This window comes from Micromonospora sp. NPDC049662, assembly GCF_040675055.1.
Taxonomy (GTDB): domain Bacteria; phylum Actinomycetota; class Actinomycetes; order Mycobacteriales; family Micromonosporaceae; genus Micromonospora.
This window is the reverse complement of record NZ_JBFAOC010000016.1, coordinates 57,314-114,984: the sequence shown is the minus strand read 5'-3', so window position 1 is coordinate 114,984 and position 57,671 is coordinate 57,314. Positions and strand designations below refer to the sequence as shown.

Annotated in this window: 47 protein-coding genes and 1 pseudogene (2 of these 48 running past the window's edge); 30 read left to right on the top strand and 18 right to left on the bottom strand. The window is 73.4% G+C overall.

Annotated features, from left to right (window positions below):
• Both AB0J36_RS15325 and AB0J36_RS15320 read left to right on the top strand, forming a co-directional pair.
• Positions 1–883, top strand: partial view of an ABC transporter ATP-binding protein gene (locus tag AB0J36_RS15325; RefSeq protein WP_357127336.1) — the end only. Its footprint begins 893 nt before the window's first position; 883 of the gene's 1,776 nt are visible here — the last part of the coding sequence; its start codon lies beyond the left edge, outside the window; its stop codon occupies positions 881–883.
• Positions 884–977: 94 nt separating this feature from the next.
• The gene (locus AB0J36_RS15320) at positions 978–1,727 is read left to right on the top strand and encodes a DUF2470 domain-containing protein (RefSeq protein ID WP_357170746.1); all 750 of its coding nucleotides are present in this window, start codon (positions 978–980) and stop codon (positions 1,725–1,727) included.
• Between the two features lie 12 nt (positions 1,728–1,739).
• On the opposite strand, the gene AB0J36_RS15315 is transcribed toward AB0J36_RS15320, so the two are convergent.
• From AB0J36_RS15315 to AB0J36_RS15305, 3 genes are all read right to left on the bottom strand, one after another.
• Positions 1,740–2,336, bottom strand: a complete 597-nt coding sequence (locus AB0J36_RS15315; RefSeq protein ID WP_357170748.1) for a TetR family transcriptional regulator — start codon at positions 2,334–2,336, stop codon at positions 1,740–1,742.
• A gap of 83 nt (positions 2,337–2,419) precedes the next feature.
• Positions 2,420–3,175, bottom strand: coding sequence for an ABC transporter permease (locus AB0J36_RS15310; RefSeq protein WP_357127067.1), 756 nt, complete (start codon positions 3,173–3,175; stop codon positions 2,420–2,422).
• On the bottom strand, positions 3,172–3,912 hold the full coding sequence (locus tag AB0J36_RS15305; protein WP_357127070.1) for an ABC transporter ATP-binding protein: 741 nt from the start codon (positions 3,910–3,912) through the stop codon (positions 3,172–3,174). The genes AB0J36_RS15310 and AB0J36_RS15305 overlap by 4 nt, the downstream gene beginning before the upstream one ends.
• 193 nt (positions 3,913–4,105) lie before the next feature.
• Here AB0J36_RS15305 and AB0J36_RS15300 point away from each other — a divergent pair.
• The 4 genes and pseudogenes from AB0J36_RS15300 to AB0J36_RS15285 all read left to right on the top strand — a co-directional run.
• Positions 4,106–4,792 (top strand): annotated as a pseudogene (locus AB0J36_RS15300) (phosphoribosyl-AMP cyclohydrolase); the annotation flags it as partial.
• Positions 4,793–4,972: 180 nt separating this feature from the next.
• The gene (gene hisI / locus AB0J36_RS15295; protein ID WP_363660754.1) at positions 4,973–5,404 is read left to right on the top strand and encodes a phosphoribosyl-AMP cyclohydrolase; all 432 of its coding nucleotides are present in this window, start codon (positions 4,973–4,975) and stop codon (positions 5,402–5,404) included.
• A gap of 46 nt (positions 5,405–5,450) precedes the next feature.
• Positions 5,451–7,004, top strand: coding sequence for an anthranilate synthase component I (locus AB0J36_RS15290; protein ID WP_363660751.1), 1,554 nt, complete (start codon positions 5,451–5,453; stop codon positions 7,002–7,004).
• Positions 7,001–7,567, top strand: a complete 567-nt coding sequence (locus AB0J36_RS15285; RefSeq protein WP_363660750.1) for a Trp biosynthesis-associated membrane protein — start codon at positions 7,001–7,003, stop codon at positions 7,565–7,567. The genes AB0J36_RS15290 and AB0J36_RS15285 overlap by 4 nt, the downstream gene beginning before the upstream one ends.
• Here AB0J36_RS15285 and AB0J36_RS15280 read toward each other — a convergent pair whose 3' ends face one another.
• Positions 7,568–7,861 carry a hypothetical protein gene (locus AB0J36_RS15280; RefSeq protein WP_363660749.1) on the bottom strand — a complete coding sequence of 98 codons (294 nt, stop codon included), beginning with the start codon at positions 7,859–7,861 and terminating at the stop codon, positions 7,568–7,570.
• Between the two features lie 486 nt (positions 7,862–8,347).
• On the opposite strand from AB0J36_RS15280, the gene trpC reads away from it, so the two are divergent.
• From trpC to AB0J36_RS15255, 5 genes are all read left to right on the top strand, one after another.
• Positions 8,348–9,151 (top strand): indole-3-glycerol phosphate synthase TrpC, encoded by an 804-nt coding sequence (gene trpC, locus AB0J36_RS15275; protein ID WP_039906616.1) that lies wholly within the window; start codon positions 8,348–8,350, stop codon positions 9,149–9,151.
• Positions 9,152–9,188: 37 nt separating this feature from the next.
• Positions 9,189–10,427, top strand: coding sequence for a tryptophan synthase subunit beta (gene trpB, locus AB0J36_RS15270; protein WP_357127081.1), 1,239 nt, complete (start codon positions 9,189–9,191; stop codon positions 10,425–10,427).
• Position 10,428: 1 nt separating this feature from the next.
• The gene (trpA, locus tag AB0J36_RS15265) at positions 10,429–11,232 is read left to right on the top strand and encodes a tryptophan synthase subunit alpha (RefSeq protein ID WP_357127084.1); all 804 of its coding nucleotides are present in this window, start codon (positions 10,429–10,431) and stop codon (positions 11,230–11,232) included.
• 237 nt (positions 11,233–11,469) lie between these two features.
• Positions 11,470–12,636, top strand: coding sequence for a prolipoprotein diacylglyceryl transferase (gene lgt / locus AB0J36_RS15260; RefSeq protein WP_357127087.1), 1,167 nt, complete (start codon positions 11,470–11,472; stop codon positions 12,634–12,636).
• 14 nt (positions 12,637–12,650) lie between these two features.
• A complete protein-coding gene (locus AB0J36_RS15255) occupies positions 12,651–13,838 on the top strand; it encodes an NAD(P)/FAD-dependent oxidoreductase (RefSeq protein ID WP_357127090.1) in 1,188 nt (395 codons plus the stop codon).
• Between the two features lie 43 nt (positions 13,839–13,881).
• Here AB0J36_RS15255 and AB0J36_RS15250 read toward each other — a convergent pair whose 3' ends face one another.
• Complete coding sequence (locus AB0J36_RS15250; protein WP_357127342.1) at positions 13,882–14,718, bottom strand: GNAT family N-acetyltransferase; 837 nt, start codon at positions 14,716–14,718, stop codon at positions 13,882–13,884.
• Positions 14,719–14,872: 154 nt separating this feature from the next.
• Here AB0J36_RS15250 and gltB point away from each other — a divergent pair, with 154 nt between their 5' ends.
• From gltB to AB0J36_RS15230, 4 genes are all read left to right on the top strand, one after another.
• Positions 14,873–19,576 carry a glutamate synthase large subunit gene (gltB, locus tag AB0J36_RS15245; protein WP_357127094.1) on the top strand — a complete coding sequence of 1,568 codons (4,704 nt, stop codon included), beginning with the start codon at positions 14,873–14,875 and terminating at the stop codon, positions 19,574–19,576.
• Positions 19,569–21,089 carry a glutamate synthase subunit beta gene (locus tag AB0J36_RS15240; protein WP_357394851.1) on the top strand — a complete coding sequence of 507 codons (1,521 nt, stop codon included), beginning with the start codon at positions 19,569–19,571 and terminating at the stop codon, positions 21,087–21,089. Before gltB ends, AB0J36_RS15240 begins: the two co-directional genes overlap by 8 nt.
• 172 nt (positions 21,090–21,261) lie before the next feature.
• A complete protein-coding gene (locus AB0J36_RS15235; protein ID WP_357127100.1) occupies positions 21,262–22,647 on the top strand; it encodes an MFS transporter in 1,386 nt (461 codons plus the stop codon).
• Between the two features lie 58 nt (positions 22,648–22,705).
• Positions 22,706–23,221: a hypothetical protein gene (locus tag AB0J36_RS15230; protein ID WP_357127103.1), complete on the top strand. Its 516-nt coding sequence runs from the start codon at positions 22,706–22,708 to the stop codon at positions 23,219–23,221.
• A gap of 384 nt (positions 23,222–23,605) precedes the next feature.
• Here the strand turns inward: AB0J36_RS15230 and AB0J36_RS15225 are convergent, their stop codons facing one another.
• Positions 23,606–25,138: a M1 family metallopeptidase gene (locus AB0J36_RS15225; RefSeq protein WP_357170758.1), complete on the bottom strand. Its 1,533-nt coding sequence runs from the start codon at positions 25,136–25,138 to the stop codon at positions 23,606–23,608.
• Positions 25,139–25,326: 188 nt separating this feature from the next.
• Between AB0J36_RS15225 and AB0J36_RS15220 the strand changes: the two genes are divergently transcribed.
• Together AB0J36_RS15220 and AB0J36_RS15215 are read left to right on the top strand one after the other, a co-directional pair.
• The gene (locus tag AB0J36_RS15220; protein ID WP_363660748.1) at positions 25,327–27,882 is read left to right on the top strand and encodes an FtsK/SpoIIIE domain-containing protein; all 2,556 of its coding nucleotides are present in this window, start codon (positions 25,327–25,329) and stop codon (positions 27,880–27,882) included.
• Positions 27,883–27,884: 2 nt separating this feature from the next.
• Positions 27,885–28,814 (top strand): hypothetical protein, encoded by a 930-nt coding sequence (locus AB0J36_RS15215; protein WP_363660747.1) that lies wholly within the window; start codon positions 27,885–27,887, stop codon positions 28,812–28,814.
• 26 nt (positions 28,815–28,840) lie between these two features.
• Here the strand turns inward: AB0J36_RS15215 and AB0J36_RS15210 are convergent, their stop codons facing one another.
• A complete protein-coding gene (locus tag AB0J36_RS15210) occupies positions 28,841–29,896 on the bottom strand; it encodes an aminoglycoside phosphotransferase family protein (protein WP_363660746.1) in 1,056 nt (351 codons plus the stop codon).
• Positions 29,897–30,166: 270 nt separating this feature from the next.
• On the opposite strand from AB0J36_RS15210, the gene AB0J36_RS15205 reads away from it, so the two are divergent.
• Positions 30,167–30,430, top strand: coding sequence for a DUF6244 family protein (locus AB0J36_RS15205; RefSeq protein WP_007462863.1), 264 nt, complete (start codon positions 30,167–30,169; stop codon positions 30,428–30,430).
• A gap of 102 nt (positions 30,431–30,532) precedes the next feature.
• Here the strand turns inward: AB0J36_RS15205 and AB0J36_RS15200 are convergent, their stop codons facing one another.
• The 3 genes from AB0J36_RS15200 to AB0J36_RS15190 all read right to left on the bottom strand — a co-directional run bounded on the left by AB0J36_RS15200 (position 30,533) and on the right by AB0J36_RS15190 (position 33,715).
• Positions 30,533–30,943 (bottom strand): hypothetical protein, encoded by a 411-nt coding sequence (locus tag AB0J36_RS15200; RefSeq protein ID WP_363660745.1) that lies wholly within the window; start codon positions 30,941–30,943, stop codon positions 30,533–30,535.
• A 232-nt stretch (positions 30,944–31,175) separates the two neighbouring features.
• Positions 31,176–32,153, bottom strand: a complete 978-nt coding sequence (locus AB0J36_RS15195; RefSeq protein ID WP_357127121.1) for an SEC-C domain-containing protein — start codon at positions 32,151–32,153, stop codon at positions 31,176–31,178.
• A 95-nt stretch (positions 32,154–32,248) separates the two neighbouring features.
• The gene (locus AB0J36_RS15190; protein WP_357127124.1) at positions 32,249–33,715 is read right to left on the bottom strand and encodes an MFS transporter; all 1,467 of its coding nucleotides are present in this window, start codon (positions 33,713–33,715) and stop codon (positions 32,249–32,251) included.
• Positions 33,716–33,932: 217 nt separating this feature from the next.
• Here AB0J36_RS15190 and AB0J36_RS15185 point away from each other — a divergent pair, with 217 nt between their 5' ends.
• Positions 33,933–34,511, top strand: a complete 579-nt coding sequence (locus tag AB0J36_RS15185; protein ID WP_357127127.1) for a helix-turn-helix domain-containing protein — start codon at positions 33,933–33,935, stop codon at positions 34,509–34,511.
• Between the two features lie 6 nt (positions 34,512–34,517).
• Here the strand turns inward: AB0J36_RS15185 and AB0J36_RS15180 are convergent, their stop codons facing one another.
• Complete coding sequence (locus AB0J36_RS15180) at positions 34,518–35,879, bottom strand: pentapeptide repeat-containing protein (RefSeq protein WP_357127130.1); 1,362 nt, start codon at positions 35,877–35,879, stop codon at positions 34,518–34,520.
• Positions 35,880–36,112: 233 nt separating this feature from the next.
• Between AB0J36_RS15180 and AB0J36_RS15175 the strand changes: the two genes are divergently transcribed.
• From AB0J36_RS15175 to AB0J36_RS15165, 3 genes are all read left to right on the top strand, one after another.
• On the top strand, positions 36,113–36,886 hold the full coding sequence (locus AB0J36_RS15175; protein WP_357127134.1) for an alpha/beta fold hydrolase: 774 nt from the start codon (positions 36,113–36,115) through the stop codon (positions 36,884–36,886).
• Positions 36,887–37,058: 172 nt separating this feature from the next.
• Positions 37,059–39,287 (top strand): M48 family metalloprotease, encoded by a 2,229-nt coding sequence (locus tag AB0J36_RS15170; protein WP_363660744.1) that lies wholly within the window; start codon positions 37,059–37,061, stop codon positions 39,285–39,287.
• Positions 39,288–39,301: 14 nt separating this feature from the next.
• The gene (locus AB0J36_RS15165) at positions 39,302–39,775 is read left to right on the top strand and encodes a hypothetical protein (protein WP_357394831.1); all 474 of its coding nucleotides are present in this window, start codon (positions 39,302–39,304) and stop codon (positions 39,773–39,775) included.
• Between the two features lie 24 nt (positions 39,776–39,799).
• Here AB0J36_RS15165 and AB0J36_RS15160 read toward each other — a convergent pair whose 3' ends face one another.
• Positions 39,800–40,672: an aldo/keto reductase gene (locus AB0J36_RS15160; RefSeq protein WP_357394829.1), complete on the bottom strand. Its 873-nt coding sequence runs from the start codon at positions 40,670–40,672 to the stop codon at positions 39,800–39,802.
• A gap of 191 nt (positions 40,673–40,863) precedes the next feature.
• On the opposite strand from AB0J36_RS15160, the gene AB0J36_RS15155 reads away from it, so the two are divergent.
• Positions 40,864–44,856: a CHAT domain-containing protein gene (locus AB0J36_RS15155; protein WP_357394827.1), complete on the top strand. Its 3,993-nt coding sequence runs from the start codon at positions 40,864–40,866 to the stop codon at positions 44,854–44,856.
• Positions 44,857–44,877: 21 nt separating this feature from the next.
• On the opposite strand, the gene AB0J36_RS15150 is transcribed toward AB0J36_RS15155, so the two are convergent.
• Positions 44,878–45,336, bottom strand: coding sequence for a hypothetical protein (locus AB0J36_RS15150; protein ID WP_357394825.1), 459 nt, complete (start codon positions 45,334–45,336; stop codon positions 44,878–44,880).
• Positions 45,333–45,647 (bottom strand): hypothetical protein, encoded by a 315-nt coding sequence (locus AB0J36_RS15145; protein ID WP_357127151.1) that lies wholly within the window; start codon positions 45,645–45,647, stop codon positions 45,333–45,335. The genes AB0J36_RS15150 and AB0J36_RS15145 overlap by 4 nt, the downstream gene beginning before the upstream one ends.
• A 227-nt stretch (positions 45,648–45,874) precedes the next feature.
• Between AB0J36_RS15145 and AB0J36_RS15140 the strand changes: the two genes are divergently transcribed.
• From AB0J36_RS15140 to AB0J36_RS15130, 3 genes are all read left to right on the top strand, one after another.
• Positions 45,875–46,240, top strand: a complete 366-nt coding sequence (locus AB0J36_RS15140; protein WP_355049533.1) for a YciI family protein — start codon at positions 45,875–45,877, stop codon at positions 46,238–46,240.
• A gap of 369 nt (positions 46,241–46,609) precedes the next feature.
• Entirely contained in the window at positions 46,610–48,058 is a 1,449-nt protein-coding gene (gene pyk / locus AB0J36_RS15135; protein WP_355049534.1) for a pyruvate kinase, read from the top strand.
• A complete protein-coding gene (locus AB0J36_RS15130; RefSeq protein ID WP_363660743.1) occupies positions 48,055–48,939 on the top strand; it encodes an acyl-CoA thioesterase II in 885 nt (294 codons plus the stop codon). Before pyk ends, AB0J36_RS15130 begins: the two co-directional genes overlap by 4 nt.
• Before the next feature lie 9 nt (positions 48,940–48,948).
• Here AB0J36_RS15130 and AB0J36_RS15125 read toward each other — a convergent pair whose 3' ends face one another.
• Positions 48,949–49,611, bottom strand: a complete 663-nt coding sequence (locus tag AB0J36_RS15125) for a YceI family protein (RefSeq protein WP_357127158.1) — start codon at positions 49,609–49,611, stop codon at positions 48,949–48,951.
• 223 nt (positions 49,612–49,834) lie between these two features.
• Here AB0J36_RS15125 and AB0J36_RS15120 point away from each other — a divergent pair, with 223 nt between their 5' ends.
• Positions 49,835–50,299: an Rrf2 family transcriptional regulator gene (locus AB0J36_RS15120; protein WP_030334362.1), complete on the top strand. Its 465-nt coding sequence runs from the start codon at positions 49,835–49,837 to the stop codon at positions 50,297–50,299.
• A gap of 132 nt (positions 50,300–50,431) precedes the next feature.
• Positions 50,432–51,442, top strand: a complete 1,011-nt coding sequence (locus AB0J36_RS15115; RefSeq protein ID WP_357127161.1) for a sulfite exporter TauE/SafE family protein — start codon at positions 50,432–50,434, stop codon at positions 51,440–51,442.
• A 351-nt stretch (positions 51,443–51,793) separates the two neighbouring features.
• Here the strand turns inward: AB0J36_RS15115 and AB0J36_RS15110 are convergent, their stop codons facing one another.
• Complete coding sequence (locus AB0J36_RS15110) at positions 51,794–53,233, bottom strand: pyridoxal-dependent decarboxylase (RefSeq protein ID WP_357392792.1); 1,440 nt, start codon at positions 53,231–53,233, stop codon at positions 51,794–51,796.
• Between the two features lie 240 nt (positions 53,234–53,473).
• Here AB0J36_RS15110 and AB0J36_RS15105 point away from each other — a divergent pair, with 240 nt between their 5' ends.
• Positions 53,474–55,774: a cellulose binding domain-containing protein gene (locus AB0J36_RS15105; RefSeq protein WP_363660742.1), complete on the top strand. Its 2,301-nt coding sequence runs from the start codon at positions 53,474–53,476 to the stop codon at positions 55,772–55,774.
• A 199-nt stretch (positions 55,775–55,973) separates the two neighbouring features.
• On the opposite strand, the gene AB0J36_RS15100 is transcribed toward AB0J36_RS15105, so the two are convergent.
• Entirely contained in the window at positions 55,974–57,017 is a 1,044-nt protein-coding gene (locus tag AB0J36_RS15100; protein ID WP_357392794.1) for an LLM class flavin-dependent oxidoreductase, read from the bottom strand.
• 12 nt (positions 57,018–57,029) lie between these two features.
• Positions 57,030–57,509, bottom strand: coding sequence for an Lrp/AsnC family transcriptional regulator (locus AB0J36_RS15095; protein ID WP_357127173.1), 480 nt, complete (start codon positions 57,507–57,509; stop codon positions 57,030–57,032).
• Between the two features lie 83 nt (positions 57,510–57,592).
• On the opposite strand from AB0J36_RS15095, the gene AB0J36_RS15090 reads away from it, so the two are divergent.
• On the top strand, positions 57,593–57,671 hold the 5' portion of the coding sequence (locus AB0J36_RS15090) for an aminotransferase class I/II-fold pyridoxal phosphate-dependent enzyme (protein WP_357170790.1). The gene runs 1,100 nt beyond the window's last position; only the first 79 of its 1,179 coding nucleotides appear in the window; its start codon is at positions 57,593–57,595; the stop codon falls past the right edge of the window.

Here is a 57,671-nt window from a genome sequence, read left to right as displayed (position 1 = left end):
GTTCATCCAGCCGGTGCAGATCGCCACCGAGGTGCTCAACGAGGCGCAGAACGCGATCGCGGGCTGGCGCCGGGTGCTGGACGTGCTGGACGTCGCCCCGGACGTCGCGGATCCCGGGGAGCAGGGCCGGGACCTGCCGATCGGTCCGTTGGACATCCGGTTCTCGGGCGTACGGTTCGCCTATCCCGGCGGCCCGCCGGTGCTGCACGACATCGACCTGGAGATCCCGGCGAAGAGCCGGGTGGCGGTGGTCGGCGAGACGGGCAGCGGCAAGACGACCTTCGCGAAGCTGCTGACCCGACTGATGGATCCGTCGGCGGGGGCGGTGCTGCTGTCCGGGGTGCCGCTGGCGCAGGTGCGCTTCGACTCGCTGCGCGCCCGGGTGGTGATGGTGCCGCAGGACGGGTTCCTCTTCGACGCGACGGTGGGGGACAACGTGCGGTTCGCCCGGCCGGAGTTGACCGACGAGGAGCTGGGGGCCGCCTTCACGGAGTTGGGCCTGGCGGACTGGTTGGACGGTCTGCCCGCCGGCCTCAACACCCCGGTCGGGGAGCGCGGCGAGGCGCTGAGCGTGGGGGAGCGGCAGCTCGTCGCGCTGGCCCGCGCGTACGTGGCCGACCCCGACCTGCTGGTGCTGGACGAGGCGACCAGCGCGGTGGATCCGGCGACCGAGGTGCGCTTGCAGCGCACCCTGGACGCGGTCACGCGGGGGCGTACGACCCTCGCCATCGCGCACCGGCTCTCCACCGCCCAGGCCGCCGACGAGGTCATCGTGGTGGACCGGGGGCGCGTCGTGCAGCGTGGCCCGCACGACGAGTTGGTGCGCGACGCCGACTCGGTCTACGGGCTGCTGTACGCCTCCTGGCTGGAGCAGACCAGGTAACGGGTCGATGTCCATGGCATCGGCTGGTGGACGCGGTGGTGCTGGTGCTCTACGCTCCGGTTAGGTAAGGCTAACCTTTGAAGGAGGTTGCGCCATGCGGCCCAGCCCCGCCGAGATCGTCCGTACCCTCGTCGCCGGTCGCCTGCCCGGCCTCGTCCACCTGGCTCGCCGCCCGGGTCCGCACCACGCCCGGCACGTGACCGACCCCGACGGCCGCGTGTTGCTGCTGGTGCCGGTGGCCAGCCACCTGGGCGCCGCGCTACAGCCCGCCGCCGGGGGCGACGACGTCGCGGTGGTCCTGGACGTCCTCGACCTGCCGCCCGCGGCCGGCGCTCCCGGGCTCGGGCGGGCCTGGGTCTCCGGCTGGGCCGCCGAACTGCACGACGACGAGGCACGCCGCGCCGCGGTCGACTTCGCGGCCGTCGAGCCGACCGGCGACCTGCTCGACGTCGGCGCCCGGTTCCGGCTGTTCCGCTTCGAGGTGGCCGAGGTCCGCTGGGAGCGGGCCGGCGTCGTGCACCGGATCGACCCGGTGGAGTACGCCGAGGCGGAGCCGGATCCGGTGCACCCCTTCGAGGCCCTGCTGCTCGCCGACTTCGCCCAGCGCGAGCCCGCCGCCGTCACCGACTACCTGTGCCGGCAGCTCGGCCTGACCGAAGAGGCCCCGGACGGCCCGCCGCGCGTGGTGCGGGTCGACCGCTACGGGCTGGTGGTCGCTCTCGGACGCCCCGGCGCACGGCGGCGCGTCCGGCTGGCGTTCCCGTGCCCGCTCACCGGCCCCGACGAGCTGGGCCGGCTGCTCCCGCCGCTGCGCCGCCCCGCCGACGTGCACCCGCCCCGCTGACCGCGCCCGGCCCTAGATCGGCAGCGACCCGGTGAGGTACCGCTGGACGCTGGGGCCGATGGTGGCGACCAGGAGCTCCGGATCGGCCGACGCGACCGGCTCCAGCCGTACCACGTGCCGGATCATGGCGAGGCCGATGAGCTGGGTGGCGACCAGCGAGCCGCGCAGCGGGACCTCGGCCGGGTCGACGTCGAGCTGGTCGAGCACCCGGCGCAACACCTGCGTGGTGACGAACTCCCGCAGCAGCCGAGCGGTCCACTCGCTGCTGAGCACCGAGCGCACCAGCGCCACTCCGGCGCTGCCGGCCGGTGAGTCCCAGATGCCGATGAAGGTCCGTACCAGCCGCTCGCCGACGCCGTCCTGGTCACCGGCGAGCACCGCCGGCAGCAGCTCGGCGGGGTCCACGGGGAAGTTCATCGCGGCCCGGAAGAGCTGGTCCTTCGTGCCGAAGTAGTGGTGCACCAGAGCCGGGTCCACCCCGGCGGTGGCGGCGATGGCGCGGATCGGGGCGGCGTCGAAACCCCGTTCGGCGAACGTCGCCCGCGCCGCGTCGAGGATCGCCTCCCGGGTGTCCGGGTTGCCGGGTCGCCGGCCGGTACGCCGCGTCATCGCCGCCCCTCGTTCGTCCGCTGACGCCGCCGGCCTCCCGGCGGCGGGTGGCGACCCGCCCCGCGCGGGTCGCCGCCGGTCGGTCAGCCGGTGCGCCGACGCAGGGTCGCCGCCGCGAGCACCAGCGCCAACACCACCGCGCCGAACACCACGCCCACGTCCCGCCACATGGTCGCGGTCGGCTCGGCGTGGGCGCCGACCTCCTGCAACGCCTCGATGGCGTACGTCAGGGGCAGGGCACCGCTGAGGCCCTGGAGCCAGCCGGCCATCTCGTCCCGGGCCACGAACAGCCCACACAGCAGGAGCTGCGGGATCACCACGACCGGGAGGAACTGTACTGCCTGGAACTCGGTGCGGGCGAAGGCGCTGCACAGCAGGCCGAGGGCGACCCCGAGCACCGCGTCGAGCACCGCGATCCCGATCACCAGACCGCTGCTGCCGAGAGTCCGCAGATCGAAGACCCAGTACGCCAGACCGGCCGCCAACGTGGCCTGCACGGCGGCGGCCAGCCCGAACGCGATGCCGTACCCGAAGAGCAGGTCGAGCTTGCCCAGCGGGGTGGTGAGCAGCCGCTCCAGGGTGCCGGACGTGCGCTCGCGCAGCATCGCGATACTGGTCACGAGAAACATGATCACGAAGGGGAAGGTTCCCAGCATCACCAGCGCGACCCGGTCGAACACCGACGGCTGCCCCAGCGGTGTCGGCTTGTCGGCGTACATGTAGTAGACCAGCGTGAGCAGGACGGTCGGCACCACCACGAGCAGCGCGATCGTCCGCCGGTCGTGCCGGAGCTGGCGCAGGACGCGGCCGATGGTGGCCGCCAGGATCCGCACGTTCATGAGTTCTCCCGCCCGGCTGACGCCTTCGTCTCGCCGGCCCGGATCAGCCGCAGGAACGCCTCGTCGAGGTCGTCCACACCGGCGGCGGCCCGGATCGCGTCCGGGCTGTCGTCGGCGATCAGCCGGCCCTCGCGGATCAGCAGCAGCCGGTCGCAGCGGGCCGCCTCGTCCATCACGTGACTGGACACCAGCAGGGTGGTGCCGGCGGCGGCCATGGCGTGGAACCGGGCCCACAGGTCGGCCCGCAGCACCGGGTCCTGACCGACGGTCGGCTCGTCGAGGATGACCAGCTCCGGGTCGCCGACCAGGGCGCAGGCCAGCGAGGCCCGACTGCGCTGGCCGCCGGAGAGCGTGGCGACCAGCTGGCCGGCCGCCTGGGCCAGCCCGACGGCGCTCACCGCCTCGTCCGCCTCGGCCCGCCCACGTCCGTACAGGGCCGCGAAGTAGCGGGCGTTCTCCCGCACGGTCAGGTCGGCGTAGACGCTCGGCGCCTGCGTGAGGTAGCCCACCCGGTGCCGCAGCGCCGGGGCCCCCGCCGGCTGGCCCAGCACGGTCACCGTCCCCGAGGTGACCACCTGCACGCCGACCACGGCGCGCATGAACGTGGTCTTGCCGCTGCCGCTGGGCCCCAGCAGACCGGTGACGGCGCCCCGTGGAACGGCGCAGGTGATGCCGTCCAGCACCCGCCGCCCGCCCCGATCGACCACCAGGTCGTGGACGCCTATCGCGTCGTCCATCGCGCACCTCCAAGAAACTCATCGCTCGTTGAATTCCAACGCTAGAGGGGAGTGTGCGGCCCGCGCAACGGCCGGCCTGTCCTCTGGTGCCCGCCCTCGCGCCCAGCGTGACAACGGGCAGTAGGCTTCGGACCGGACAGCAAGTCCGGCAACGGGCATTGCGTGCCGATCGGACGTACGGCACGATGACGCCGTGGGTCACGCTCCGTTACCGCACAGCGGATTTCTCGAGGACTGGGCCGCGCGGTTGCGGGACGCCGCCGAACGGCCGGTCGTCGGCATCCTGCTGCGCGGCAGTCACGCCCGGCGGGCGGCCACCGCGCACAGCGACGTCGACCTCGACGTGCTGGTCGGTGGCTCGCCGTACGCCGCCCGTCGCGCGTACCTGGCCGAAACCGCCGGTCGGGTCACCCACGTCTCGGTGGCGGCGCGGGACGTTCGGTCCTGGGTGCACCGGCTGGGTGAGCCGGCCGACTGGGCATTCGGACTGCCGGTCACCGCGCCGGCCCGGCTGCTCTGGGCGGACCCGCACTGGCGGCCCCGGATCGACCTGCCGGTGCTCTGCCAACCGGCCGAGCCGCCCCGGCTGGAGGAGCTGATCGCCCTGCTCGGCAAGGCCGCTGCCGCCCGCGCCGCCACCGACCGCCTGGGGGTCCGGCTCGCCGTGGCGGACCTGGCCCGGATCTGCCCGTCGGTGCTGCGCCCGGCGAACCCGTCGGTGCGGGTGTCGTCCCGCCGCGCGGCGTTCGCGGCGGCCCTGGAGTTGCCGGTCGCGCCGGTCGGCTACCGCGAGGACATGCTCCTCTGCCTCGGCCTGCGCCCGGGCGCCACCGGCCAGCTCTGGGCCGCCGCCGTGCGGCTGGTCGCCGGCACCGTGGCGCTGATCCGCCCGTACGCCGGGGAGATCGCCGAATCCTCCGGACCCGACCTGGCCGAGGCCCTGGTCGACGGCCGCCTCGACCGTTACGTGGCCCAGCTCGCGCGGCCCGTGGCCCACCGGCCGAACCCTCGGCGGGAGCCGTCGCCGGTGCCCAGCCCACGTGCGGGACAATGGGCAACTGTGCCCGTACCTGACGCGCCGGTGACCGGCGTCCCCAGCGAACCGAGCGGCCCGGTGGCCTCGACGCCGGTCCGTCCGTCCCGGCTCGATCCGGCCATCGCGGCCCAGTTGCGCCGCAACGCCGACGGCCTGGTCGCCGCCGTGGTACGCGCGCACGACTCCGGCGACGTGCTGATGGTCGCCTGGATGGACGACGAGGCGTTGCACCGCACCCTCACCACCGGCCGGGCCACCTACTGGTCCCGCAGCCGCCGCGAATACTGGGTCAAGGGCGCCACCTCCGGGCACCACCAGTACGTGCGCTCGGTGGCCCTGGACTGTGACGGCGACGCCCTGCTGGTGAGCGTCGACCAGGTCGGCGCGGCCTGCCACACCGGGCACCGGACGTGCTTCTTCACCGAGCTGCCGATCACCGCGCCGGACGCCCGGTGAGCACGGTGTGGCGGAGCCCCGCCGGGACCGAGAGGCGGGCCGACGCATGACCGACGGCGCGGTGAGCCCCGACCTGGCCACCTTCACCGAACTGGCCGACGGCTGGCGTGTCGTACCGGTCACCCGCCGGCTGCTGGCCGACGCCGAGACTCCGGTGGGGGTCTACCGCAAGCTCGCCGGCGGGCCCGGCACCTTCCTGCTCGAATCGGCCGAGCAGGGGGTCGGCTCGGCGGGCATGGCCTGGTCGCGGTACTCGTTCATCGGCGTACGGAGCAGCGCCACCCTCGTCGAGCGCGACGGCGCGGCGACCTGGCTCGGGCAGCCCCCGGCCGGGCTGCCCACCGACGGCGACCCGGTGCGGGTGCTGCGGGACACCGTGGCGGCGCTCGCCGGGCCGCCGCCCGGCCCGGGTGACGGCCTGCCACCGCTGACCGGGGGCATGGTCGGCTACCTCGGGTACGACCTCGTCCGCCGCTTCGAGCGGCTGCCCGAGCTGACCGAGTCCGACCTCGGCGTGCCGGAGCTGGGCATGATGCTCGCGACCGACCTGGTGGTGCTCGACCACTATGACGGCTCCGCGATCCTGGTCGCCAACGCGGTACTGCCACCGCTGGACGCGACGGACCGCGCCGCGTACGTCACCGCCGCGTACCACCACGCGGTGGGTCGCCTCGACGCGATGACCACCGCGCTGTCCCGACCCATCCCGCCGATGATCTCGACGGTCGCGCGTCCACCGGCCGGCGAGGTTGTCTGTCGTACGCCCGAGGGGGGCTACGTCAAGGCCGTGGAGGCGGCCAAGGAGGCGATCCGGGCGGGCGAGTGCTTCCAGATCGTGCTGTCCCAGCGGTTCGAGCGGGCCACGCACGCCGACCCGCTGGACGTCTACCGGGTGCTGCGCACCAGCAACCCCAGCCCGTACATGTACCTGCTGCGCTTCGACGGGTTCGACATCGTCGGCTCGTCGCCGGAGGCGCACCTGAAGGTCACCGCCGGCGCGGACGGGCGGCGGCGGGCGCTGCTGCACCCGATCGCGGGCACCCGCCCGCGCGGCGGCACCTCGGCGGCCGACGCGGGCCTCGCCGCCGAGCTGCTCGCCGATCCCAAGGAGCGCGCCGAGCACGTCATGCTGGTCGACCTGGGCCGCAACGACCTGGGCCGGGTCTGCGAGCCGGGCAGCGTCCAGGTGCCCGAGTTCGCGACCATCGAGCGGTACAGCCACGTGATGCACATCGTCTCCACCGTGACCGGCACGCTGCGTGACGACCGCTCGGCGTTCGACGCGCTCGCCGCGACCTTCCCGGCCGGGACGCTCTCCGGCGCGCCCAAGGTGCGCGCCATGGAGATCATCGAGGAGTTGGAGCCGGTACGCCGTGGCGTCTACGGAGGGACGGTCGGCTACTTCGGCTTCGGCGGCGACCTGGACATGGCGATCGCCATCCGGACCGCGCTGATCCGTGACGGCCGCGCCTACGTGCAGGCCGGGGCCGGAGTGGTCGCCGACTCGGATCCGGCCGCCGAGGAGCAGGAGACCCGCGACAAGGCCGCCGCGGTGCTGGCCGCGATCGCCGCCGCCGAAACGCTGCGGGCGGCCCGATGAACGTGAAGGGTCGGCGCGAGCTGACGTACGCGATGCTGCTCTGTCTCGCCGGCGCGGGCCTGGCGCTGTGGATGGCGACCCGGGGCTGGTCGGTCGAGCTGACCGCGCGGCCGGCGCCGCTGCCGCCGGTGCGCGAGGCGCGCAGCGGGGCCGCCCTGCTGCCGTGGCTGCCGGCGCTGGCCGTGGTGGCGTTGGCCGGTGGTGGCGCGGTGCTGGCCACCCGGGGTCGGGTACGGCGGCTGCTGGGTGTGCTGCTCGGCGCGCTGGGCCTGGCGGTGTCGGCCGGCGCTGGTTACGGACTGGTCGCCGACCTCGACGGTGTGGTGAGTCGGCAGTGGCCGGCGCTCTGCCTGGTCGGCGGTCTGCTCGTCGTCGTGGGTGGTGGGTGGACGGCACTGCGCGGCGGCGGGTGGCCGGCGATGGGCGCCCGGTACGAACGGCCGCCGCGGACCGTCACGGAGAGTAGGCCGAGCGCGGCTGCCACCCCGGGACCGATGGCCGGTCGGCGGACCACCGAGGCGTGGGACGCGTTGGACCGGGGCGAGGACCCCACGGCCGGCTGATCAGCCGACCGGCTGACGGTCCCACTCCCGGACGACCGGCTGACGGTCCCGCTGCGGGCGCGCGGCGGCGCGGGTGGCGGTCAGCTCGGCCACCAGGCGGTCCAGCTCGGCGCGTCGGTCGGCGCGGGCCCGGTCGGCGCAGACCGCCTCCCAGGCGTTACCGCGTGCCGTGCGCATCCGGCCCTCACCGACGACGGCCCGTTCCAGGGTCTGCACCACCCCGACGGCGAACGACGCCATGGTCCGCGAGATGGTGGTCAGTCCGATGCTGGAGTTCGACTCGGCAGTGTTCATGGCTCACTCCACACGAGGAGTCGGCGACGGTCGGGCAGGCGCGTCATCGAGTCTGCCCGAGGACGATGCTCACCGGCCGACGTTTCGTCCGGGTGACCACCCCGTCAACTGTCCCGCCGCGCCCGCGACCTGGGAGGGGCCGTTCGGCCTTGAGCTTGCTCACAACATCGACTGCTGTCGCTGTCATCGGGCGGCGATCGGCGGTGGGTGGCATGATCGATGGGTCGGCCCGGTTCAACCGGAGCCGCCGGGTTGTCGTCGTGTGACGGCGGTCGATACGGAGGTGGCGCTGCGTGACATCCCCTTCACGGCAAGTCGGCCATTATGCCGCAGGCCTTTTCGTGAGCAGCGCCATACCCCCGGCTCCCGGCCTCGGTCGGGTGCCCCTAGCATCGGCCCATGACACCCGGAGAGGGGAGTCCGTTGGTGACTGCTGAGCATGCGCACGCGGAGGGGGACGAGGCCGGTCAGGCGGCGTCCGTAAGCGTGCTCGACGAGATTCTGGCTGGCGTGCGCGAGGACGTCGCCCGTCGCCAGGAGCAGGTTCCGTTGGAACGGATCCGTGAACTGGCCGCGGCGGCGCCGCCGCCGCTGGACGCGTACGCCGCGCTGCGCAAGCCCGGTGTCGCGGTCATCGCCGAGGTCAAGCGCTCCTCGCCGTCCAAGGGCCGGCTGGCGGAGATCGCCGATCCGGCCGACCTCGCCGTCGACTACGCGGCGGGTGGCGCGCGGGCCATCAGCGTGCTGACCGAGGGGCGCTGGTTCGGCGGTTCGCTGGACGACCTCGCCGCCGTCCGGGCCGCGGTCACCGTGCCGGTGCTGCGCAAGGACTTCGTGGTCTCCAGCTACCAGGTGCACGAGGCGCGCGCACACGGCGCCGACCTGGTGCTGCTGATCGTGGCCGCCCTCGAGCAGAACGTGCTGATGGGCCTGCTGGAGCGGATCGAGTCGCTGGGCATGACCGCGCTCGTCGAGGTCCACGACGAGGAGGAGGCCGACCGGGCCCTGGAGGCCGGCGCGCAGGTGATCGGGGTCAACGCCCGTGACCTGCGTACCCTTCAGGTGGACCGCTCGGTGTTCGAGCGGATCGCGCCGGGCCTGCCGAGCAGCGTCGTCAAGATCGCCGAGTCCGGCGTTCGCGGGCCGCACGACCTGATCCGGTACGCCTCCGCCGGCGCCGACGCGGTCCTGGTCGGCGAAGGACTGGTCACCCAGAAGAGCCCACGCGAGGCGGTGGCCGAGTTGGTCAACGCCGGTAACCACCCGGCGACGCCCCGGCCGGTGCGCTGACCGCGCCGGTGTGACGCCCCACCGAGAGGATTGTCCGATGAGCGCCGACGCGCTGGCCCCGGTGGCCGGTTCGCAGCCCGACTCCGCCGGCCACTTCGGCCGCTTCGGCGGTCGGTTCGTGCCCGAGGCCCTGGTGGCCGCGCTGGACGAGCTCGACGGGGCGTGGCGGACGGCGATCGCGGACGAGTCCTTCCGAGCCGAGTTCGGCGCGCTGCTGCGCGACTACGCCGGCACGCCGTCGCTGCTCTACGAGGCCCGCCGGTTCTCCGCGAAGGTCGGCGCCCGGGTGCTGCTCAAGCGCGAGGACCTCAACCACACCGGCGCGCACAAGATCCGCAACGTGCTCGGCCAGGCGCTGCTCACCAAGCGGATGGGCAAGACCCGGGTGATCGCCGAGACCGGGGCGGGCCAGCACGGCGTCGCCACCGCGACCGCCGCCGCCCTGTTCGACCTCGAGTGCGTGGTCTACATGGGCGAGGTCGACACCGAGCGGCAGGCGCTCAACGTGGCCCGGATGCGGATGCTCGGCGCCACCGTCGTACCGGTCACCACCGGTTCGCGCACGCTCAAGGACGCGATGAACGAGGCGATGCGCGACTGGGTGGCGAACGTCGACGGGACCCACTACCTGATCGGCACCGCCGCCGGGCCGCACCCGTTCCCGGCGATGGTGCGGGACTTCGTCCGGGGCATCGGTGACGAGGCCCGGCAGCAGTGCCTCGACCTGACCGGCGCGCTGCCGGACGCGGTCACCGCCTGCGTCGGCGGCGGCTCCAACGCGCTGGGCATCTTCCACGCCTTCGTTCCCGACGAGGACGTGCGGCTGTACGGCTTCGAGGCCGGCGGCGACGGGGTGACCACCAGTCGGCACGCGGCCAGCATCACCGGCGGGTCGGCGGGCGTGCTGCACGGTGCCCGCACGTACGTGTTGCAGGACGCCGACGGGCAGACGTTGGAGTCGCACTCGATCTCCGCCGGCCTGGACTACCCGGGCGTCGGGCCCGAGCACGCCTGGCTGCACGACACCGGCCGGGCCAGCTACCTGCCCGTGACCGACGAGGAGGCGATGGCCGCCTTCGAACTGCTCTGCCGCACCGAGGGCATCATTCCGGCGATCGAGAGCTCGCACGCGCTCGCCGGCACCGTGACGCTGGCCCCGAAGCTCGCCGCCGAGCTGGGCCGGGAGCCCACCATCGTGGTGAACCTCTCCGGCCGGGGCGACAAGGACGTGCACACCGCCGGGGACTACTTCGGCATCCTCGACAAGGAGCGCTGAGGTGAGTCGCATCGGGGTGGCCTTCGACAAGGCCCGGGCCGACGGGCGGGCCGTGCTGGTGGGCTGTATGCCGGCCGGGTTTCCGACCGTCGAGGGCAGCATCGCGGCCATGACGGCGATGGTCGAGGCCGGCGTCGACGTCATCGAGGTGGAGATCCCGTACTCCGATCCGGTGATGGACGGGCCGGTCATCCAGAAGGCCAGCGACATCGCGCTGGCCGGCGGGGTCCGTACGGCCGACACGATGCGCATCATCGAGGCCGTCGCGGCGACCGGCGCGCCGGTCGTCACGATGACCTACTGGAACCCCGTCGAGCGGTACGGCGTGGACGTGTTCGCCCGTGACCTGGCCGCCGCCGGTGGCACCGGCCTGATCACGCCGGACCTGATTCCCGACGAGGCGGCGGAGTGGCTGGCCGCCTCGGACGCCCACGGGCTGGACCGCACCTTCCTGGTGTCGCCGTCGTCCACCGACGCGCGGCTCGCGATGACCGTCGAGCACTGCCGGGGCTTCGTCTACGCCACGGCGGTGATGGGGGTGACCGGCGCGCGGGCGCGTACCTCCGACGCCGCTCCCACCCTGGTCTCGCGGGTGCGCGGGGCCACCGACCTGCCCGTCGGGGTCGGCCTGGGCGTGGGCACGGGCGCGCAGGCCAGCACCGTCGCCGGGTACGCCGACGGGGTGATCGTCGGCAGCGCGCTGGTGCGGTGCGTCCTGGACGCCTCGTCCGAGGCCGAAGGGCTGGCCGCGCTGCGTACCCTGAGCGCCGAACTCGCCGAGGGCGTCCGCAACCCGGCCCGCTGAGCGCCGCCGCGGGCCGACCCGGCCCGCGTCGCTCGCCGCTTCTGCGGCACGGGTGCGACAACTCTGATGCCTGTGCGTCATCTTGATGACGCACAGGCATCACGCTCGACCGGGTGCCGCCCGTCCGTCGCCCGGCCTCTCCGGCGGCTCCGGCGCCGCGAACCAGACGTCATTCCGAGCGCGGTACGGCGGCCCGGGGTGCCGCTGCGGGGGTGCGCAGCGGTAGCGTGTGCACCCGTGACCATCGCCTCGCTATCTCCCCAGGCGGCCCTGCCCAGTCCCAGCACCGCCGTCTGGCAGCTCGGGCCGTTCCCGCTGCGGGCGTACGCGCTGTGCATCATCGCCGGCATCGTGCTGGCCTGCTGGGTGACCGAGCGTCGGCTGCGCCAGCGTGGCGTCGCGCCCGGGGCGGTGCTCGACATCGCCGTCTGGGCGGTGCCCGCCGGCATCATCGGCGCCCGGGTCTACCACGTGATCACCTCGCCGGAGAAGTACTTCGGCGCCGGCGGCGAGCCGCTGAAGGCGTTCTACATCTGGGAGGGCGGCCTCGGCATCTGGGGCGCGGTCGCGGGCGGCGCGGTCGGCGCCTGGATCGCGGCCCGCCAGCTCGGCATCCCGCTCGGCGTGGTGGCCGACGCGTTGGCCCCCGGGCTGCCGCTGGCCCAGGCGGTCGGCCGGCTGGGCAACTGGTTCAACAACGAGCTGTTCGGCGGCCGGACGACCCTTCCGTGGGGTCTGGAGATCCACCGGATGGACCCGGACAGCCCCGGGCACGCCCTGCGCGACGACGCCGGCCAGCCGATTCTCGAACCGGGCCTCTACCACCCGACGTTCCTCTACGAGTTGCTGTGGAACGTCGGGGTGGCCGGGCTGGTCCTCGTCCTGGACCGGCGGTTGAAGCTCGGGCGGGGCCGGGCGTTCGCGCTGTACGTCATGGGTTACACCGCCGGCCGGTTCTGGATCGAGCTGATGCGTACCGACGAGGCGAACCAGATCTTCGGCGTACGGCTCAACGTGTGGACCGCGGCCCTGGTCTTCCTCGGCGCGCTGGCCTACTTCGTGCGGGTTCGTGGCCCCCGGGAGTTCCTGATCCCGATCGGCGCGGCGGCCACCGCCACGCCGCCCACGACGTCCGACCTGTCGCAGGTCGACGTCTCCGCACGCGAGACCGGCGCACGCGCCGCCGCCCCCGAGGGTTACCGGGTGGTCAGCGAGGAGCAGTACGCCACCTGGCGGGACACCGGTGTGGCGCCACCGGAGCCGGCCGACGACGTGCTCCCGGAGGGCGCCGAGTCACCAGCCGACGGGGACGGCGCCGCCGAGTCGACGGACGGTACGCCCGAGGGGCGCGACGGGGCCCGGGCCGACGCCACCGGCGTACGCCCCGCCGACCGGGACAGCTGAGCGGGGGCGGCCCGATGCGAAGCGCGGTGGTGGTCGGCGCCGGGGTCGGGGGCCTCGCGGTCGCCGGCGCGCTGGCCCGGTCCGGGTGGCAGGTAACCCTGCTGGACCGTGCCGAGCGGGTTCGACCCGAGCCGACCGCCGTGGTGCTCTGGCCCAACGGTGTGCGCGCCCTGCAGGCCCTCGGCCTGGGCGCCGGTCTGGCCGCCATCGCCACACCGCTGCCCGATGGCGGGGTACGCCGTCCGGACGGGCACTGGCTCGTGCAGCCCCGGCCGACGCCGGCCGACCGGATGCCGGTGGTGGTGCACCGCGAGGACCTGCACGACGCCCTGATCGCCGGCCTCGGCGACCGGGTCGAGCTGCGAACCGGGGTGACCGTACGCCACGTCCGCGTCGATCCGGGCGAACGACCGGGTGTGAACGACGGACGGCACACCATCGAAGCCGACCTGGTGGTCGCGGCGGACGGCACGGACAGCGTCATCCGCCGCCAACTGGCCCCCGAGTCCCGGGTGGTCAGCTCCGGCTGCGCCGCCTGGCGTGCCGTCATCCCCTGGTACCGGGCGCCCCGGCTGCCCGCCGACCAGCCGATCGGCGGCGAGGTGCTCGGCGCGGGCTACCGCTTCGTGGCCGCCTCGCTGGGCGAGCGGGGCTCCTCGGGTGGCTCCACGCGCGGTGGCATCTACTGGGTGGCCACGGCGGCCGGCGCTCCCCGCCCGGAGCCGCCGGAGACCCAGCTCGCTCTCCTGCGCCGCTGGTACGCCGGCTGGCCCGCGCCGATCGGCGCGCTGCTCGACGCCACCGACCCGAGCGACCTCGTCCAGCAGGAGGTGCGCGAGCTCCGCCCGCTGCCGCGCGCGTACGGCTTCGGGGTCGGGCCGGGCGGGGTGGTGCTGCTCGGCGACGCGGCGCACGCCATGCCGCCGCACCTCGGGCAGGGCGCCTGCCTCGCGTTCGAGGACGCCGCCACCCTCGCCTCCCTGCTGCGCGAGGCCCGGCTACCCGACGCCGTGCAGACGTACGACCGCGTGCGCCGTCCCCGGGCGGCGACCGTGGTCCGGCAGACCCGGCGGATGTCCGCGGTGCTGCAGACCCGGGGCCGGTTGGCGCTGCGTGCCCGGGACGCCGCGCTCGGCACGATCAACTCGCGGCTGCTCTCCAGCGCCGCCGCCTCCGCGGCCCAGTGGCGTCCGCCGGCCTGACCGACTCGCGCTGGCGCGGCCGGCTTGGCGCCGGCCGGGCGGCTCAGGGAATCAGGGCGGCGGGTTCGGCGATGCAGGCGGTGCCGATGCGGCGGAAGCCGACCCGCAGGTAGACCCGGGCGATCTCCTCGCTGCCGGCGGAGAGGAAGACGAGCCCGGTCCCGGCGGCGAGCAGTTCCCGGGCGAGGGTGGCGGTCAGCGCGGCGCCCATTCCGCGTCGGCGGGCGGCCGGCAGGGTGGCCACTCCGGCGATCTCGGCGACATCATCCACGCGCATCGCCATGCCGCTGGCCAGCGCACCCTCGGTCGGCGTGCCGGCCAGCGCGGAGATCCGTCGACCGTCGGCGATGCGGGTCCGCTCCTCGTCGAGCGCGGCCACCTCCAGCTCGGTGACGGCCGCGTCCCGCTCGGCCGGTCCGGCCTCGCCGGGCGCGGTGCCGGGGACGCCGAACGCCACGGCCGCCACGGCCCGCCGGGCGGCCACGTCCGCGGCGAAGTCGGGTGAGTCCGCCGCCAGCACCCGCACGGGTACGTCGGAGAGCGTCGCCGGGTCGGGCAGGGCGGCCGGGTCGAGGACCATCAGCGGGGCCTCCAGCACGGACAGCCCGGCCGAGCGGGCCACCGCGAGCAGCTCCGGCGTCGTCTCGTGCACCCACTCGAACGCCTCCGGCAGGCCCAGCTCGCGCTGGCGTTCCCGTACCGAGGTCACGTCGGCCAGCGACGGCGGCTCGGTGGCGTCGATCCGGGGGCGGGCGTAGAACGGCCAGCCGGCACCCTCGCGGACGAACAGCGCCAACCCGCCGTGCTCCTCGACACCGGCGACGTCGCGGGGCACCGCGTCGTAGAAACGTTCCAACTGGTCGAAGATGTCTTTGTGCACCGAATCCACCGCGCGAGACTACACGTCCCAGACTCTGGACGGTGTGATCAATCTTGAGTGGCCTTGTCCCCCCAGCCCTAACGTAGACTCAATAGACCCACGGGCCGACGTCGTCCCCACCCATGATCCAACCTGAGTGACGACAGGAGGCCCGGTGGCTCAGCCGTACGCGGATTCGACACAGCCGCACCCGCACAGCCCGCAGGCGTCCCCGACGCCCGGCCCCCGCCCCGAGGCCCAGGGCCTCTACGACCCGGCGCAGGAGCACGACGCCTGTGGGGTCGCCTTCGTGGCGGACCTGTACGGCCGACGGTCCCATTCCGTCGTCGCCAACGGGCTCGGCGCGCTCTGCCGCCTGGACCACCGGGGTGCCCGGGGCGCGGAGCCCAACACCGGCGACGGCGCCGGCATCATGATCCAGGTACCGGACGCGTTCCTGCGCGCCGTCGCCGGCATTCCGCTGCCGCCGGCCGGCGAGTACGCCACCGGCCTGGTCTTCCTGCCCGACGACGACGCCGCCGAGGCGCGCGCCCGTCGGGTGGTCGAGAAGTACGCGCTGGTCGAGGGCGCGGACCTGCTCGGCTGGCGGGACGTGCCGATCGCGCCGGACGGGCTCGGCGACACCGCCCTGGCGGCCATGCCCCGGGTCCGCCAGGTCTTCGTGGCCGCGCACCGCCTCACCGACTCGCCCGCCGGACCGGCCGGCTCCCCGCTGCGCGGCATCGAGCTGGACCGGGTGGCGTTCTGCCTTCGTAAGCAGGCCGAGCGGGAGACCGCCGAGCGGGGCGTGCCGGCGTACTTCCCGTCGCTGTCCAGCCGCACGATGGTTTACAAGGGCATGCTCACGCCCGACCAGCTGCCGGCGTTCTACCCGGACCTGCGCGACGAGCGGGTCGACAGCGCGATCGCGCTGGTGCACTCCCGCTTCTCCACGAACACGTTCCCCTCGTGGCCGCTGGCGCACCCGTACCGGTTCATCGCCCACAACGGCGAGATCAACACGATCCGCGGCAACCGGAACTGGATGCAGGCCCGCGAGGCGCTGCTGCGCTCGCCGAACGTGCCGGGCAACATCCGGCGCGTCTTCCCGGTCTGCACCCCCGCCGCCTCGGACTCGGCGAACTTCGACGAGGTGCTGGAGCTGCTGCACCTGGCCGGTCGGAGCCTGCCGCACGCGGTGCTCATGATGATCCCGGAGGCGTGGGAGAACGACCCCGGCATGCAGCCGGACAAGCGGGCGTTCTACCGCTTCCACGCGAGCCTCATGGAGCCGTGGGACGGGCCGGCGTCGGTCGCCTTCACCGACGGCGAGATCGTCGGCGCGGTGCTGGACCGCAACGGGCTGCGCCCGGGGCGCTGGTGGCAGACCGACGACGGTCTCGTGGTGCTGGGCTCCGAGGCGGGCGTGCTCGACCTCGACCCCGCCCACGTGGTGGCCAAGGGCCGGCTCCAGCCGGGCCGGATGTTCCTGGTCGACACCGTGGCCGGCCGGATCGTGCACGACGACGAGATCAAGTCCGAGTTGGCCGCCGCCGAGCCGTACGCCGAGTGGCTGCACGCCGGGCTGATCGAGCTGGACGACCTGCCGGCCCGCGAGCACACCGTCTACACCCACGACTCGGTGCGTCGCCGTCAGCAGACCTTCGGCTACACCCAGGAGGAGCTGAAGGTCCTGCTCGCGCCCATGGCGCGGACCGGCGCGGAGCCGCTGGGCTCGATGGGCACGGACACCCCGATCGCGCCGCTGTCGACGCGGCCGCGACTGCTCTACGACTACTTCCACCAGCTCTTCGCACAGGTCACCAACCCGCCGCTGGACGCCATCCGCGAGGAGCTGGTGACCAGCCTGGCGTCGACGATCGGGCCGGAGGGCAACCTGCTCGACCCGACCGCGGCGAGCTGCCGGCAGATCGTGCTGCCGCACCCGATCATCGACAACGACGAGCTGGCGAAGATCCTCTCCATCGACGAGGACGGTGACCTGCCCGGCTTCAAGGCCGTTCGGGTGTCCGGCCTGTACCGCCTGCGCGACGGCGCGGCCGGGATCAAGGCGCGACTGATCGAGATCTGCCGGCACGTCTCCGAGGCCATCGAGGACGGCGTGCGCATCCTGGTGCTCTCCGACCGGGACTCCAACGCCGATCTCGCGCCGATCCCGTCGCTGTTGCTCACCGCCGCCGTGCACCAGCACCTGGTCCGCGAGCAGACGCGTACGCAGGCGGCGCTGATCGTGGAGTCCGGCGACTGCCGCGAGGTGCACCACGCGGCGGTCCTGATCGGGTACGGCGCGGCGGCGGTCAACCCGTACCTGGCGTTCGAGTCCGTGGAGGACATGATCACCACTGGTGCGCTCGCCGGGGTCGAGCCGGCCGCAGCGGTGCGCAACTACGCCAAGGCGCTCGGCAAGGGCGTCCTCAAGATCATGTCCAAGATGGGCATCTCGACGGTCTCGTCGTACTGCGGCGCGCAGGTCTTCGAGGCGGTCGGCCTGGACAGCCGGCTCATCGACAGGTACTTCCGGGGCACCCCGAGCCGGATCGGCGGCGTCGGGCTGGCCGGTGTGCACGCCGAGGTGGCCGCCCGGCACGCGCTGGCCTGGCCGCCGGCGGGCACCGCCGACTCGGACCGGCTGGAGGTCGGTGGCGAGTACCAGTGGCGTCGCGAGGGTGAGCTGCACCTGTTCAACCCGGAGACGGTCTTCCTGCTGCAACACGCCACCCGCAGCCGGCAGTACGACGTCTTCCGCCAGTACACGTCCAAGGTGGACGGGCTCGCCGCGCAGGCCGGCTCGCTGCGGGGCCTGTTCACCCTGCGCACCGGGGTCCGTCCGGCAGTGCCGATCGAGGAGGTCGAGCCGGCCACCGAGATCGTCAAGCGGTTCGCCACCGGTGCCATGTCGTACGGCTCGATCTCGGCCGAGGCGCACGAGACGCTCGCCATCGCGATGAACCGCCTCGGCGGCAAGTCCAACACCGGTGAGGGCGGCGAGGACGTCGATCGGCTGCACGACCCGCTGCGCCGCTCCTCGGTCAAGCAGATCGCCAGCGGCCGGTTCGGCGTGACCAGCGAATACCTCGTCAACGCCGACGACCTCCAGATCAAGATGGCCCAGGGCGCGAAGCCCGGCGAGGGCGGCCAGCTCCCCGGCAACAAGGTCTGGCCGTGGATCGCCCGTACCCGGCACGCCACCCCCGGCGTCGGCCTCATCTCGCCGCCGCCGCACCACGACATCTACTCGATCGAGGACCTGGCGCAGCTCGTGCACGACCTGAAGTGCGTCAACCCGGCGGCCCGGGTGCACGTCAAGCTGGTCAGCGAGGTGGGCGTCGGCACCGTCGCCGCAGGTGTGGCCAAGCTCAAGGCCGACGTCATCCTGATCTCCGGTCACGACGGTGGCACGGGCGCGTCCCCGATGAACTCGCTCAAGCACGCCGGCACCCCGTGGGAGCTGGGCCTGGCCGAGGCGCAGCAGACGCTGCTGCTCAACAAGCTGCGTGACCGGGTCACCGTGCAGGTCGACGGCCAACTCAAGACCGGCCGGGACGTCCTGGTCGCGGCGCTGCTCGGGGCCGAGGAGTTCGGCTTCGCGACCGCGCCGCTGATCGTCTCGGGCTGCGTGATGATGCGGGTCTGCCACCTGGACACCTGTCCGGTCGGCATCGCCACCCAGAACCCGGTGCTGCGCGAGCGGTACACGGGCACCCCGGAGTTTGTCGAGAACTTCTTCCTGTTCCTCGCCGAGGAGGTCCGGGGATATTTGGCCGAGCTGGGCCTGCGGTCCATCGAGGAGGCGATCGGGCAGAGCGAGCTGCTCGACGTGGCCCCGGCGCTGTCGCACTGGAAGGCCCACGGGCTCGACCTGGCTCCCGTCCTGCACCTGCCGGAGCTGCCCGCCGGCACCGTCCGACGCGGGGTCCGCGCCCAGGACCACGGCCTGGAGCATGCCCTGGACAACGAGCTGATCGCGCTTGCCGCCCCGGCGTTCGCCGAGGGCGCGCCGGTGCGGGTCGAGGTGGCGGTGCGCAACGAGCACCGCAGCGTCGGCGCGATGCTCGGCGGCGAGGTGACCCGCCGCTTCGGCGGCGACGGCCTGCCCGAGGACACCATCGAGTTCGTGCTGCACGGCACCGCCGGCCAGTCGTTCGGCGCCTTCCTGCCGAGGGGCGTCACCCTGCGGCTGCACGGCGACGCCAACGACTACGTGGGCAAGGGCCTCTCCGGCGGACGCATCGTCGTCCGTCCGGACGCCGCCGCGCCGTTCCTCGACCCCGACGCCGAGCCGGGGCAGCGCGCGGAGGACCAGATCATCGCCGGCAACACCATCCTGTACGGCGCGACGGCGGGCGAGGTCTTCCTGCGCGGCCGGGTGGGGGAGCGGTTCGCGGTGCGCAACTCCGGCGCGGTCGCCGTCGTCGAGGGCGTCGGCGACCACGGCTGTGAGTACATGACCGGCGGCACCGTGGTGGTGCTCGGCGCGACCGGCCGCAACTTCGCCGCCGGCATGTCGGGCGGAACCGCGTTCGTGCACCGGTTGGACCGGTCCCGGGTCAACGCGGAGCTGGTCGACCTGGCGCCGTTGAGCGAGCAGGAGCAGACGCTGCTGCACGAGCTGATCCAGCGGCACGTCGCCGAGACCGGTTCGGCGGTCGCCGAGGAGTTGCTCAAGCGCTGGCCGGAGGCGGTGGCCGAGTTCACCGCCGTGGTGCCCCGCGACTACCGCCGGGTGCTGGAGATCATGAAGGCCGCCGAAGCCGCCGGCCACGACGTCGACGACGCGGTGATGAGCGCGCTCAGCGCGCCGGCCGCGTCCGTGCCGCCCGCGCCGCGGGCGGCCACCCCGGAGGTGGCCCGTGCCTGACCCGAACGGTTTCCTGCGTTACGACCGGCGTCTGCCGGCCCGCCGTCCGGTGCCGGTGCGGATCAGCGACTGGCGGGAGGTCTACCCGCCGGCCGGTGAGGAGCTGGTCCGCGAGCAGGCCACCCGGTGCATGGACTGCGGCATCCCGTTCTGCCACGACGGCTGCCCGCTGGGCAACCGCATCCCGGACTGGAACGACCTGGTGCGGACCGGCAACTGGGACGCCGCCGTCGAGTCGCTGCACGCCACCAACAACTTCCCGGAGTTCACCGGGCGGCTCTGCCCGGCGCCCTGCGAGGCGGCGTGCGTACTCGGCATCGCCGGCGGCCAGCCGGTGACGATCAAGCAGGTCGAGGTGGAGATCGCCGACGCGGCGGCCGCCCGCGGGTTCACCCCGCGCCCGATCCCGACGCCGTCGGGCCGGTCGGTGGCCGTGGTCGGCTCCGGGCCCGCCGGTCTCGCCGCCGCCCAGCAGCTCGCCCGCGCCGGTCACGCCGTGACGGTGTACGAGCGCGACGACGCGATCGGTGGCTTGCTCCGGTACGGCATCCCCGACTTCAAGTTGGAGAAGCGGCACATCGACGCCCGGTTGGCCCAGCTCACCGCCGAGGGGGTGCGTTTCCGCACCGGCGTGCACGTCGGCGTCGACGTCACCGCCGAGCAGTTGCGCGCCGAGCACGACGCGGTGCTGCTGGCCTGTGGGGCGTTGCAGGGCCGGGACACGCCGGAGACGCCGGGGCGGGCGCTTCGGGGCGTACACCAGGCGATGGCGCACCTGGTCGCGGCGAACCGGGCGGTCGCGACCGCGACCACCGAGGAGGCCGCCGAGCGTCGGTTGGCGCAGGCGGTGCTGCCGGACGGCACCCCGATCGACGCGGCCGGCAAGCACGTGGTGATCATCGGTGGCGGTGACACGGCGGCGGACTGCCTCGGCGTCGCGCACCGGCAGGGCGCCGCCGGTGTGCACCAGCTCGACCTGTACCCGCAGCCGCCGACCGAGCGCGACGAGGCCCGGGATCCGTGGCCGACCTGGCCGTGGCTGCTGCGCAACTACCCGGCGCACGAGGAGGGCGGAGAGCGGGTCTTCGCCGTGGCGGTGCAGGAGTTCGTGGACGACGGAACCGGTCAGGTGCGTGCGGTACGGATCGCCGAGGTGACGGTCGAGAAGGTGGACGGCCGGCGGGTGCTGACCGTGGTGCCGGGGTCCGAGCGGGAGTTGCCCGCCGACCTGGTGCTGCTGGCGATCGGGTTCGAGGGCACCGAGCAGCAGCCGCTGTTGGAGCAGTTCGGGGTGGCCCGCAACGCCCGGGGCGCCGTCGACGCCCGGGACGACTGGCAGACCGACGCGGACGGCGTGTTCGTGGCCGGGGACATGCACCGGGGCGCTTCGCTGATCGTGTGGGCCATCGCGGAGGGGCGCGCGGTTGCCGCCGCGATCCACGGCTACCTCGGTGGTGTCGGCGCGCTGCCCGCCCCGGTCGGGCCGGCCGCGCAGCCACTGGCCGCCCGTTGAGCTGAGGGGGGTCCGGTCGGCGCGACGGCGAGTCGCCGTGCCGACCGGACATTCCCCGAGGTGAGAACCTTCACAAATCTGGGCAAAAAGGTTTAGGCCGGCAAGACTTGTCGACTGCCGAACCGCGCCGCGATCGGCTCGCTGTTCTGTCGTCGATCGCTGGAGGTTCGTCGTGGCCACGGGTGCCACCTTCGCCGCGCTGCGCCACCGTAACTACCGGATCTGGGCGCTCGCCGGTTTCGTCTCCGTCATCGGAACCTGGATGCAGGTGCTCGGAGTCAACTGGTACGTGCTGAAGGAGACCGGCTCGGCGACCTCGATGGGCATCGCCGTGCTGCTCCAGGCGGCCCCCACGCTGCTGTTGAGCGTCTGGGGCGGTGTGCTGGCCGATCGTCTCCCCGCCCGTCCACTGTTGATCACCGCCCAGGTGGCCCACGCCGCGTTCGCCGCGGGCCTCGCGGCGGTCGCCCTGACCGGGGTCGGCGGCCTCCCGCTGATCTTCGCGATCTCCCTGGCCAGCGGCGCTGTCTCGGCGATCGAAGGGCCGGTCATGGGCCGCTGGTCCTCGACCCTGGTGGACCGCGAGACGCTGGGCAACGCGTTGGCGCTCGGGTCGCTCACCAACTCCGCCGGACGCATCCTCGGCATGAGCCTCGGGGCCGTCGGCGTCGCCGTCGTCGGCCCGGCGCTGCTCTTCGGCATCAACGCGGCGAGCTTCGCCGCCGTGGTGGTGGCGCTGTTCGCCGTACGGCCGGGGGTCGTGGCCGGCGCGGAGGCTCCCGGTGGCCCGACCCGCCACGGTGTCCGCGCCGGGTTCTCCTACCTGCGCGGACAACCGGTCCTGCTGCTCGCGCTCGCCCTGTCGTTCGTGCTGGGCAGCCTCGGTCGCAACTACCAGGTGACGATGGCGGCGATGAGCGACGGACCGCTGGCCGCCGGCGCTTCCGGCTACGGCCTGCTGTCCACGGTGTTCGCGGTCGGGACGGTGGTGGGCGCGCTCGCCGCCGCGCGCAGGCGGTCGCTGAGCTACGGGACCCTGGTCGGCGCCGGCCTGCTGGCCAGCGGTCTGCAGATCGTCGCGGGTCTCGTCCCGGGCGTCTGGAGCTTCGCCGCGGTGATCCTCCCGATCGCCGCCGCCGCGGTCGTCATCGACACCACCGTCGGCACCCGTGCCCAACTCGACACCGATGGCGCGATGCGCGGCCGGGTGCTCGCCGCGCTCGCGGTCACCGGCTCGATCTCGGCCGCGGTCGGCGCCCCGCTGCTGGGCTGGCTGGCCGAGCATGCCGGGCCACGGCAGACGCTCGTCCTGGCCGGCTCGGTCGCCGCGATCGCCACCACGGCGGCGGCGGTCGCCCTGGACCGGCAACACGGCCGCGCCGCGCCCCTCACGCTGGTCGTCCCACGGCCGCGCCATCCGGTACGTCGAGCGGCGTGGCGGGCGGCCCGCGTCGTACGGCCCGCCGGCGCGGTGTGCGTCGTCGCCACCGGTGGCACCGCCACGCGTCCGCTCCGACTGGGCGAGCTGGCCCTCGCGGGCGAGACCGCGCGGCACTGAGACAGCGGTCACCGATTCCGGGACCGGGCGACACGAAGATCATCGTTACGCTGCGATCATGGACAACGCGGAGCGGTTGCGGCGTACCCGCCGGTGGCTGTGGATCGTGCTGATCGGCCTCTTCCTGAGCGGGGCCACCGCGTTTCCACTGGAGATCGAGGTGCGCTGGCTGCTGCGTGCGCTGGACCCGCTCGCCGGCCAGTTCCCGGCGCTCGTCGACTGGATCGAACGGGTCCACAGCGGTCTGGTGACGGCGGACCGGGACTACCCGTTCCTGCTCTACGGCACCGACTGGCTGGCCTTCGCCCACCTGGTGCTGGCGGTCGCGTTCTGGGGGCCGCTGCGTGACCCGGTGCGCAACGTGTGGGTGGTCCAGGTCGGCATGATCGCCTGCGTGGGCATCGTCCCGTTGGCGCTGATCTGCGGCCCGATCCGGGACATCCCGTGGTTCTGGACGCTCGTCGACCTGTCCTTCGCGGTCGGGGCGTTCCCGCCGCTCTGGTTCGCCTACCGGCACATCCGCGCCGTCGAGGCGAATCGTGTCGAAGCGACAGGCCTGCCAGCGACCGTGTGATCGGTCGCGCACGGACGCCGCCGGGCGGGTGAGCACTACCTGTGCGGTGCCTGTCGAGCTGCCCCAAATGTGGGGCATTGGCCGGGACGGCTGCTCTCCGCACGGCGGTCGCGCTGTGCCCGCGCTCGTGCCCGCGCCCGCGCCTTTGCTTGCCTGTGCCCGTGCGGGTGGGGTCGAGATGTGCGCTGCGGTCGTTCCATGCGCGCTCGTGGTGTCGGTGCCGCCGTCTGCCCCACAAACGGGGCAGCTCGACAGGCACCCAGCACACCCCGCACGACCGCAAGAGGCCGGGAGCGCCCCCCCCCCCGCGGGGGCGGCACCCCCCCCACCCCCCACGGGGCGGGGCCCCCCCCCCCCCCCCGGCCCCCCCCCCGGCCCCAGACCCTAGTGCGACAGCAGCTGGTGGGACTCGCGGATCTTGGACCAGGACTTCGGCTCGGCCGGCGGGGTGGCCTTGCGCGCGGCGCTGGCCACGTCGGGACGGCCGGCCGTGAACAGCCAGGTGGTGAAGAGGTCGTCCAGGTCCAGGCCGGAGATCCGTTCGGCCAGGGCCTGGAACTCTTCGATGGTGCCGTTGCCGTACCGGTGTTCGGCCGTCCACGCCGGCAGGATCGCGAAGAACGCGTCGTCGCCGACGGCCAGCCGGAGCTGGTGCAGCGTCATCGCGCCCCGGTCGTACACCGCGTCGTCGAAGACCCGGTCGGCGCCCGGGTCACCGGGCAGCACCTGCCAAAACTCGTCGTCGGCGGGGTAGCTCGCGTAGGTGAAGTCGAAGACCTCCTGCGCGGTGCCCTCGCCCTGCTCCTCCGACCAGAGCCACTCGGCGTACGAGGCGAAGCCCTCGTTCAGCCAGATGTTGCGCCACTCGGCCACCGAGACCGAGTCGCCGAACCACTGGTGGGCGTTCTCGTGGGCCACCACGTACGTGTTGGCGCCGCGCCGCCAGAAGCCCGCGGCGTACACCGGGCGGGTCTGCGTCTCCAGGGCGAAGCCGATGCCGTCCACCGGGCCGGCCACGCCACCCAGCGCCTCGAACGGGTACGGGCCGAAGATCCCGCTCTCCCAGTCGACGATCTCACCGGTGCGCTCGATGCTGGCCCGCGCGGCCGGCCCGAGCGCGCCCAGCGACGTGCTGTACGCGTTGATCACCGGCTGGCCGCCCGGGGTGGTGTCGGTGACGATGTCGTACTGGCCGATGGCCATGAACGCCAGGTAGGTCGCGGTGGGGGAGGTGGTCCGCCAGATCCAGCGGGTGCGGTTGCCGGCCTCGGCCACCGGCGGCCTCGGCTGCACGCCGTTGCTGATCACCTCGACGCCGGTGGGCACCGACACGGAGATGTCGAAGGTGGCCTTGTCCAGCGGGTGGTCGTTGCTCGGGAACCACCACCACGCCGACTCGGGCTCGTTGACCGCGAGCGCCCCGTCGTCGGTACGCGTCCAGCCGGTGTAGCCGCCGACCAGGGTCTCGGACGGGATGCCGCCGTAGCGCACCACGATGGTGAGCTGCTGCCCCCGGCTGATGGTGCGGGCCGGGGTGACGACCAGTTCGTGCGTGCCCGCGGTGCTGGTGCCGGCCTCCCATCCGTTGACCCGCACCGACTCGACGTCGAGCAGGAAGTCCAGGTTGAACGTCGAGAGGTCCTGCGTTGCGGTGGCGAGGATCGTGGTGGTGCCGGTGAGTCGGTCGGTGGCCGGCTCGTAGCGCAGCCGGACGTCGTAGTGCGAGACGTCGTAGCCACCGTTGCCGTAGTCGGGGTAATAGGTGTCGCCCAGGCCCGCCGCTCCGGGTTGCGGCGCGGCGGTGACGACCGGTCGGCCCCAGGCCGTCGGGGCGGCGGCGGCGGGCGCGCCGGTGAGCATGGTGCCGGCGGTGGTGAGGGTCAGGGCGGCGGTGGCCGCCGTGAGGACTCGACGCACGAGGTGCACTCCCTCCATCGGGTTTTCGCACCGCCAACCTAATCGACAACTGTGAACGTCGCTGGCCTGGCGCGCGGGGGGAGGCGTCGTCGCCACGATCCGAAAGCGGGGGTCGGTTACTGTCCCGGCGTCACCGCTGTCCGTTAGGGTTTGCGCGAACCGGACGGCCGTGGCGTGGGAGGCGATGCGTGGGCAGGCTCGCGTCGGCGTACGGGCAGGCGGTCACCGCCCACCGGGCGGCCCGTACCCATCTGGACGCGGCCCGGGCCGTGCTCGGCGCGGCGCCGCCTCCGACGCCCCGCGCCGGTGGGGCCGACCTCGTCGCCCGGCTCGCGCGCCTCGGCGGCGCGCTGGCCACACCGACTCCCGGCGTCGCCACCCTGACCGACGACCCGGTCGCGGTGCGCGTCGGCGAGGCGTCCACCGAGGACGGCGGCTTCGCGGTGCTCGTGCCACTCGGCGGCGGCCACCACCTGGCACTGGACACCGACGCCCGGGACGGGCGGGTCGCCGCGCTGCTGCGGGCGTTGGTGCTGCGACTCGTGGCCACCGCGCCGCCCGGCCGGGTCCGGGTCGCCGGCATCGACACCGCCGCGCTGGGCGCGACCTTCGGCCCGCTGCGCCCGCTGCTCGACGCCGGGGTGCTCGACCCGCCGGCCACCAGCGAGGCCGAGGTGACCGCCCTGCTGGACGCCGCCGAACGGCACGCCCGCGCCGCCCAACACGCCGAGCCCGCCACCCGGCAGGTGCTGCTGGTGGTCGCCACCGCCGCCCCCGCGCCACGGGAGCTGGCCCGACTCGCCGCGCTCACCCACGCCGGCCCGGCCGCCGCCGTCTGCGTGCTCCTCGCCGGCCATCCGTCCCGGTTGCCCGGCGAGACGTCGCCGCCGCTGGGCAGCACCACCGCCATCCGGCTCAGCGACGGGTACGCGCACGTCGGCGACCCGCCCGGCGCCCCGTTCAGCGCCGACGGCAGCGGCCTCGCCGCCCCCGTGCTGCTCGACGGCGACCCGCCGCCGGCGTCGGTCCGCGCGCTCGCCGAGCACGTCGGCGCCGCCGCCCGACGCGCTGACGCGCTGCCCTTCGCCGCGCTGCTGCCCGAGCGGCGCTGGGCCGAGTCGGCGGCCAACGGCCTGCGCACCGTGGTCGGCCGGGCCGGCGGCACGCCGCTGACGGTCGCCTTCGACACTCTGCTGACGGTCGCCTTCGACGACGTCACCCCGCACTGGCTGGTCGGCGGGCGTACCGGCGCGGGCAAGACGGTCTTCCTCCTCGACGTCCTGTACGGCCTCGCCGCGCGGTACTCGCCCGCCGAGTTGCAGCTCTACCTGCTCGACTTCAAGGAGGGCGTGAGCTTCAGCGAGTTCGTGCCCACCGGCCGCGACCCGTCCTGGCTGCCGCACGCCCGCGCGGTCGGCATCGAGTCCGACCGCGAGTACGGCCTGGCGGTGCTGCGGGAGTTGCGCCGCGAGGCACAGCGGCGGGCCACCGCGTTGAAGCGGCACGGCGTCACCAAGCTCGCCGACCTGCCAAGAGACAGCCCGTTGCCGCGCATCGTGGCCGTCATCGACGAGTTCCACGTGCTCCTGGCCGGCAACGACGCCCTGGCCCGCGAATCGGTCGACCTGCTGGAGGAGTTGGCCCGCAAAGGCCGCTCGTACGGCATCCACCTGGTGCTGGCCAGCCAGAGCATGACCGGGATCGAGGCGCTCTACGGTCGGGCCGAGGCGATCTTCGGGCAGTTCGCCCTGCGGGTGGCGTTGCCCGGCGGTGGCGGCGTCCTCGACCAGCTCAACGATGCCGCCGCCGCCCTGCCTATCGGCGCCGCCGTCATCAACACCGCCGCCGGCGCGGTCGGCGCGGACACCGTGCTGCGCTTCCCCGACGCGCACGCCGCCGCCGGGGACCTCGCCGCGCTGCGCCACGAGCTGTGGCAGGCCCGCCCGCCGGGCTCGCGGGCACCGGCGGTCTTCAAGGGGTACGAGGCGGCCCGTGTCGAGGACGATCCCACCTTCGCCGGGCTGCGCCCCGGTGGCCGACGCCCCATGGCGCTGGTCGGCCGGACCGTCGACGTGCACGGCACCACCGCGCTGTTCCTCATGGACACCACCCCCGGCCGGCACCTCGCCGTCGTCGGCACCGCACCGGCCGGCGCGGACGTGCTGCGCGCCGCCGCCCTGAGCCTGGCCCGTCAACACAACCCCGGTGACGTCCGGTTCCAGGTGGCCTCCCTGGTCACCGCCGCCGACCCGGTCGCCGCCGAGACCGAGGCCACGCTCCGGGCCGCCGGTCATCCGGTGCACCGCCTCGACGCGGCCGGGCTGCGCGACCGGATCGCCGCGCTGGCCGCCGAACCGGCCGGCCGGGAATACCTGGTGGTGTTCGGGATGGACGCCGCCGCGCCGGTACTCGGGGCGGCCGACCCGGTGACGTTCCGCTCCGGCCTGGACGACCTGCGGGCCGTGCTGCGCCAGGGGCCCGCCCAGGGCGTGCACCTGCTGGCCTGGTGGCGTGGCCTGCGCCGGCTCTCCGACGACCTCGGCGGCACCCAGAACCGCGACGACGTCGCCTGCCTCGTCGCGCTCAACGTGCCCGGTGCGGAACTGGCCCTGCACCTCGGGGTGCATGACCTGGCCTACACGCCCCGCGCCGACCGGGCGCTGTTGGTCGACCGGCACGACCAGCGGACCAGGTTGATCGTGCCGTTCGCCCGCGACGGGCACGAGCCGGACGGGGAGCGCTGACGGTGTCCTTCGAGGAGTACGCGGCGCTGGCCCGACAGCTCGCCGAGCACCGCCGCGCCGGTGTGCGGGACGCCGCCGCCGAGTCCGCGCGCCGCCGCGACCTGCACGCCGCCGCCGACTACCTGCACCAGCGGCTGACCGCCCAGGGGCAGCGTCTCGACCAGCTCGGTCGCGCGATCGGCGTCGACCAGCCACCGGCTGCTCCGCCGCCGGACGCCGGTGCCGCCGGTGCCCCGCCCGGCCCACCGTTCCCGCCCGGCCCACCGAGTGACCCCGCCACCTGGCCGGCCCCACCTGTCGGGTTCGGTCCGTCTGCGGCACCCGGCCCGCCTGTCGGGTTCGGTCCGTCCGCGGCGCCCGAGGCTGGGGACGGGGATTTCGCCGGCGCAGCCGGCGCGCCGGGGCGGGCGGGTGTCGGGGCGTACCCCGAACTGCCGGCGGGCCAGGCGCGGCTGGCGCTGCCGACGGCCGTGAGCCCGGCGGGCGGCGGGGTGCCCACGCAGCGCGCGGCGGCGGTCGACCCGGTGGTGGAGCTGGAGCTGGCCCGGCGGATGGCCGACGAGGCCGACCGGCACGGGCAGCAGGCCGAGCTGCTGGCCCAGCGACCGGCGCTGCTGCCGACGTGGTCGCCGCTGGCGCGGGCGGTCGCCGTCTACGCGGCCTGCGGGGCGGCGGCCGGGGTGTTCATGCTGACGCTGGTGCTCGCGTCCGGGATCGGGCTGGTCGACGGCTTCACCCTCGGCGCGTGGATCTGCGCGGGCCTGCCGGCGCTGGCGTTCTTCGCGGGCTATCTGGTGCTGGGGCGGTGGGGGAGGCCCGCCATGGTCGCTGGCACGCCGCCGCGGTACCTGCCGCTCGGGTTCGCTATCTGCTTCCTGCTGGTGCCGCTGGGCTACTGCGGCTACCTGCTACTGTTCCGCGCCTTGCGCTGACGACCGTCGTCCGAGCCGCGCTGCCGTCAGCCGAGGGCCGACGGGCTCGCCCGCCGCAGCTCGGTCAGCTCGTGGTCCAGCAGGTCGGCCAGTCGCTCGAACCGGTCCGGCCGGTTCTGGCGGGTGATTCCCCGGCTGGGCATCTCGACCGTCATCAACAGGTACAGGTGCAGGCGGTACAGGCTGAGCCGACGCAGGGTGGCCTCGTCGAAGACCACCGGATCGGTCGCGGCGGCCCGGTAGCCCCGCAGGAACGGGTTGTCCGGTTCGTCCTCCACCCGCCGGTAGATCAGGGGCGACACCAGGTCCATCAGCGGGTCGCCGAAGAGGAACCGTTCACCGTCGACGATCCCGCGCAGGCGCAGCTTGCCGTCGGCCTCGGGCTCGGGCTCGGGTTCGGCCTCGGCGAGCACGTTGCCGTCCCAGCCGTCGAAGTGCAGCAGCGCCGGCCGGCGTACCTCGTCCAGCACCGACGCGTACCGCTCGGGCAGCTTCCGAATCTTCTCCGGCGAGGTGGGCAGCCGGACGTCCCAGTCCGCCGCGTCGGCCAGCAGCCCGTCGAGCATGGCGGTGAACGCCTCGCGCCACGTCGCGCCGCTGGCCCGGCCACCGTCGTACCCGTAGCGGTCGCCGCTGACCCGGTGCAGCGCGGCGATCGCGGCTCCGAACTCGTACCGGGCGGGGGCGTCGTCGAGGTACTGTTCCGACTCTGCCCACTCCCGCAGCGAACGGCCGGGAATCAGGCCACTGGCCAGCCACTCGCCGAGTTCCGGATCGTCGCCGTGGTGCAGCAACGGCGGCACGGGCACCTGCGGCACGCGCCTGGACACGAGGCGGAAGTACCGCGCCTCGGCCGCGCACAGACCCTGCTCGTAGCGCAGCAGCGGCACGTCGGCCCGGGGCGCCACCTTCAGCACCACCTCGCGCCCGTCGTCGAGCGCCACCCACCACACCGACGCGAAGCCGCCACCCGTGATCGGCCCGCAGTCCGCCATCGGGTGGCCCGCGCCGAAGGACGCCTGCACGTAGCGACGCACCTGATCGCGGTCCAGTGGCCGCTGCGTGGGGCTCAGCGCTTCCACCCGGCGTACCTTCCTCCCCGTTCGTGACGCCCGCCAGAGTGCCAGATCCGGCGGAAAATGGCCGAGGCGCCGCCACCCGGTGATGCGAGTCTTGATCACTTGATGCGCACCAGTTCGTCGGACGCCGGCGGTGACTGGTCAGCATCAGGTGATCTTCGCGAACGACTGGGCGATCGAGCGGTCGCACTCTGTGCGCGGATCTCGTACGCTCCCTTGTGGTCTCCGCCGGTGTGGTGGTGGAGGCGATGGTCGACCAGGGGGAGGGTGCGCGTGAGCGCAGCGCAGATCATCGCGAGGTTGGCGGCCGCGTCGCAGAAGCTCGACGAGGCGAAGGCCAAGACGGCAGCGGCGGCACAGGACGCGGCCGAGGCGCGGAGCCTCGTGGCCGGCGCGTTGGAGGGCGTCGCCGCCGGGCCGCTGGTCGGCATGATCGACGCGTACCGGCAGGCGTTGGCGCAGGCCTCCCAGGGCGGCGAGCCGGCCAAGCAGCACGTCCAGGAGACGATCGCCAAGGTCCGCGCGCTGGGGAATTGAGCACGAGTGGTGGTGGCACAACCCACCCACCACCTCAGCCGACGGATAGCTGACGAGGCCGGAGTGCTCGCGGGGGAGTTACCGCGAGCACTCCGGTGACGGTCAGCGGGTGACGCGGACCTCGCCCTCGATACGCGGCGAGTAGTCGCAGTCGATTGGGGTGCACAGCGACACGCTCCCGGTGGCGAGCGCGATGCCCCGGTTGAAGGCGAAGCCGCCGCTCTCCGCGTACACCCGGCCGGTCACGGCCTGCGGAACGCCGGTGCAGCTGAAGAGCAGCCCGCCGCTGCCGTACGCGACGTTGTCGCCGGAGCGCTGACGCAAACTGATCTCCGCGCCGGCGGATCGGCCGGCCTCGCAGGTCACCGTGAGGGTGAGGTCGACGGCGACGCCGCGTGCGATCAGTTTCGCCGAGGTGACCTCGACGGTGCTGGCCGCGCTCGCCGGGGTCGGTACGAGCAGCGCGATCAGGGACAGGCAGAGCAGGGCGATGGTGGTGGTGACGCGGCGCACGGCGGTCCTCCTCGATGGAGTGGGTGCGTTTCCACGGTCACGGTAGCCATCGCCGGGACTCGCCACCATCGATCGATCGTGCCGGTGCTGGCTGGCCGTCGGCTGGGGGCGGTTGGACGGGTGAGCGTGATGCCTGTGAGTCATCTTGATGACTCACAGGCATCAGAGACTCGGGGGACATCACTCCCCGGGAGCCGCGCAACGGCTCGGCGGCGATCAGGCCCGGCCGCGATCAGGCGCGCGAGCGGGGCAGGCAGCACTTCTTGTACTTGGTGCCCGATCCGCACCAGCAGGAGTCGTTGCGGCCCGGTGGCCAGGAGGTGATGCCCGCGTCGTCGAGGCTGTCGGCGTACTCGTCGAGGGTCTCCTCGTCGATGGGGTCGGCGCCCGCGAAGGCCGCCAGAGTCTCGACGCTGCCCGCCACGATGCCAAGGTCGCCGCCGCCGAGCCCGGACGCGTCGACGAGGGCGCGCTCGATCTGGGCGCGGTGCTCGTCCCAGGTGCTCGGATAGCTCTCGGCCAGGGCCGGCCAGCGCGCCAGCAGCGCGTCGAACTCCGGCTTCGGCCAGAACAGCAGCGTCGCCGGACCGTCGTCGAGCGTGTCTGCGGCATGGCTGGCCACGTCGCGCAGCCGGTCGGCGAGGGTGTCGTGCTCGTCGTGCGGCAGGCCCAACTCTTCGCGCAGGTCGTGCCGCCGCTGGGCCAACCCGTAGATCATTGCGGCGGCGGTGTCCTGGGCGTCCTCGGACTCGTGCTGGTGGGTGCGGCTGCGGTCCACCATCGCGTCGAGCGCCGCGGTGAGCCATTCGACCGCCATCTCGGCGTGGCCGGCTTCGGTCAGCTTGTCGACCAGGTGGACGGCGTCGGGGTCGGTCTCCAGCAGCGGACGCAGCTCGGACAGCTCCGCCAGGCCCTCGTCGACTCGGCCGAGGCGCAGCAGCAGGCCGCCGCGCACGGCGCGGACATGGGTGTTGTCGTCGGGCTGTTCGGCGATGGCGCGGGTGGCCAGGGCGAGCGCGTCGGCCAGGTCACCCGCCCGGTCCAGGATGTCCGCGGCGACCAGCAGGGCGTACCCGGTGTCGGCGGGGTCGGCCACCCGTCCCTCGTCGACGGCGCTCACCAGCTCGGTGACCAGCGCCGCCGGGTCGGGGCTCCCCGATCCGAGGGCGCCGATCTCGTCGATACGGTCGGCGGTGAGCAAGTCGGGCATGGCACATCCTGACGAACGACGGGTGACGACCGGCCAGCGTACTCCGACACACGGCGCAGCCCGGGCGGCGAACCGCCCGGGCTGCGACGCGGGCCTCAGCGGGTGGCCGGCATGGTGGCGAACTCGCCGGCTAGCTCGGACTCGACGATCGTCGTGGCGGACGGCCGGCGACCGGCCGACGCCCGCCGGGCGGACGGGACGGCGAGGGCCGCGAGCGCGGCGGCGAGGGCGATCGCGGTGAGGAGGAGAAACCCCGCCGTGAAGCCGGCCTCCCGGGGCAGGCCGCTGGCCTGCGGGTGGGCGGTGATCACGCCGCTGACCACGGCCGCGCCGATCGCGCCGCCGATGGTCCGGATGTTGGCGTTCATGCCGGTCGCCACGCCGGTCTGGCTGGCGGGCACGCTGGCGACGATGAGGTTGGCCATCGACGCGAAGGCCAGGCCGATGCCGAGGCCGACCAGGCCACCGGCGACGGCGACCTCCCAGCGGGTGGCGTGCGCGGCGGCGAGCATCGCCGACGCCGCCACGTTGAACGCCGCGCCGGTGGCGAGCTGCGCCTTGGCGCTGAACACGGCCTGGAGCCGGCCGGCGAGGATGCCCGCGACGAACATCGCGACGAGCATCGGCAGCATGAGCAGACCGGCCTGGCTGATGCTGGCGCCGAAGCCGTAGCCGGCCGCGGTCGGGGTCTGCACGAACTGGGGCAGGAACGCGTACACGGAGAACATCGATCCGCCGTAGAGCAGGGCGACCAGGTTGGTGGTCCAGACGCCGGGCAGGCGCATCATCCGCATGTCGATCAGCGGGTTGGCCGAGCGCAGTTCGGCGGTCAGCCAGCCGGCCAGCAGCACCACGGCGAGGGCGAGCAGGCCGAGCACCCGGGTGCTGGTCCAGCCCCAGGCCGCGCCCTGGCTGATCGGCAGGAGCAGCGCGACCAACCAGCCGGAGAGCAGCAGGGTGGCCCGCCAGTCGATCCGACCGGGGGTACGCACCGGGGACTCGGGGATGAACAGGTACGCGGCGACGGCGGTCAGCCCCACCACGACCAGCGGGATCCAGAACAGCCACCGGTAGTCCAGCGCGGTGACGATCGGGCCGGCCAGGACGACGCCCAGGCCACCGCCGGCGGCGACGATCGCCGAGATGGCGGCGACCGCGCCGGAGACCCGCGCGGCGGGGAACTCGTCGCGGATGATGCCGAACGACAGCGGGAAGACCGCGCCGCCAATGCCCTGCACGACCCGGGCGACGATGAGCACGCCGATGTTCGGCGCGATGGCGGCCACCAGGCAGCCGAGGGCGAGGGCGGCGAGCGAGACGACGAGCATCCGCTCCTTGCCGACCATGTCACCGACCCGTCCGAGGATCGGCGTGAAGATCGAGGCGGAGAGCAGGTAGGCGGTCAGGACCCAGGTCACGGTGTTCTGGGAGGTGTGCAGATCCTGCTGGATGGTCGGCAGCACCGGGGTGATCAGCGACTGGAGCATCGCGAAGAATCCGGCGCCGGCCGCGAGCACGGTGAAGGTGAGCCGACGCGAGCTGCGTCGGGAGGTCACTGCCACGAGAGAAAACTCCTGAAATGGTACGGAAGGAGGCGTCTGTCACCCGTCGTCGGCGGCGGGCGGGTTGTCGGGTCCGGGCGATCGGGTGGCCAGGCGGATCGGGCGGTTCCCGAGGTAAGCTATCCGGAGGCAGGCCTCCGGGAGTTCCGGAGGGGTGCCTCCACTAAGCTAGCGGAGGGTTGCCTCCGGATGCAACCAGGATGAGGTGACGCACGTCATGACCAGCGCGGGGGTGCCCGAGGTTTTCGCCCAGCGGCCCAAGCGGGCCGACGCGCGGCGCAACTACGACGCCCTGATCGCCGCGGCACGTGACGCGTTCGCCGAGAACGGCGCGGCCGCCTCCCTGGAGGACGTGGCCCGCCGGGCCGGGGTGGGCATCGGGACCCTCTATCGCAACTTCCCGACCCGGCGGCACCTCTTCGAGGCCGTCTACGTGGAGGAGGTCCGGGCGCTCAGTCGGTCGGCGGAGGACCTGGCCGAGCTGCCCCCGTGGGACGCCCTCGTCGCCTGGCTGCACCGCTTCGTCGCGTACGTCGCCACGAAGCGGGCGCTCGCCGAGCAGTTGCTGCACGACTCGGAGATCTTCGGGACCTGCCGGACGGAGATCTACGCCGCCGGCGAGCCGCTCATGCGTCGCGCCCAGGCGGCCGGCGTGGTCCGCGACGACGTCGGCTTCGACGACGTGGTGCGCCTGATCAGCGGGCTCACGATGGCCCAGTTCCCCTCGCCCGAGCAGCGCGACCGGGTCCTCGGTGTGGCCCTCGACGGGTTGCGCCCGAAGGCCGCCACCCGCTGACGGGGCTCACTCGTCGACGAGCACCAGCCACTCGTCGTCCAAGCGTCTGACCACCGTGCCCGTCGGCCACCGGTGGCCGGGATCGACGACCGCCCGGGCCTGCTCCACCTGGGGTGGCCGGCTGAACTGCGTGTCGCGGAAACTGGCCATGCGGTGGAACCGGGCCCGGCCGAAGTTCGCGGCGTCGGTGAAGCGGGCACGGTCGAAAGACGCCTCCCCTTCGAAGACCGTCCAGCGGAACAGCGCCATGTTCGCGAAACGGGCGGAGTAGAAGCTGGCCGACTCGCCGAACTCGCTGTGCTCCATGGACAGGGCGCCGTCGAAGACCGACTCCCGGAAGGTGGTGTCGTTCTCGAAGCGGGTCGCGTCGAAGCTGCTGGGCTGACCGAACGTCGCCCCGCGGAACGAGGTCTGCCCGGCGAAGCGGGACCGCCGGCAGTACAGTCCGTCGGCGAAATCGGCCCCCTCGAAGCTCGCGAGGCCCTGGACGCGGGCGTCGTCCAGGACCACCTCGCCGCCGGCCGTGAGGCCGTCGAGGGCCAGGTCGCCGAAGCTCGCCGCTCGTAGCAGCAGCCGTCCCGTCGTCGTCGCGCCCGCGAAGCTGGTCGCGCCGGTGAACGCCGCTCCCGTGAAGGTCGCGTCGGTGAGCGTGCAGCCCGCCGCGTCGAAGTCGACGAGCGCCGCGCCGCTCAGGTCCAGCACGACGCCCGGCCAGTGCGCCGTCTCGTCGTGCTCGCGCAGGTGCCGGGTCAGGACCCGCTGCGCGGTGCGCCGGACCTCCGTCTCGCGCGGCTCGTCGTCCGGCGGGGACATCCGCAGGTACGCGCAGAGCACCGCCACGATCGTCGACCGCTGTGACGGATTGTCCTGCCCGAGGCGCTCCAGCGCGTGCAGCCCGCCGAGGCGTACCGCCGCGCTGTCGTTGCCGAGCAGCTCGACCGCCCGGGTGTAGAGCTCGGTGAGCCGACGTTCGGCCGCGTCGTGTTCGGCGGCCGTCGACTGCCGGTCCTGCTGGCGCTGTGCGGCCTCGGCCACCGACTCGGCGTGTGCCTGCACCCGGTCCCGGTGGGCCTGGTCGCGGGCGGCGACGGTCTCCTGGTGGCGCTGGGCCCGCTCGGCGATCCACTGCCGGCGCGCGGCCAGCAGCAGGGCCAGCCCGCCGCCGGTGCCGGCGACCACGGTCAGGCCGGTGCGGATCGCGTCGATGCGCAGCGTGGCCCGGGTGTCCTGCTGGACGGCCCGGTCGGCCTCGGTGAGCAGCAGGCCGAGCACCAGCCAGCCCAGTACGGCGGCGAGCAGCAGGCCGACCAGGACCAGCCACCAGGGCATCACCCGCAACTGGCGGTCGGGGGGTTCGTCGGCGGCCACGGCCACAGCATGCCACCGGTCGTCGACGGGCGGGGGTGTGCGGGTGCCCCTCGGTGTCCGTTGTGGAGTGCGACCGATTTGCCGGTTTGCGCCGTCGACGGGACAACGGGTTACTGGCGCGTAACAAGTCATTGACGTTGCCGAATTGTTGCGGGCATCATCGTCGCACGGTCGACCGGAAACCCCCACCCACCTGCCCGGATCGTCGGGCGCCTCCCCCCGGAGGTGCAGCCATGCTGCTCCGAAAGACCGTCCTCGTCGTGTCCCTGGCCACCGCCGCCCTCCTCGCCTCGGCGGGAACCGCGATCGCCGCCCCCGTCGTCCCGGCCGCGACCACCGCCGCCGCCGTCGCCAACCCGGTCATCGTGGTCGGCGGGCTCAGCGGCGTCGCTGTCGCGTACGAACCGATCGCCGCCCGGCTGCGCGCCGACGGCTACCGGACCTTCATCTACCAGCTGCCCGGACTGGGCCTCGGTGACATCCCCGCCTCGGCCCGCGCGTTCGCCGGGTACGTCGAGCAGGTGCGCGCCAGCACCGGCGCGGCGAGCGTCGACGTCGTCGCCCACTCCGAGGGCGGGCTGGTCAGCCGCTACTACCTCAAACGACTCGGCGGCACCGCCACCATCGGCCGCTACGTCAGCCTGGGCACACCCCAGTACGGCACGTACGTCGCCAACATCGTGGCGTTCCTCGGCCTCGGGAGCTGCGCGGGCATCGTCGCCTGCCAACAGATGACCATCGGATCGGCGTTCCTCGCCGACCTCAACTCCGGCGACGACACCCCCGGCTCGGTGCGCTACACCACCATCCGCACGCTCCAGGACGAACTGGTGCGGCCGACCGGCAACGCCGTCGTCAACGACGGCGCGACGAACGTTCTCGTCCAGGCGTACTGCCCGCTGCGGGTGGTGGGGCACCTGGGCCTGGTGCTCGACGGCACGGCGTACACCATCGTGCGCGGCGCCCTGGTCGACGGCCCGGTGCGACCCAACTGCCTCGCGGTCTGAGCCCTTCGGTGCGGCGGTCCTGCGGGGACCGCCGCACCGGGCCCGCGACGACGAGTGTCGGTTGCGTGACGATCCTCGGAAACGGTGTGGCAGACATCAGACGTCCTCGATAACCTGCTCCGGCCGTCCACTGCCGACAGTGGGCGTCACCCGTCGAGAGGGAGCAGCAGGCATGACCGAGCCGCAGCGTGTGCCGCCGGAGAGCACACCGCCGACAGTGCCGCAGCTCGACGTCCGGGCCGCCGAACCCCCGGCCGCCGACACCCCGCCACCCACCGGCGGGTTCGCCGACCGGCCACCGGGTTACCCGAACGCCCTGGTCTGGCTGCGCGCCGGAATCCTGCGGGACTGGCGGGGCGTGCTCGGCGCGTTCGTCGCCACCTGGTTCTACCTGCCGATCGCGCTGCTCCTGGCGTTCTGGGGCGGTCTCGGCTTCGCCGTCGTCGGCCTCTTCGCCGGCGGCGCCGGCGCGGACGACCAGCTCCCCACGGTGCTGCGCGACGCGCCACTGATCGGCTCGCTGCTGGACGCGTTCCTCAGCCGCTCCGGCGGGATGCTGGGCGGCGTGGCCGGGTTCGTGGTCGGCTTCCTCGCCGGCTTCCTCGCCGTGCTGGTGCTGCCCTGGCTGACCGTTGTGGACGAGCCTCTCGCCCTGTTCACCGGCCTGATCGGCACGGTCGTCGCGGCGGCGCTGATCGGCGTCGTCTACACGCTGTACCGGGTGCTGCTCGAGCCGAGCCTGTTGGTGGTGTCCGGCGCGCGCCAGCCCAGCCGCCGCGAGAACGCACGACTGCGCCCGATCCTGGACGACTGCGCGCGACGACTCGGCCTGCCCAGTGTGCCCCGGCTGCTCATGGAGGACGACCCGGTCCTGAGCAACGCCCGCACGTACGCCCGACACGTGGTGGTCACCACCGCCGTGCTCGGCGAGCCGGACGACGAGGTCGCGGCGCTGCTCAGCCACGAGCTGGTGCACTGGCGCACCGGGGACGAGATCACCAGCGCCTTCGTGCGCGGCGTCGGCCTGCCACTCACCCTCGCCCACGCCCTGCCGACCTGGCTGATGCGGACGTTCCCGCACCCGGCCACCAACTTCGTGGTGTTCCTGTTCTTCTGGCCGGTGCTGCTCACCATGCGGTACGTGGTGCTGCCCCTGCACGCCCGCGACGTACGGGCCGCCGAGTACCGGGCCGACCTCGGCGCGGTGCTGACCGGGCACGTCGACGGGCTGCGACGCATCCTGGAGCGGCGGCTCTCCTTCGAGAGCGGGCGCAGCGGCTGGGACGAGGCTGTCTGCGCCACCCACCCGCCGCACGAGCTGCGGCTCGACGCGCTGGAGCGGGCGTCGGTGGCGGGTGCGCCCGCCCAGGCCGGCGTACCCGCCGACGTCGCCGCGTCGGTCACCGCCGAGCGGCTGTTCGGCCACAGCGGCCCGGTCGGCACCCGCCGCACCTGGCTGCTGGTCGGCATCCTCGCCCTCGTCGCCTGCCTCGGCGCCAGCGGGCTGAGCGTGGTGCAGTGGGCGTTCTTCCGCCCCCAGGCGACGGTCGACGGATTCTTCTCCGCCCTCGCCGACCGCGACAGCGAGGCCGCGCTCGACCACCTCGCCGACTCCGGCGACGGCACCGACCACAAGCTCCTCGCCCAACTGCTGCGCGGCAAGGGCTACCAGCCACCGACCGACGTCGAGATCACTTCCTTGGAGCGTGACGACGACACGGCCACCGCCACGGTGGCGTACCGGCTGGGTGATGCGCCGAAGACGGCCACCCTCACCCTGCGGCGCGAGGAGGAGACCACCGCCGGTCTGTTCCACGGCTGGCGGTTGGCCGGTGGGCCGATCCCGCTCAACTCGTCGATCGCCGAGCCGGGCGTACGCCTCAACGGGGTGGAGCTACCGGTCGCCACCGAGGGTCCGCCGCTGGTGCTGCTGCCCGGCCTGTACACGGCGACCGGCCCGTCCAGCGCGCTGAGCGAGACGCCCGCCGAGACCCTGCTGGTCGGCCCGGGGGAGGGATCGGCGATCCTGGAACTGGCCCCGGTGCTCAAGCCGACGGCGGTCGAGGCCGTCCAGACCCGGGTACGCGCCTGGTTGGACGAGTGCGCCAAACAGACGGTCGCCGCACCGCCGGGCTGCCCGTTCCGCTACTACGGCGGGTCGGCGCAGAAGGTCACCTGGAAGATCCTGGAGTACCCGAAGGTCGCCGTCGAGCTGACCGGCCCGAGCACCGCCCGGGTGTCCACCCCACTGGAAGGCCAGGGCCGGGTGCAGGTCAGCGGCACCACCACGTACTTCGGCACCAGCTCACCGTTCAGCGACGACAGCGCGCTGACCGTCGCGGGTCTCGCCACCGCCGACGGGGATGCCGTCACCTTCCAAGCCGCCTCCGACTCCGACTGACCGGGAGACCCACCGTGACCGACAGCGACGCCGCCGCGCGGCTGCCCGTCCGGCTGACCATCAACCCCCGACAACGACAGCCCACCGCGGTCGACCTGCTGACCTGGATCCACCGCCGTCCGGAGTACCGGCCGGTGGTCCGGGCGGCCGGCGGTGGCGGGGGACGGCCCGGCTTCAGTGACGCCGTGATCATCGCGGTGCTGGCCCAGGGGTTGCTGCCGGGGCTGTTCAACCTGTTGCAGTCCTGGGTGGACCAGCAGCGTACGGAGGCGAGCATCCGGATCCAGTCCGGGGACACCGAGGTCGAGTTGCAGGTCAGCGGGCGCACCGACTCAGCCCGTCTGCTGGCCCAGGCCACCGAGGCGCTGCGCGCCGCCCAGGCCACCGAGGCGCTGCGCGCCGCCCAGGCCACCGAGGCGCTGCGCGCCGCCCAGGCCACCGAGGCGCTGCGCGCCGCCCGCGAGATCGGCCCGGACGCCGTCGACTGAACCGGCGGCGTCCGGACCAGCGAATCAGCTCGCCTTGGCCAACGCCTCGAACTCGTCGTCGGTGAGGCGTACGTCGGCGGCGCCGACGTTCTCCTCCAGGTGCGCCACCGACGACGTGCCGGGGATCGGCAGCATCATCGGCGACCGGCGCAGCAACCAGGCCAACGCGAGCTGCGCGGGCGTCGCGCCGTGCGCGTTGGAGATCGCGTCCAGCGGGCCGCCGGGCCGGGCCAGCTCCCCGGTGGCGATCGGGTACCACGGGATGAACGCCATGTCGTTGCGCTCGCAGTAGTCCAGCACGTCCTCGGCGCTGCGGTTGGCGAGGTTGTACAGGTTCTGCACGGAGACGATCTCGGTGATCGCCCGCGACTGCTCGATCTGCTCCACGCTGACCTCGGACAGCCCGATGTGCCGGATCTTGCCCTCCTGCTTCAGCAGCGCCAGCTCGCCGAGCTGGTCGGCGAGCGGGACCTGCGGGTCGATGCGGTGCAACTGGTACAGCGGGATGCTGTCCAGGCGCAGGTGACGCAGGCTCAGCTCGCACTGCTGACGCAGGTACTCCGGGCGGCCGACCACCCGCCAGTCGCCCGGCCCGGCCCGGGTGAACCCGGCCTTGGTCGCGATGACCAGGTCGTCGGCGTACGGGTGCAGAGCCTCGCGGATCAGCAGCTCGGACACGAACGGCCCGTACGAGTCGGCGGTGTCGATGAACGTCACGCCCAGCTCGATCGCCCGACGCAGCACCCGTACCGCCTCGGCCGGGTCCTTCGGATCGCCCCACACGCCCGGCCCGGTGATCTGCATCGCCCCGTAGCCGAGGCGGTTGACCGTGATGTCACCCCCGATCCGGTACGTGCCGGACGCCTTCGCGGGCTGCTTACTGATATCGGTCGCCATACGCCCATCCTTCATCGTTGTGCGCCGTGGCGGGGGACAGGTCGTCACTCCGCCACCCAGGGTCTCGTCCCCCAGGATCGGTCCGTCATGCCGCAGCCCGCCCGATTGTGTGCCGACACACGGCTAGCGCTCTCCGTGTCCGGTCTGCTACGCCTGATCCGAGTCGGCGCGGCCGGCGCGGGGGAGGCGCGATGTGGCGACGGTTCAGACCCGACCCGATCGGGCGGCTGCGGGAGCGGCTGGAACGTTTCGGGGCCACCGGCGACCGGCGGGCGGTCCTCGACTCCGGCGCGATCCGCGCCGCGGAGGCTGTCGCCGACCTGGTGACCGCCACGCCCACCGACGGGCCGCTGCCCGAGCGGGTCGCCGAGGGTATGTCCCTCCTGGCCGGCCTGCACTGGTACCGCTACCAGCTACTGCCGTCGGGCGAGGACGCCGACGACCTCGACCAGGCGTTGCGGCTCACCGAGTTTCTGCTGCGCTTCGCGCCGGAACGGGTGCCGCCGCCGCTGCTGGAGCTGCTGCGCTCCCGGCCCGCTCCCGCTGAGGCGGCGGGCCGGCCGCCGCGCCCCCGGCCCGCCCGAGTGGACACCACCGCCCGCGACGCGACGGCGAGTGCCCGGTACGTCGAGGCCGTCCTCCTGATGGCCGCCGCCGAGACCAGCCGCGACTACCGGGCGGCTGATCAGGCCGAGGCGCTGCTGCGGCAGGCGCTGGCCGGTACGCCGGCCGGAGCGCCCGAGCGCCTGCACTACCTGTCCGCCCTCGGCAAGGTCCACCGCGACCAGTTCCAGCATCTGGGCCGGCGACGGGCCCTGGCGGGGGCCGTCGAGGCGCACCGGGAGAGCCTGGAGGCGACCGGCGTCGGCGACCCGGAACGTCCCGTACGGCTGTTCAACCTCGGCAACGTGCTGGGCGACTCGTACGACGTCGACCGCGACCCGGTCGCGCTGGACGAGGCGATCACCGCGCTGCGGGACGCGGTCCGGGTCGCCGCGCCGGGCACGCCGGTGCGCACGATGGCCCGGATGAACCTCGGTCAACGGCTGCGCGACCGGTGGCGGCTGCACCGGCGGCCGGGTGACCTCGACGAGGCCGTCGACGCCTTCGCCGCGGCCCGGGACAGCGCCGACCCCCGGGTCGCCGCGCTGCACGGCGCCGCGCTCGCCGAGCGGTTCACGCGCGACCGGACGCCCGCCGACCGGGACACCGCCATCGAGGCCTACCGGTCGGCGTTGACCGGGTTCGGTGGCCTCTCCCCGGATCTCGCCGGCACCGCTCAGTTCGGGCTCGCCACCCTGCTCGCCGAGCGGCACCACAGTGCCGCCGACCCGGCCGACCTCGACGCGGCGATCGACGCGTACCGGGCCGCCACCGCGTCCGGGTCGACGCCCGAGGGGACGGACGGCGACGACCTGCGGCACGTCGCGGGCGGTCTGCTGGTGACCCGGTACGAGCGGCGCCGACGGGCCGACGACATCACCGAGGCGGTACGGGTGCTGCGCGCCACCGTGGGCGCCGCCCGGGATCCCGTCCAGCGGGCGCGTCGGCTCGCCGATCTCGGCCACGCGCTCGCCCTGGGCCACGCCGACCTCGGCGGGGTGAGCGCGCTGCGCGCCGGCCGTGACGCGCTGACCGAGGCGGAACGGCTGCTGCCCCGCGCCGACCCGCTGCGCCCGCACGTGCTCAACAACCTCGGCAACACCCTGCGCGAACTCTCCGACCTGGCCGGCGAGCCAACGTTGCTGGAGCCGGCCGTGGTCGCGCTGCGATCGGCCGTGGCCGCCGCCGATTCGGACACCGCGTCGCTGCCCCGGTACCGCTCGAACCTGGGTCTCGTGTTGCAGGCGCTCTTCGCCTCGACGCAGGACCTGGCGACGCTGACCGAGGCGATCCAGGTGCTGGCGCGGGTGGTCGAATCGACGCCACCCGGGCATCCGGACCGCCTGCCGGCGCTGACCAACTACGGCTCCGCCCTGAACCGCCGGGTCGAACTCTTCCTCGACGGCGCGCTGCCCGCGAGCGGCGGGCCCCCGGACGAGGTCGCGGCCGGTATCGCCCAGGACTCCGACACCGCCGTGGGCGCGCTGCGCGAGGCCGCCGAGCTGGCCGAACAGGAGGCCGACCCCACCGAGTACGCCCAGACGGTCGGCACCCACCCGCTGGCTCACCTGCTGCGGCATCGCCTCAACGGTGACCTGCCGGCGCTGGACGAGGCGGTCCGGCTGCTCGATCGGCTGAGCCGGCGGCCGTCGGCCGGCGGGGACCGGCACCGGATCCTCACGAACCTCGGCAACGCTCTCCTGCTGCGCCACCAGGCCGGCCGCGCCGACGCCGACGCCAGCGCCATGCTGACCGCCTACCGGGGGGCGGTCGACGAGCTGACCCCCGAGCATCCCGCCCGCACGATGTGCCTGAGCAACCTGGCCACCGCCCTGGAGCGGGTCGCCGAGACCGGCGCGGGTGACGCCGGCGCGCTGGTCGAGGCGACCGCCGCGCTGCGCGCCGCCGCCCACGTCGAGTCCGCGCCGTCGCTGCTGCGGGCGACAGCCGCCGGCCGGTACGCGGCACACGCCGCCCAGGCGGGCGACCTGCCGGCCGCGCTCGACGGGTACACCACCGCCATCGAGCTGATCGACCTGGTGGCCTGGCACGGCATGGACCCCGACGACCAGACCCGCCTGCTCGGACGCTTCCCCGGCCTGGCCAGCGACGCGGCGGCGGTCGCCATCGCCCTGGACCGCCCGGAGCGCGCGGTCGAGCTGCTCGAATACGGCCGGGGAGTCCTGCTCACCCGCGCCCACGACGCGGGCGCGGACCTGGCCGCGCTCCGCGCGCAGGCGTCCCGTCTCGCCGACCGCCTCGCCGACCTTCAAGCCGCCCTCGACGGCTTCGGATCACGGCCGCCGGGCCAGGTGGTGTCGCCGGACGGGTGGGAACGTGGCGGGTCGGTCGCCGCGACCGGAACGACGCCGGAGCAGCGGTACGACCTCGCCACCCGCCGCCGCCACCTGTTGGCCGAGATCCGCGACCGGCCCGGCTTCGCCGACTTCCTCCGTCCACCGCCCTTCGACGAGCTGGCCCGGGCCGCCGCGAACGGACCGGTGGTGCTGGTGAACGTCGCCGACCGGCGCTGCGACGCGCTGGTCGTCGCCGACGGCCGGGTCACCGTCGTGCCCCTGCCGGAGCTGACCCTGGCCGAGCTGATCGTGCGTACGGCGAGCTTCCTGAGCGCGATCGCGGTGCTCACCGGGCCCTCGGCGGCGGACGTCACCCCGCCGCAGGTACAACGTCGGCACGCGGTGGCCCGCGCCGAGGTCGCCCAGACCCTGGACTGGCTGTGGCGCGTCATCGCCGTACCCGTCCTGGAAGTGGCCCTGCCCACCCCGCCGGCCGCCGACGCCGAGCCGGCGGACGGCGGCTGGCCCCGGCTGTGGTGGTGCCCCACCGGCGTGCTCACCCTCCTGCCACTGCACGCGGCCGGCCCGGCCGACGGCGGGGACGGGCTGCTCGACCGGGTGGCGCCGTCCTACACGGCCTCGCTACGGGCGCTGACGCACGCCCGCCGGGCCGGACCGACAGCTCCCGGACCGGTCGACGCGGCGCTCTTCGTCGGCATGCCACAGACGCCCGGCCTGGCCGACCTGCCCGGCGTGGCGCGCGAGGAGGAGATCGTCCGACGGCACCTAGGCCGGGTGCGTTCGCTCATCGGCCCGGCGGCCGGCCCGGCGACGGTGCTCGACGCCCTGCCCGAGCAGCCCGTCGCGCACCTGTCCTGCCACGGTACGCAGGACCTGCGCTTCCCGACCCGGGGACGCCTCGAGCTGGCGGGCGGCGCGCTCAGCGTCCGCGACCTGTGGCGGCCGGTGGGGCGGCCGGCCGCGCTGGCCATCCTCTCCGCCTGCGAGACGGTACGCGGCGGGGCGGCCCTGCCGGACGAGGCGCTCACCCTCGGCACGGCCTTTCAACTGGCCGGCTTCCGGCACGTCATCGGCGCGTTGTGGTCCATCTCGGACGCGCTGACGGTGCGGCTCTGCGTCGACCTGTACGACGGGTTGGCGGTCAGCGGAGGGATCGCTCCGGACCGCGCGGCGGTGGCCCTGCACGCCGCCGTCCGCCGCCTGCGCGCCGCCCTACCCGACCATCCGGACACCTGGGCCGGCTACGCGCACCTGGGCCCCTGAGCGCGGCTCAGCGTAGGAGGATCAGCGGCCGGGGGCGTACCAGGTCACGCCGACGGCGGCGACCAGCAGCGTGGTGCACAGCAGCACCAGCCCCACCCCGACGCGCAGGGACCGGACCGCCGCCATCGCCTCCCGGTGATCGGCCAGCGGGGCCGGCGGGAGAGCCGCCACCGGGGTCACCGTCAGCGGCCCGTGTGCCGCGCGGAGCAGCGCGAGCGCTCCGGCGACGCCCGCGGCCAGCGCGGCGAGCAGCAGCAACCCGACCAGCGCGCCCCAACCCGCGGCGAGGGTGGTCACGTCGGAGCGGCCCCGGATCAGGCTGAACCCGACCAGCGCCACCAGCAGGCCACCCAGGCCGTTGCGCCAGGCCAGCGCCGCCGCGCGTACCCGCTCCAGCTCGCCGCGCAGCAGTCCGGCGAGCTGCTGCGCGCCGCGTAGGTCGGCCACGGTCGCGGGCGGGCCGGGACGGAGACGGATCACGCCTCGACCTCCAGCCAGAGCGTCCAGTACGCCCCGCAGCCCCGCAGCCCGGCGGGGCACCCCGGGTGCTCGGCCTCGCACTCGCACAGCAGCGTCCGGTAGCCCGGGTCGGAGGTCGCCGCGTCCTTGCGGTAGATCGCGTCGACGAGCGTGGTGGCGCTCGCGTGGCCGCACCGGGGACAGCGCCCGCTGAGCACCACCGCGAACTCGAACTCCTGGGCCCGGAAGTCCGCCGCGGCCCGCGTGGCGTACGCCTCGTCGGTCACCTCGGCGTACGACAGAGGGCTCGACGTCGGCCCGTCGTCACTCATCCCGACCTCCCGCCACCGACATCTGGACCGTCCACCGTAGCCGGTGACCACACCGGGTGCGCCCACGTGCCCGTGTCCGGATGCCGTCCGTCCCGGTGACCGACCCGGGGGAGTTGCGCGGAGCGACGGGTACCGCCCCTTTCGACGTGCGAGGCTGGGCGCGTGCCGGTGACGCCGGCTCGGGCGTCGGCGTCGGACCGGGCCGGCGCGACGGCGGAGGGAGGGCCATGCCGCAGGTGCCGCAGGTCGACTTCGCGCTCGACACGTACGAGTGCATCGTGATCTATCCCGGAGCCGCCGGACGGGCCCTGCCCCCGGAGACCGTGCAGCGGTTGCAGGCCGAGCACGCCGAGCACATGCGGGCGCTACAGCGCAGCGGGATCATCCTGGTCTCCGGCTCGGTGGACGGCCCGGCCCGTACGCCGGAGCCGCCGATCGGCTTCGGGCTGGCCCGCACCGGCAGCGTCGAGGACGTGCGCAGCGTGTTGGAGGCCGACCCGGCGGTGCAGGCCGGCCTCTACCGGGTGGACGTGTTGACCTTCCTCTGCCCGGCCGGCTCGCTGGAGTTCCCGCTGGTCAAGGCCGGTAACTGACCGTCGATCCGGAGACGGGTGTCAGGCCGCTGACGGCGTCGTGGCCGGCGCCGGTGTTACCGTCGCGCGTACGGCGTGGGCCGGCCGTCCCCGGCCGTCCAGGCGGCGCACGAGCCGCGTGACCTGCTCACCGCCGTGCCCGCTCGGCCCGTCCCGGGGGCGTCGCAGAGGGCCGTCGCCGGGAGCGGCCCGACACCGGCTCCGCGCGGAGGCGTACGATTCCCGGCGCGCGGTCGCCGTTGCCCGTCGCCACAACGTTCCGGTGCGCTTGCGCCCGCCGGCCCGACGCGTGCCACGCGTCGTTGGACACCTGTTCCACTGCCTGCAAGGGGTCGGCCCCGAGTCCGACCTGAAGGAGAGACTAGCCTGATGGGCGTGACACGCCGCGCGAAGATCGTCTGCACTCTTGGACCCGCCACCTCGTCCCCGGAGCGCATCCGGGGTCTCGTCGAGGCCGGCATGAACGTGGCGAGGCTCAACTTCAGCCACGGCAGCCACGAGGACCACGAGGCCGTCTACCGGCTGGTCCGGGAGGCGTCCGAGGCCGCCGGCAAGCCGGTGGCGGTCCTCGCCGACCTGCAAGGCCCCAAGATCCGGCTCGGCAAGTTCGCCGACGGCCCGCACGAGTGGCGCACCGGTGACTCGGTCGTGATCACCGGCGACGACATCCTCGGCACCAAGGAGCGGGTCTCCTGCACCTACACCAAGCTGCCGCACGAGGTGAAGCCCGGCGACCGGCTGCTGATCGACGATGGTCGGGTCGCCGTCGAGGTCACCGACGTCACCGGCAACGACATCCGCTGCCTCGTCACCGAGGGCGGCCCGGTCTCCAACAACAAGGGCGTCTCGCTGCCGAACGTGGCGGTCAGCGTGCCCGCCATGTCGGACAAGGACGCCGAGGACCTGCGCTTCTCCCTGGGCCTCGGTGTCGACCTGGTGGCGCTCTCGTTCGTGCGCTCGGCCGAGGACATCAAGCTCGTGCACAACATCATGGCCGAGGAGGGCGTCTTCCGCCCGGTGCTCGCCAAGGTCGAGAAGCCGGAGGCCGTGGAGCACCTCGAGGCCATCGTGCTGGCCTTCGACGGCGTGATGGTCGCCCGTGGCGACCTCGGTGTCGAGATGCCGTTGGACGAGGTCCCGCTGGTGCAGAAGCGCGCCGTGCAGCTCTGCCGGGAGAACGCCAAGCCGGTCATCGTGGCCACCCAGATGCTCGACTCCATGATCGAGAACTCCCGCCCCACCCGGGCGGAGGCCTCGGACGTGGCCAACGCGGTGCTCGACGGCGCGGACGCGGTCATGCTCTCCGGCGAGACCAGCGTGGGCAAGTATCCGGTGCTCACCGTCAGCACCATGGCCAAGATCGTGACGACCACCGAGGCCGGTTCGATCGGGGTGCCGCGTCTGCAGCACGACCCGCGTACGCACGGCGGCGCGCTCACCGTGGCCGCCTCGTCGATCGCCCGGGCCATCAACGCCAAGGCGCTCGTCGCGTTCTCGCAGACCGGCGACACCGTGCGACGGCTGTCCCGCCTGCACTGCGACCTGCCGCTGCTGGCCTTCACGCCGGTCCCCGAGGTGCGCGACCAGCTCGCCCTCACCTGGGGCGTGGAGACCTTCCTGATGCCGTTCGTGCAGCACACCGACGACATGTTCCGTCAGGTCGACCAGGCGCTGCTCGGCCTCGACCGGGCCAACCCCGGTGACTACGTGGTGATCGTGGCGGGCAGCCCGCCCGGCACCCCCGGCTCGACGAACACGCTGCGCGTGCACCAGCTCGGCTCGCTGGTCGACGCGGCGTCGGCGCGGGCGCTGCAGTGAGCGATGGTCGGGTCGCGGTCGGCCAGGCGGCTGTCGACCAGCTGCTGGAGGTGCTGGACCTCGACCCGACCGGGGAAATGACCTTCCGGGGGATGAGCCCCCCGGTCGGTCCACAGCGGGTGTACGGCGGCCAGGTTGCCGGTCAGGCCCTGGTCGCCGCCGGCCGCACGGTGGACCCGGAGCGCTTCGTGCACTCGCTGCACGGCTACTTCGTCCGCCCCGGCGATCCGGCCGAGCCGATCGAGTACCAGGTGGAGAACATCCGCGACGGCCGGTCGTTCTCGGTGCGTCGCGCGGTCGCCCTCCAGCACGACAGGCCGATCTTCTTCATGTCGGCGTCCTTCCAGCGGGCCGAGGAGGGGTTGGACCACCAGGCCCCAGCCCCGCTGGACGTGCCGCCGCCGCAGGACGTGCCGACGATGTCCGACCGGCTCTCCCGCTACCCCGAGCGCCTCGGCATGTGGGGGCAGATCCCCCGCCCGATCGACGTGCGCTACGTGGGGGAGCCCGGCTGGGTCCGCCCCGGCGACCGACCGGCCGACCCGCACCAGCGGGTCTGGATGCGCATCGACGGCAAGTTGCCCGAAGACCCGCTGCTGCACGCGTGCGCGCTCACCTACGCCTCCGACCTCACCCTGCTGGACTCGGTGCTCTCCGTGCACGGCGAGGTGTGGGGGCCGGGCGGCCTGGTCGGCGCGAGCCTGGACCACGCGCTGTGGTTCCACCGGCCGTTCCGTGCCGACGAGTGGTTCCTCTACGACTGCTGGAGCCCGTCGGCGTCCGGCGCGCGAGGGCTGGCGACCGGGCGGATGTTCACCACGGACGGCCGGCAGATCGCCAGCGCCGTCCAGGAGGGTCTGCTGCGCCGCGTCGGCGCCTGACCCGACCGGTCACGCCTGGTGGATGGCCTCACCGGCGATCTCGATCTGCACGGTCTTACCGACGAGGACGCCGCCGCTCTCCAGGGCGACGTTCCAGAGCAGGCCGTAGTCCTCACGGTTGATCTCCGCGGTCGCGCTGAATCCGAAGATGTTCTGCCCGTACGGATCACGCCGCGCGCCGCCGAAATTCACCTGTAGGTCCACCGCACGGGTGATTCCCTTCACCGTCAACTCACCGGCGAGCACGAAACGATTGGGCTCGGACTGCGGCGGCGGATTGTGACTTCTGCCTCGTCCGCCGAGTCGGTGGTTGCGCAGGCGCGCCCAGTAGAAAATCGGGTCGTCGTTGCTCTGCCACGTGATGCCCGTGCTTCGATATTCGAGAGTGGGATAACGCTCCACGTCGAGGAAATCGGCGCTTTTCAGGTGGGTGTCCCGGTCGGCGCTGCCGGTGGAGATGCTCGCCGACGCGATCGTGGCGGTCACCCCGGAACGCAGCGGATCCTCCCCGACCGTGATCTCCGCGGTCGCCTCGGCGAACTCGCCGCGCACGGGGCTCACCATCATGTGACGGGACAGGAAACCGATCCGCTTGTGCGCCTGATCGAGGCGGTAGGTGCCGGCGATCGGGATGGTCATGCCATCCCAGGTGCGTGTGGCGACATCGGTCATCGTGTTGCCTTCCCCCGGGGTTAATCAACGTCCGGTCCGAACTCCATCAACCGGCCGGACAGGCGTACTACCCGCCCAGCATAGGGACGTTCGGAATCGGCCTTTCGGGCCCCACCGGTTAATGGATCAAGGTGCGCGGCGTAATTGGTTGTCCGTCGATGCGTGGCCGATCGGTTGAGGGTCGCCGGTACCGGCGGATGACCTGCGGGCTAACCTTGCCGGCATGCGTCTCTCCGCCCGGGTCGACTACGCCCTCCGCGCGGCCGCCGAGCTGGCCGCGACGGCCAGCGGCCCCGGGCGGGGCCGGCCGGTCACCGCCGACCAGATCGCCCGTGCGCAGGAGATCCCGCCGAAGTTCCTGGAGAGCATCCTGTTGCAGCTGCGCCGGGGTGGCATCGTGCACGCCCAGCGCGGTCCGGAGGGTGGCTACTGGCTGGCCCGCCCGGCCGAGGAGATCTCTCTCGCGGAGGTGATCCGGGTGATCGACGGGCCGCTCGCGCACGTGCGGGGGCAGCGCCCCGAACAGCTCGGCTACCACGGTCCGGCCCGCGCCCTCCAGGAGGTCTGGATCGCGCTGCGCGCCAGCGAGCGCGAGATCCTGGAACTGGTCAGCGTCGCCGACGTGGCCGCGGGGGCGCTGCCCGCGCGGGTCACCGAGCTGGCCGCCGACCCGCGCGCCTGGATCTGACGCCTCCCCGGGCGGACGCCTCGACGCCGACCTGCGGGCGTCCCATCCACCGATCAGACACTTGACCCCGGCTCTGCCGTGCCGCATTGTCGACCAAGTCGATAGGAGATACCGAAAAGTCAGGGGGCGCTCGTGCGCAAGCTACTGGTCCTCGCTCTGGTCGGGCTCGTCGCGCAGTTGATCGATGGTTCACTCGGCATGGCGTACGGGTTGACCTCGTCCACCCTGCTGCTGGTAGTCGGGGTCGCGCCCGCCGCCGCCTCGGCGTCGGTGCACCTGGCCGAGATCGGCACCACGCTCGCGGCCGGGATCGCGCACTGGCGGTTCGGCAACGTCGACTGGCGGGTGGTCACCCGCATCGCCCTGCCCGGCGCGATCGGCGCGTTCGCCGGGGCCACCCTGCTCAGCTCGATCTCCACCGAGTCGGCCGCGCCGTGGATGGCCGCCATCCTCTTCACCCTGGGCGCGTACCTGCTGGTGCGCTTCGCCCGACCGCTGCGTACCGGTCGGGTCGGCGGACGGCTGCGCGGACGCTTCCTCGGCCCGCTGGGCCTGGTCGCCGGCTTCGTCGACGCGACCGGCGGCGGCGGGTGGGGCCCGGTCGCCACCCCGGCGCTGCTGGTCTCCGGTCGCCTGGAGCCCCGCAAGGTGATCGGCTCGGTCGACACCGCCGAGTTCGTGGTCGCCGGAGCCGCCAGCGTCGGTTTCCTGATCGGGCTGGGAACGGAGGGCTTCCTCCTCCCCACCGTCGTCGCCCTGCTGATCGGCGGGTTGGTCGCCGCCCCGCTGGCCGCCTGGCTGGTGCGTATCGTGCCCGCCCAACTGCTGGGCGCGGCGGTCGGTGGCGTCATCGTGCTGACCAACGCCCGCACCCTGATCCGGTCGGCCGAGCTGGGCGGCCCGCTCCGCCCCACCCTCTACGTCCTGCTGGCCGCCGGATGGCTGACCGCGCTGCTCTTCGCCGTACGCGCCCTGCGCCGCACCCGTCGAGCCCGCGCCACCGCTGCCACCGCCACCGAGACGGCCACGGCAGCCGGCGCTGTCTTGCCGGTGCTTCCTGAGTCGGTCTCTGTCATCACCGGCGCTGCCGACGGCAGCGCACCGGCCGATCTCAGCGTGGCGGGCACCCCGGGAGGGCGCTGACCCGCGCGGCGGCTTCCGGTGACGTCGGTCGACTTGGTGCTCTCCCGTCGTTGTTCGCGGCGGAGTGCCTACCCCCTGTGACCGTGATGCCTGTGAGTCATCTTGATGACTCACAGGCATCACGCTCATTTGGGTCCTCGCCCCGCAGGCGGCGCTGCCGCCGGCCATCAGCCCTGCCGGCGGGCTGCCGGGACGCGGCTCCTCTGCCGCCGTCGCGGCGGGAGGTCGACTGCGGATCGGTGATGTGGCGGTGTCTGCAGGCGGCGACGCCGCGACGTCGGCGATCTGGCGGGGTCTCCGCGTCGCGATGCCGCCACATCGGCGACCTGGCGGGCGGTAGCGTCCGGGCCGTCAGCGCGTCAGCAGCTTGTCCGCTGCCTCGGCGAGCAGCGCCCACGTCTCGTCGATGTGCGCCGCGGTGGTCTGCGGTGAGCCGACGGCCAGCCGCAGCGTGTACCGGCTGGCCACCCGGGTGTGGGTCAGATGTGCCCGCCCGCTGGCGTTCACCCGGGCCAGCAGCTCGGCGTTCGTGCCGTCGTCGGCCCGCAGCCGGAAGCAGACCAGCGAGAACGGGTGCGCCGCGGCCAGCTCGAACCGGTCGTCGGCGCGCAGGTGATCGGCGAACCGGGCGGCCAGGGCCACGCCCGAGCGGATGTGCGCCCGCAGCCCCTCGACGCCGTACCAGCGCAACACGAACCAGAGCTTCAGGGCCCGGAAACGGCGACCCAGCGGCACCTGCCAGTCCCGGTAGTCGAGCACCGCGCCCGAATCTGAGGCGGCGTTGCGCAGGAACTCGGGGAGCACGGTCAGCGCCTCGACCAGTTCTCGGCGGTCGGCCACCCAGAACGCGTCGCAGTCGAAGCCGGTGAGCAGCCACTTGTGCGGGTCGAAGCAGTAGGAGTCGGCGTACTCCAGGCCGGTGTGCGACCAGCGCAGTTCGGGGCAGACGGCGGCGGAGCCCGCGTACGCCGCGTCGACGTGCAGCCAGATGCCGTACTCGGCGCAGATCGCTCCGATCTCCGCCACCGGGTCGATGGCGGTGGTGGAGGTCGTGCCGATGGTCGCGACCACGATGGCGGGTACGTCCCCGACGGCCAGATCCGCCTCGATCGCCGCGCGCAGCGCGTCCGGGCGCAGCGCCTGGGTGTCCGGGTCGACGTCGATCGACCGGATGCCGTCCGCGCCCAGTCCGGCGATCCGCGCGGCCTTCTCGATCGAGGAGTGCCCGTGCACCGACGTGTACGCGCGGTAGCGCCGGTCGATGCCGGTCGCGCGCCAACGACCCCCGCTGGCGCGGTGCAGCGCGGCGAGGGTGGCCACCAGTGTCGCCGAGGACGCCGAGTCCTGGATGACGCCGCCACCGGGCCCGGTGGAGGAGAAGCGCGGCGGCAGGTCGAGCAGCTCGGCCAGCCAGTCCATCATGACCGTCTCGAGTTCGGTGCAGGCCGGGCTCGTCGCCCACATCATGCCCTGCACGCCGAGCCCGGAGCTGACCAGGTCACCGAGCAGGCTCGGACCGGAGGTGTTCGCCGGAAAATAGCCGTAGAAGCCGGGGTGCTGCCAGTGCGTCAGCCCGGGCAGGACGATGGTGTCCAGGTCGGCGAGGAGCGCTTCGACCGGTTCGCCGCCGGTGGTGGGCGGCGAGCCCGGTAGGGCCTTCGCCACCGTGCCCGGCGGGTCGGCGGAGGTGACCGGTCGTTGGTGCAGCGTCGTCCAGTAGTCGGCGATCCAGTCGACGACGGCGTGGCCGGCGCGGCGGAACTCGTCCGGGTCCATGTGCGGGGCGCTCATCCGGTCGAGTCGATCAGGCGGTGTGGGGCGGGGTCAAGAGCCGTACGGGGTGACGGTCGTCGATATTGCGGACCGGAAAGCGCTTGCCCTACGATGCGGCTGAGCCGGATCCGAGTTCCAGGGCGTCAACCCCCGACCAGACCGCCGTTCCGTCGCCGCCGCGACGGACCGTCCACCGTGCTTCCCGGGCAGGGCAGGTGGGCCAACAGCGGTCACCACCGGATCCCCCGGAGGCAGTTCATGCACCCGTCAAGACAACGGCTGACCCTGCTCGCCGCCTCGACGGCGGCAGTCGTCGTGGCCGGCACCGTCGGCACGGTCGTCGCCTCGGCCGCCGCCGTCGGCTGCCGCGTCGACTACCAGGTCACCAACCAGTGGCAGGGCGGCTTCGGCGCCAACGTCACCATCACCAACCTCGGCGAGGAGATCAACGGCTGGACCCTCGCCTGGTCCTACGCCGCCGGCCAGCAGGTCTCCCAGGCGTGGAACGCCACCGTCAGCCAGTCCGGCGCGCAGGTGAGCGCGCGCAACGTCGACTACAACGGCGCGCTCGCCACCAACGGCACCGCCTCGTTCGGGTTCAACGCCTCCTGGACGAGCAGCAACCCGGCCCCGGCCAGCTTCACGCTCAACGGCGTCACCTGCACCGGAGCGCCCCCCACAGGCGACCCGACCACCCCGGCCCCGACCACGCCACCGCCGACCACCCCGCCGCCCACGACGCCACCGCCCACGACGCCCCCACCGACCACGCCCCCACCGACCACGCCGCCACCCACCACGCCTCCGGCCGGGGCGAAACAGCTGGAGAACCTGGACCGAGGGCTGGTCAGCGTCCGCTCCGGCAACGGCAACCTGGTCTCCTGGCGTCTGCTCGGCACCGAGACCTCCGGCGTGTCGTTCAACCTCTACCGCGGCTCGACCAGGGTCAACGCCAACCCCATCACCGGCGCCACCAACTACCTCGACAGCGGCGCGGCGGCCGGCTCGACGTACACCGTGCGGGCCGTGGTGGGCGGTGTCGAGCAGGCGGCGTCCGCGCCGGCCCTGCAGTTCGCCAACGGCTACCTGGACGTGCCCCTGCAGGTGCCGGCGGGCGGCACCACACCCAGCGGGGAGAGCTACACCTACAGCGCCAACGACGCCTCCGTCGGCGACCTCAACGGCGACGGCAGCTACGAGATCGTCCTCAAGTGGGACCCGTCGAACGCCAAGGACAACTCCCAGTCCGGCTACACCGGCAACGTCTACGTCGACGCGTACACCCTGACCGGTACCCGGTTGTGGCGCATCGACCTCGGCCGCAACATCCGGGCCGGCGCGCACTACACCCAGTTCCAGGTGTACGACTACGACGGCGACGGTCGCGCCGAGGTGGCCATGAAGACCGCCGACGGCACCCGCTCCGGCACCGGCCAGCTCATCGGCTCGTCGTCGGCGGACTACCGCAACTCCAGCGGTTACGTGCTGTCCGGCCCGGAGTACCTGACCATGTTCAACGGCCAGACCGGCGCGATCGCATCCACCGTCAACTACGACCCGCCGCGCGGCACCGTGTCGTCCTGGGGCGACTCGTACGGCAACCGGGTGGACCGGTTCCTCGCCGGCACCGCGTACCTGGACGGCCAGCGCCCGTCACTGATCATGGCGCGGGGCTACTACACCCGGGCGGTGATCGCGGCCTGGGACTTCCGCAACGGCTCGCTGACCAAGCGCTGGACGTTCGACTCGAACTCCTCCGGCAACGGCGCGGCGGCCGGCCAGGGCAACCACCAGCTCTCCGTGGCCGACGTCGACGGCGACGGCCGCCAGGAGATCGTCTACGGCGCCGCCACCATCGACGACAACGGGCGGCTGCTCTACTCGACGGGCAACGGGCACGGCGACGCCCTGCACGTCGGGGATCTCGACCCGGGCCGCGCCGGCCTGGAGGTGTTCAAGGTCGACGAGGACGGCAGCAAGCCCAGCTCGTGGTTCGCGGACGCCCGTACCGGTCAGATCCTGTGGTCGACGCCGGCCTCCGGCGACAACGGCCGGGGCGTCTCGGCGGACATCTGGGCCGGCAGCCCCGGCGCGGAGTCCTGGTCGGCGGCGGTCTCCGGCCTCGCCAACACCCGTGGGCAGAACATCGGCCGCAAGCCGTCGTCGACGAACTTCCTCGCCTGGTGGGACGGTGACCCCGTCCGGGAGTTGCTGGACGCCACGAGGATCGACAAGTACGGCGCCGGGGGCGAGACCCGACTGCTCGACGGCAGCGGGGTCGCGTCCAACAACGGCACCAAGTCCACGCCGTCGCTCTCCGGCGACATCCTGGGTGACTGGCGCGAGGAGGTGATCTGGCGGACCACCGACAGTCGGGCGTTGCGGATCTACAGCACACCCACTCCGACCAGCACCCGGATCTACACCCTGATGCACGACCCGCAGTACCGGGTGGCGATCGCGTGGCAGAACACCGCCTACAACCAGCCGCCGCACCCGGGGTTCTTCATCGGTGATCAGATGGCGGGCCCACCCACCCCGAACATCTACCTACGCTGATCTGACCCTGGCGGTACTGATCGAGTTCGCCTAAGGTGGCAGGCACCGGGCCGCAGCCGCGGAATCCGCACAGCTACAGCCCGGTGCTCCACACCGCGGCATCCCCGACCCGTCCCGACCGGGAATGCCGTACCACCACCGGCACCAACATTAGGCACCGTCCGGGTCGCGGGAGTGACGCTGACGTGAAGATCGTGTTTCACGCGTCCCGGCGCAGGCCCCCGGCCACCTTCTCGGCGATCAACTCGTACGACCGCACCCGGTCGGCCACGTCGTACACGAGCGTGGTGAGCATCAGCTCGTCCGCGCCGGTGCGCTCCTGCAACTCGGTGAGCTGCCGCCGCACCGTCTCCGGCGAGCCCATCGCCTGACCCTCGCGCCGTTGCAGCACGAACTCCCGCTCGAACTCCGTGTACGGGTACGCCGCCGCCTCGTCCGGCGTCGACAACGGCTCCGGCCGACCGGAACGCAGCTTCAGGAACGACAGCGCGCTCGGCGCGGCCAGCCACTCGGCCCGCTCGTCGGTGTCGGCGCAGACCGCGTTGACGGCCACCATGGCGTACGGCTTGTCCAGCCACTGCGACGGCCGGAAGTTCTGCCGGTACAGCGCCAGCGCCGGCAGCGTGTTCGCCGCGCTGAAGTGGTGCGCGAACGAGAACGGCAGACCCAGCAGACCGGCCAGCTGGGCGCTGAAGCCGCTCGACCCCAGCAGCCAGACGGCCGGCTGCTCGCCGCGACCGGGGGTGGCGATGATCTGCCCCGGCTTCTCACCGCTGAAGTAGTTCATCAGATCGGCCAGCTCACGCGGGAAACCCTCCGCCGACAGGCCCTCCATGGTGCGGCGCAACGCCAGCGCGGTCACCTGGTCGGTGCCCGGGGCCCGGCCGATGCCCAGGTCGATCCGGCCCGGGTGCAGCGCCTCCAGGGTGCCGAACTGCTCGGCCACCACCAGCGGCGCGTGATTCGGCAGCATCACCCCACCGGAACCCAGCCGGATGGTCGACGTGTTCGCCGCCAGGTGCGCCAGCAGGACGGCCGGCGCGGAGCTGGCGATCGCCGGCATGTTGTGGTGCTCGGCCACCCAGAAGCGGTGATAGCCCAGCTCCTCTGTGCGTCGGGCCAGCTCGGTGGTGGCCTGCAAGGCCGCGCCGGCGGTGGCGCCCTTGGCGACCGGGGCAAGATCAAGAACAGACAACGGTACGGTGATCACACGCAGTGCCAACTCCCCGGCCTGCCCGTTCATTCCGACGGCCGCTCAGCCCACCCCACGCGCCTGCTCGAAGATCAGGCTGGTCTGCGTGTGCTGCACCACCGGGTCGACCGCCAACTGGTCCAGCACGAAGTCCCGCAACGCGTCACCCGACGCGGCCCGCACGTGCAGCACGTAGTCCTCGGCGCCCGCCACGTGGAACACCGACACCACCCCGGGCAGCCGCACCGACCGCGCCCGGAACGCGTCCACCGCCGCCCGCTCGTGCGCCGTCAACCGCACCGACACCAGCGCCTGCAACGGCAGGCCCAACGCCGCCGGATCCACCTCCGCGTGGAAGCCCCGGATCGCCCCGCGCTCGCGCAACGCCCGGGTACGCGTCAGACACGTCGACGGCGCCACCCCCACCCGCTCGGCGAGCGCGTTGTTCGGCAACCGGCCGTCCGCCACCAACTCGGCGAGGATCGCGCGGTCCACCTCGTCCAGGGCCGGATACGGCCGTACATCGTTCGACTCAGAGGGCATCCGAGCATCGTCCTCCGAACCACCGGCCAAAACCAGGGCTCTCAACAGAATCATCCACCAAACTGTTGCACCCAGGTTGGCAGATGTTCGACCCTACCCGCATGACGACGGTGGACACCCGAGCCGTACACGCCGGCCGCGACGACCTGCGCACGCTCGGCG

Coding starts and splice junctions, on each gene's coding strand:
- AB0J36_RS15320 (WP_357170746.1), top strand. CDS start 978: ATGCGGCCCAGCCCCGCCGAGATCGTCCGTACCCTCGTCGCCGGTCGC.
- AB0J36_RS15315 (WP_357170748.1), bottom strand. CDS start 2,336: ATGACGCGGCGTACCGGCCGGCGACCCGGCAACCCGGACACCCGGGAG.
- AB0J36_RS15310 (WP_357127067.1), bottom strand. CDS start 3,175: ATGAACGTGCGGATCCTGGCGGCCACCATCGGCCGCGTCCTGCGCCAG.
- AB0J36_RS15305 (WP_357127070.1), bottom strand. CDS start 3,912: ATGGACGACGCGATAGGCGTCCACGACCTGGTGGTCGATCGGGGCGGG.
- AB0J36_RS15290 (WP_363660751.1), top strand. CDS start 5,451: ATGACCGACGGCGCGGTGAGCCCCGACCTGGCCACCTTCACCGAACTG.
- AB0J36_RS15285 (WP_363660750.1), top strand. CDS start 7,001: ATGAACGTGAAGGGTCGGCGCGAGCTGACGTACGCGATGCTGCTCTGT.
- AB0J36_RS15280 (WP_363660749.1), bottom strand. CDS start 7,861: ATGAACACTGCCGAGTCGAACTCCAGCATCGGACTGACCACCATCTCG.
- trpB (WP_357127081.1), top strand. CDS start 9,189: ATGAGCGCCGACGCGCTGGCCCCGGTGGCCGGTTCGCAGCCCGACTCC.
- AB0J36_RS15255 (WP_357127090.1), top strand. CDS start 12,651: ATGCGAAGCGCGGTGGTGGTCGGCGCCGGGGTCGGGGGCCTCGCGGTC.
- AB0J36_RS15230 (WP_357127103.1), top strand. CDS start 22,706: ATGGACAACGCGGAGCGGTTGCGGCGTACCCGCCGGTGGCTGTGGATC.
- AB0J36_RS15195 (WP_357127121.1), bottom strand. CDS start 32,153: ATGCCCGACTTGCTCACCGCCGACCGTATCGACGAGATCGGCGCCCTC.
- AB0J36_RS15185 (WP_357127127.1), top strand. CDS start 33,933: ATGACCAGCGCGGGGGTGCCCGAGGTTTTCGCCCAGCGGCCCAAGCGG.
- AB0J36_RS15175 (WP_357127134.1), top strand. CDS start 36,113: ATGCTGCTCCGAAAGACCGTCCTCGTCGTGTCCCTGGCCACCGCCGCC.
- AB0J36_RS15170 (WP_363660744.1), top strand. CDS start 37,059: ATGACCGAGCCGCAGCGTGTGCCGCCGGAGAGCACACCGCCGACAGTG.
- AB0J36_RS15160 (WP_357394829.1), bottom strand. CDS start 40,672: ATGGCGACCGATATCAGTAAGCAGCCCGCGAAGGCGTCCGGCACGTAC.
- AB0J36_RS15155 (WP_357394827.1), top strand. CDS start 40,864: ATGTGGCGACGGTTCAGACCCGACCCGATCGGGCGGCTGCGGGAGCGG.
- AB0J36_RS15145 (WP_357127151.1), bottom strand. CDS start 45,647: ATGAGTGACGACGGGCCGACGTCGAGCCCTCTGTCGTACGCCGAGGTG.
- AB0J36_RS15140 (WP_355049533.1), top strand. CDS start 45,875: ATGCCGCAGGTGCCGCAGGTCGACTTCGCGCTCGACACGTACGAGTGC.
- pyk (WP_355049534.1), top strand. CDS start 46,610: ATGGGCGTGACACGCCGCGCGAAGATCGTCTGCACTCTTGGACCCGCC.
- AB0J36_RS15125 (WP_357127158.1), bottom strand. CDS start 49,611: ATGACCGATGTCGCCACACGCACCTGGGATGGCATGACCATCCCGATC.
- AB0J36_RS15120 (WP_030334362.1), top strand. CDS start 49,835: ATGCGTCTCTCCGCCCGGGTCGACTACGCCCTCCGCGCGGCCGCCGAG.
- AB0J36_RS15110 (WP_357392792.1), bottom strand. CDS start 53,233: ATGAGCGCCCCGCACATGGACCCGGACGAGTTCCGCCGCGCCGGCCAC.
- AB0J36_RS15105 (WP_363660742.1), top strand. CDS start 53,474: ATGCACCCGTCAAGACAACGGCTGACCCTGCTCGCCGCCTCGACGGCG.
- AB0J36_RS15100 (WP_357392794.1), bottom strand. CDS start 57,017: ATGAACGGGCAGGCCGGGGAGTTGGCACTGCGTGTGATCACCGTACCG.
- AB0J36_RS15095 (WP_357127173.1), bottom strand. CDS start 57,509: ATGCCCTCTGAGTCGAACGATGTACGGCCGTATCCGGCCCTGGACGAG.